Below are 56,930 nucleotides of genomic sequence, written 5' to 3' on the forward strand. Positions count from 1 at the left end.
CTGGAAGAGCTGCTGGCGCGGCACGACGAAGCCGCGCTCTCCCTCGAGCACGAGCGCGCGCAGAAGGCGCTGCTCGAGCTGGAGGCGGCGCGCACGGAGCTGCTCGACCGGCGCGGCAGACTGGCCGAGCAGCTGGAGAGGCTGCGCCGCGAGGCCGAAGCCGAAGACCGGCTCTTCGAGCTGGGACAGCTGAACGCCGAGTTCGAGACGCTGGCCGACCGGTACGCCGTCCTGTCGCTCGCTTCGGAGCTGATCCGCCGAACGAAGACGACGTTCGAGGAGGAGCGCCAGCCCGAGGTGCTCCGGCGGGCGTCCCGTTACTTCGCCGAGATGACGGGCGGAGCCTACGCGAGAATCGTCGCGAAGGGAGAAGGGGAAGCGCTGCTGGCCGAGACGAAGGACCGGAGGACGATCGACGGCTCCTTCCTCAGCCGGGGGACGAAGGAGCAGATGTATCTGGCGCTGCGGTTCGCGCTCGCCGGAGCGACCTCTCCCAGCCAGGCGCTGCCGCTTCTGCTCGACGACCTGTTCGTCCACTTCGACTCCGGCCGGCTCGGCCGAACGGCCCGGGTGCTTGGCGAAGTGGCCGAGGAACGCCAGGTCGTGCTGTTCACGTGCCACGAGCATGTCGCGGACGCGATCCAAGCCGCCCTCCCGCGAGCGGGGATCGTCCGGCTGCTCAGGAGGGAGACCTCGGGCGAAGCTTCCGGTCCCGCCCGATAAGCAGCATCCAGCCGAGGCTCAGCATCCCGAACAAGGGGTACAAGGTCGACAGCAGGGGGCCGAACCCGAACTGCCCGGCGGCGAAGCAGAACATGAGCACCCCGAACGTCAGCCAGGCCTTGCTCACGTTCAGCCGCTCCTGCAGCTGCAAGGTCAAGCCGTAAATATCGGCGACCAGCGTCGTGAAGATCTCCATGAAGATGAGGAACACGTAGATGTAATGCACCCAAGGTCCGACCTCGCGGGCGATGCCGCCCATCGGAATGTCGAACTGCTGAACGCCCGGCATCCGCGACGACAGCGTCACGTGCCCGGCGAGCAGCATCGCCCCGATGCCGAGGCCCCCGAGCCAGGCGCCGCGCCGCAGGACGACCGGGTCGGCGACGGACGCTCCGAGGGGAACGAGTACCGCCTGCGCCATCGAGAGGTTGAAGGCGGCATACAGGAACGGGGACATCCAGGCCGCCCAAGGCGATTGGTCCGTCTCGAGCGACAGCCACCGGTCCGATCCCGGGGCTTGCAGCGTATGGACGACGAGCACCGCCGTGAACGCGATCATAACCGGCACGACGATCGTGTTGACGGTCAGGATGGCGTTCATCCCTTTGCGCAGCAGCAGGAAGCAGACGAACATCGTGAACAGAAGACCGGTCTGATAGCTTAACGAGAGATGTTCGGAGAAAATCGATCCCGCGCCCGCGAGCATGACGGCGTTGACGCCGAGAAGCACGATCAGCATCAGGTGGCTGACCCACGTCCCCATCCGATCCCCGAACAGATGCTTGTTCAAGTCTTCGTACGACCGCATCTTCAAGTCGGCGGCGAGCAGCATCATCTTGGCGCCGAGCCAGACGAACAGGATCGTCGAGGCGGCGATCATCAGCCCGCCCCAATGGCCGAAGCGGGTGAAGAACTGCATCACCTCCCGCCCGGTCGCGAATCCCGCGCCGACGACGGTGCCGATAAACGTAAACGCGATTTGCAAACTACGGCCCCAACGCTTCATAACGGAACCTCCCGAAGCGGTTTGTCCGCCTTCCTCTTCTTAAGCTATGAGAGGAGTCGGACATGCATGACTCGGGAGAGCCGGTTAACCGTTCGGGAATTCGGAGAAGATACCTTTGACCTTACCATTCACGCTAACCGTATTCATAGCAACTCTCTTCTGCATTATCCGCAAGCCCCGCCGCTGGCACGAAGCCGCCTTCGCCGCCCCGGCCGCCGCGCTTCTTCTCGCCTTCGGGGTCATCGACCTCGGGGACGCTTCGTATATTTGGAGCCTGGTCTGGAATGCGACGCTCTCCTTGATCGGGATCATGGCGCTCACGGCGCTTTTGGACGACAACGGTTTTTTCCGTTGGGCGGCCCTGCACGTCGTTCGCAGATACCATCGCCATCCGCTCCGGCTGCTCGCCGGCTTCGCGGTTCTGTCGTGCCTGATCACGACGTTCTTCAACAACGACGGAACGGTGCTCATCATGACGCCGATCGTTCTGGAGGCGACGGCGCTGCTCGGAATGGGGACGAAGGCGAGAATCGCCTTCCTGCTCGGGGTGGGGTTCATGGCGGATACGGCCAGCGCGACCCTGCTCGTCAGCAATCTGACCAACATTCTGACGTCGGATTACTTCGGCATCTCCTTCGGGGACTACGCCCGGCACATGGCGTTCCCGGGACTTGCCGCTTCCGCGGCCACGGTCGCCGTTCTTCTTATCGCGATGAGACGGACGATCGCCCGCGATGCGGCATCCGCTCCGGCCGATCGGGTCTATCCCGAACCGATCAGCGCGATTCGCGACCGCGCGCTGTTCGGATGGTCCTGGCTTGCGCTGGCCCTCATTCTGGCCGGGTACCTGCTGTCCGAACGGCTCGGCCTTCCCGTCTCGTTCATCGCCTGCGGAGGGGCGCTGGCTCTGTGGCTCGCCGGGCTCCTGCGGCGAAGCGTCGACACCGGACGCCTCGTCCGAAGAACGCCTTGGCTCATCGTCGTCTTCGCCTTGGCGATGAACCTTGTCGTCTACGCCCTTCACGTTCAAGGGGCGACGGATTGGTTCCCGGCTCTGCTCGAACCGATCGCGCAGGGCGGAACGGCCTCGGCCGTATTCGGCTCGGGCCTGCTGTTCTCGCTGCTCGCGGCGGCGTCGAACAACCTGCCGGCCGTGCTCGTCTCGTCGCTCTCGATCTCCCAGACGGGAGACCCCGGCGTGCTGCCGTTCGCGAGCCTCATCGGGCTGTCGGTCGGCGCGAAGCTGACGCCGATCGGGTCGCTCGCGACGCTTCTGTGGCTTGGATTGCTTCGAAGGGACGGAGTGGAGATGACCTGGGGGCAATATCTGAGATACGGGCTGACGCTGACGCTGCCCGTGCTGCTCGTCTCGCTCGGAGCGCTGTGGCTGCAGACGGCGCTCGGGGGTTAGCCCGTCTCGCCGATCAGCTTGACCGACAAGACGTTCTGCGTGGACGGGTCCAGGTCGATCTTGACCATTCCGCCGGCCACGCTCTTCGACAAGACGCGGGATTCGGACGTGAAGGGAACGCCGAGTCCCTCCGCCGCCCGTTCGCCGCCGCCGCCGATTCGAATGCCCTCCAGACCCGTCGAAGCGGAGGGAGAAGCGACCTCGACGAAGACGACCGAGCCGTTCGGCGCGAATCCTACGCTGATGCCCTCGTATTCCTGGATGCGGACGGAGCCGTCGCCTTCCGGCAATTCGTACTGCTGCAAGGGGGCGCCGAGCTTGTCCGCCACGGCTTCGCCGCTCATGCCGAGGCCGATGCCCGCGAGCGTCGGATGCTCGGAGTCGAAGGGAGCGTCGTCGTCGCCGGCTTCCTCTTCCTTACCGCCCGGTTCGGCGCCCGCCGCGTCGACCCCGGGTTTGCCGTGATCCGGGACGGCCGTTCCGGAGGAGGAAGGAGCCGTCATCGGCGAGGCGGCCGGAGTGGCCGACGAAGGAGGGGGCGGACTGCTCCGCACGATTCCCGCCGCGGACGAAGGATCGGCGGAAGTTCCCCCATGGCCCGCGCTAGAGCATGCGGCCAGCGAAGCGGCCAGAACGAACGCGCCGACCGCTCTTGCGGCCGTCATGGACGACAGGTGCATCGGACATCCCTCCTTTCCGCTTTTTCTATTATTTAGGACTAATTCACATCCCCAAAAGTTTCGGTCCCCGTACGACACTTATCGAAAGGGTTCTTAAGACTCAGGGATTAAGAGGGACGTTGGGACTATAGTACCTGCCCGGCCGGCCGCGTCTCGGAGGGGCGAATCGGCGTCGAATCCGGTTGCGCGGACGGCGGGGATTATGATACGTTATACGGAAAAGAATGGACGGTGAAGAGCGGCATGGATATTTTAAAGGAAAGAATTCTCCGGGAAGCGACGGTCGTCAACTCGGGCGTACTTAAGCTCGATTCGCTCCTCAACCATGGAGTCGACCCCCAGCTGACGATGGAGATGGGCAAGGAATTCGCCAGACGGTTCGGAGACGAGCACGTGACGAAGGTGATCACGGTGGAATCCTCGGGCATCCCGGTCGCGTTCGCCACCGCGCTTACGCTCGGGGTCCCGCTCGTGTTCGCGCGCCGGAAGAAGACGCTGCTCGGAGACGCGGACGCCTATATCGAGAGGGTGCCTTCGTTCACGAAGGGGATCGTGACGGATCTGATCGTCTCCCGGCATCTGCTGGACTCCCAGGACTCGGTCTTGTTCATCGACGACATTATCGCCAACGGCGATGCCGCGAGAGGGCTTCTCAAGATCGTCGAGCAATCCGGCGCGAAGGTCGCCGGCATCGGCATCGTGCTCGAGAAGTCGTTCCAGGCGGGCGGGAAGGCGCTTCGGGAGCTCGGCTACAAGTTCGAGTCCCTCGTCAAGATCTCGTCGCTCGAGGACAATTCGATCACGTTCGAATAGCCCGGAATCGGCATCGGGAACGTTTCCCAAGCCCAATGTGGGACCGCGTCTCTTTTCGGATATGCGTTCCATGCATTATAATAGGGTTATTCGCAGAGGGGAGGCGAGCAGGATATGGCCAACAACGTTAACCTGTCGGAAGAGTACTTCGCGAACAAATTGGACGAAGCCAAACTCCATTTCGAGCGCGCGCTCGACTGCAAGCACACCGAATTCGACGATCTGTATCCATACATGATCGAGCATCCGCAATTTTTCTGGTACAAACGTTACGTCGCCTGGTCCGAGCTGCTGACGATCGTGAAGCTGTGCGAGGATCTCGAGCTTCCGTGGACGGAGCGGTTCACGGAGCGTCAAGCCGAATACGTTCGCAATCGCGTCATGTCCAGCAAGGTTCTCGACTACTGGTACGAGACGAACGAGACGCGGGAGCATGTCGGGTAACCGAAGCGATCCGCTATTCCAAGAACCCGCCCGGGCGCCTGAATGGTCCGGAGCGGGTTCTGCTTCATCTACGCGAGATAACCGCCGTGAGCGATAAGGGGAAGGATACGATGACCGAGGAACAATTGGACAAGTACCGGCTCGAGGGGACGAAGGTTCGCGTCGTGCGCGACGCGCTCGAGATGAACGACGTCGTCGGCTTCGTCGTCGCCTGGGACGACGAGAGCGTGCTGATCCGCCGGCCGAACCGCCGAGTCGTCAAGCTGAAGCGCGATTACGTCATGGTGGAGGCGAGCGCCCCGCGCCCGACGCTTGAGCTATAAGGCCCTGACGATGGCAAGCCAGACGAAGCCCTGCGGCTTCGGCGAACCCGTATTAACTGAAAATTAGAACTTCCCCGGATCGCTTGACTTCATTTCCGGCCGCGTGCTAATATAAGACTCGTGATTGCGACGGACAAGCCCGCCGACAGCGGCGACAACGGCGATTCGAAGCAAGACGATATGCGGTCGTGGCGGAATTGGCAGACGCGCTGGATTCAGGTTCCAGTGGGCTAACCCCCCGTGGAGGTTCGAGTCCTCTCGACCGCACCAATATTACGAATGAGGCCCTGCAGAGCATCTCTGCAGGGCATTTTATTTTTTCTCAGCCGCCGAACGTAGCCGCTTGTATGCTTCCTGTTCTTATTCAGCCGTTCCTCATGAACGAAGGTAGAAGCTCTATCAGGCCGCTTAATCGGATGAGCCGGCGTGCCATGTCTTTAGCATCTCTTGGGCTTTAATCGGATCTTCCATCAGCAGAGTCCGATACTCCAGCATCTTGTTCAGGATGTCCAGCATTTGGTCGTATTCTTCCTTCTTGCTCTCGATCTCCTTCTTCTTGCCGCGAATCCAATCAATAATTTGCTGATTCGTGCGCGCATTGTTGTCGAGGTCCTGCAAGACTCCCTTCAGTTCAGCCAGCGAACAGCCGATGGACTGGAACTTCTTGACGAGCTTCAACCGCTCGACAGCCTCTTCCGAATAGTTGCGGTAGTTATTGCTTTCCCGCCGGACGTGCCGATCGTCCAGCAAGCCTTCCTTTTCATAATAGCGGATCGTATGGATCGTTAATCCCATCCTGTCCGCCAGTTCCTGAATTTTCATGAACCCTCTCTCTCCTTTGGACCGCTTGCCCTAGAGTTCACTTCATAGTTTATGCTTAACTTGTATAAAAAGTCAACTCATGAAGGAGGCTATCAGGATGCATGTTTTTGTTACGGGAGCAACCGGGTATGTCGGTTCCGCCGTCGTCCGGGAGCTGATCGGCGCGGGACATACGGTGACGGGGCTTTGCCGTTCGGAAGAGAGAGCCGCGGGATTAAAGGCGGCCGGAGCCGAAGCGGTGTACGGTACGCTGGACGATCTCGATACGCTGGGCAGAGCCGCCGCGGCTGCGGACGGCACGATTCATCTGGCGTTCACCAACGACTTTTCCGACTTCGAAGGCGCGCTGGCATTGGATTTGCGAGCCGTTGAAGCCATGGGAGCGGCGCTTGAGGGCTCCGGCAAGCCGTTCATTACGACGGCTCACGCCAACGGACATGCCGTGGATCAAGCGGTGCTCGCCATGGCGGAGCGGGGCGTTCGGGCATCGATCGTCTTGCTTGCGCCTTCCGTGCACGGCGAAGGCGATAAGGGATTTGTGCCGATGATGATCGACATCGCCCGAGCGAAGGGCTTCGCCGCCTATATCGGCGACGGAACGAATCGCTGGCCGGCGGTTCACCGCCTGGATGCGGCGGTTCTGTACCGACTGGCGCTGGAATCCGCCCCGGCGGGCTCGCGGCTGCTTGGCGCCGGCGACGAAGGCATTCCGCTCCGCGAGATCGCCGCGGTCATCGGGCGGCATTTGAACGTGCCGGCGGTCAGCCTGACGCCTGAAGAAGCGGCCAATCATTTCGGCTTTCTAGGCGCCATTGCGGCAATGGACCTCACTGGCTTGTACAATGCCGCGCAGGCGAGTCTGGCCACGCGGGAGCTTCTGGGCTGGAAGCCGATGCAGCCCGGTCTGATCGCCGATCTCGAACAAGGGCATTATTTTGCATAAAAAAAAGAGGATTCGCGGTAATCGGTTGAGGAAGATTCAACGTCCAAACAAATGGCTGCGAGCGTCAGCGCGATCGACCGAATCAGCCAAAGACAAGGCAGCCCGAAGGTCCCGCTGCGGACTTTAGGGCTGCCTTTTTCCTCTTATTTGACGGCCGAGATCAGGACGGAAGCCGTTCGCCGGCGGTACTTGTTCAGCAGCCGGACGTTGTCGTAAAGCATCTGGATGGCGGCGGGGTCGCGGTACAGGAGGGGATCGACTTCCTGGGCCGGGTCCGTATCCTTCGCGGGGGCGAAGCCGTCCCGGATGAGCGATACCCGGATTCGGCGGAACCGGCAGCGCCGCGCCAAGCCTTCCCATTCCCGCGCCGTCCGCAGGTGGCGCAAGCCGTAGAACGCGGCCAGATCGCGGCATTGGGCCGGCTTCGTGCGTCTAACGAAGGCCAGCTCGCGATCCAGCAGCCGTCCGTTCGGCCTCAGCACCCGGTTGTATTCGCGGAATGCCCGATCGCCCTCGACGAACACGCTGACGGATTCCACGAAGACCAGATCGAACGACCCGTCGGGAAAAGGAAGGGAGGCCGCGTCGCCGAAGGCGAAGCGTACCCGGCTCCCGGTTCGCAACGCGCGCCTCTTCGCCTTCTCCAGCATGGCCGGATTGCGGTCCACGGCGGTGACGTCGCAGCCTAGCCGCGCCAAGTGGCAAGCGGATCTTCCGGTGCCGCACCCGACTTCCAGCACGCGCGCCCCGGACGGAAGGCGGATCCGGCTAAGCAGCCGCCTCGTCGCCTCGAAGCCGCCGGGGTGGGCGCTTCCCTCCCCCGCTCGCGCCAACAGATCATGGTAATCCAAGGGCCTCGCCTTCCTCCTTCCCGATCGAAGCTTGCGATTGTTAGACGAATTCATCGGAATAATAGGCGATCGAACAGGCCGAATCGCGGAGGCGGCCATATTTTAACCAAGGGAAGGGGAGGAGAACACCAGCCCCCCGAAGAAAGGAGGGGATCGCTTGTATCCCATTTCTCCCATTTGCGCCGAGACCGTTACCCCTCATATCGGGAGGCGCGTCTGCGTCGTGATGAACGACGGAGTCCGACACGTCGGATTCCTTCGCGGCATCGATGGCGGCAAACTCTATTTGGAACCGGACGAGGGCTTGACGCTGGCGTCGGTGAAGAACCGTCCTCGCAAAAGTCCGAAACGAGGGAAGGCCCGTACCAGCGCGCTATGGGGATATCCTTTCGGTTGGGGATTCGCCGCATTCGACATCGCTCTGATCGCCACGCTGTTCTTGCTCCCGTTCTTTTTCATCTGAATGAACGTCAGCGGATGCATGACCGCAAGCCATCCGACTCCGCACGGACAGGTGGTGATAGGTATGGGTTACGCGGTTGGTGGAGCTGCCAGCTGTGCAGGCTACGGAATGGGCGCAGCAGCGTTCGCTCTGGTGCTGTTCATTCTGCTCGTCATCATTCTTCGCGCCGGATACGGAGGCTACTAATCCGACGCCTTCCTCATCCTACGGACAGGTGGTGATAAGTATGGGATACCCGGTTGGCGGCGGCGCCGGCTACGGCATGGGAGCGGCCGCGTTCGCTCTGGTACTGTTCATTCTGCTCGTCATCATTCTGCGCGCGGGCTACGGAGGCTACTAAGATCCGGAGTCGTCTAAGCGTCGGCCGACGGACGATTCCCGGACCGGGAGTCGTCCTTCCGCCTCGAAGCTGTCGCCGGCACGGTCCGGCGGCAGCTTTTCCTTATAGGAACTTGCCGAGCCATACGTTGGGACGGCTGGCGGTCGGGTAGGCCGGAGTGACGAGCCCGTGAAGATTGAACAGCGTCGGCTCTCCGCACTTCGCGCAATAAGCGGCCGTCTTCGCATTCACGAAGCTGCAGCCCTTCTTGAGCGGCCCATGGGCGTCGAAGCAGCGGTTCTGCAACGGCGCGCCGCAATCCGTGCAATATTTATCGTTCTCATCGGGCATCTTGAAGCAGCGTACGCAAGGCTCAAGCTCCTCTTTCTTCGCCATGATCGTCTCTCCTTCCGCCGGTTCTCTTCTCTCCCGCGACTCCTTCTACAGAGCCTGGCCCTGAATGGAAGTGGCGGGTTCGATCTCGCTGTTGGGGTTGTCGATCAAGTCGTTATCGAACACGGTCGCGACAAAACCCGTCTGGATGTTGGCGCCGTACATTTGACCGTCGCCGAAGTTCGTCTTGCCGTTCAAGCTCCACCCGGTCTGAGACACTTCCCCGATCGCGACGACGGATCCTCTGTTCAGGGCGTTGATGTTAATGGCCCCAGCGGCCATGGATATAATAACGGCCAAAGTTCCACCTCCGGGCAATTCGCCTATACCGTTATCGTATGCCCGATGCGGCCGACGGTTACAAACCGGGAGCTATCCGGTTACGGAGCGGGGTCGGCGCCGGCCGGCGGATTCTTCTGGACGATCTGGACGCTGCTGGCGGAAGGTCCCGATCGATCCAGCACGTTCTGCTGCACGACGATCGGATTGTCGACGGCATCGTCGTCGAATACGACGTGGATCGATCGGCTAATATGGTTGCTTCCGAAGTTTTTGCCTTCCCCGTAATTGTTCTTCTTGGCCGTTCTCCATCCCAATTGCTTGATGTCTCCGATGTCGATGGCGGAAGCGTTCGCCGCCGAGTTCACGTTGACCGATCCGAATTCGACGGCGGATTGCCGCGCGGAGCCGCCGGCTTCGGTCAATGCGATGAATCTCGCGTCGCGGACAGGCATGTCGATCGCGTCGGAATCGCGCACCACGCTTACGGATCCCGACAGGACGGAATCGCTCAGGCTGCCGAAGCCTTGATTGCTCTTCTTGTACGCGGACCAGCCGATCGCTTCGTTCGTGCCGATGAAGATGCCCGAAGAGTCTTCGATGTTGTTGACGGAGATTTTATGGAACACGACGCACGCTTTCCGGTCGGACATCCTCATAGGGACGATTCCCCTTCCCGGACGAAGATCTCTCGGTAAGCTTCCGGTTCGCCGGATTTGGGCAGGCGAACTTCCAGGATTCCTCCGCGGAATCGGGCCAGAGTTCGGGAGGGATTGATCTCGCCGGGCAACGAGACGGTCTCGGACCGTTCTCCGGCTTCGAGCTTCAGCTTGGTTCGGCTGGCGAACAGCTTGAAGCCCTTCGGCAATTCGCCCTCGGGGAACCGGCACTGGACGAAGATGGAGAGATGGGTCTCGAACACCTCGCAATCGAAGGACGAGGCGCGGAAGGCAGGGGAGAAGGAGGGGCTCCCGATCCCATGCGCCATCGCCTTTTTAACCGCTCTATGCACGTAGTTCTCGATGCTGGCGCCGTCGAATTCCTTCCCGGCGAATGGAATTTGCTTCAGCAGGTTGCGATGGATCTCATCCCAATCCTGCGAAGAGCGCTGCCAACGGTTCATATGTCGCACGGCCTTTCCCGATGATTTTCAACCTATTTTATGTTGGCGCGGCCCGCCAGGATACCCTGCAGCCATTCGGGGACGTCCGCGCCGCCTAGCTGGAGGGCGTCCAGAACGTCGGAGTCGTTAAGCAGCGAACGGATGCCGGACACGAGGTTCCGGTCCCCGCTGACCGACCCGAAGCCTTGCGTCAATTTCTGATGGCTCTCGAACGCGGTCGGCCAGTTGTTGCCCATATTGATGCAGGATGCGTTCTCTACCGATCCGATCCGGATGGACCCGATCACGAATTGCGGGGACATAAAAGAAGCCAAGGCCATCACCTCCGGTTTTGTAGCCGAAAGCCGGTGGGCGTTCGGTGAAGGCCGGTCGGCGAAGCGGCCGTCTCGCCGTTCGCCGGCCCTGCGCCCGATGGCGGTTTGGGCTTCGGCGGGGCGGACGAGCCGGAATCCTTCGGAACGTTCGGCTTCAGCCCGAAGTTGTTGCCCAAATTCAGCGATCCGCTTAAGTGTTCGATCTCCAGGCCGTCGAACCGGAATTCCAGCTTCTCCAGGACGGGCCGTTCGATGACGACATGCTCGATGATCACTTGCGGAAGCTTATCCTTGATCTGCGCCAGCGCTTCCTCTACGCGCGCGAACCGGGCGTCCAGTTCCTTGAACTTGCCGTCCACTTCCTCCAGAACCTTCCGCTCCTCCTTGCGCCGCTTCCGGAACGGGCGCCTCACGTCCCGTACCGCTTTCCGCATCGGGTGTCGACGACGCGATTCTCGTCCGCGCTTCTGCTTGTCATGGCCCGATTCGCGCCCCCTTCGCAGGTTGGTCTTATGCGATTATATGTTCAGTCCCGAATCGGAATGTTCGTTTGCTTGGCGGATGCCTCGATCGGAAGCTCGACGACGAGAAGTCCCCGCGAATACCTGGCGACGACCCCCGTCTCCGAGACCGGCTTGGGAAGAGCGAGCGTTCTCTCGAATCGTCCGAAGAAGCGTTCCTTCACCAGGATCCGGTTGTCGGTGACCGGATAGAGACGCGGAATTTCGCCTTCGATCCGCAGCGTCTGTCCTTCGAGCCGGAGCTGGATCCGGTCGCGGTTCTCGAGTCCCGGCAGCTCGGCCAGCACCACGATCGCAGCGGCGTCTTGGTACATATCGATCCGGGGGCCCGTGACGGGAATGAGCTGTCCGATCTCTTGCCAGAAGTCTTCGCCCAGCACCTCGGAGGCTTCCCGGAAGTAATCGTTGGGCAGATTCGGTTTATCGTTGTCCAATACGGCCCCCCCTTTCCCCGCAATAGCGTTATCCATGACGAATTCCATACCTGCACAAGCGTACCGAATATCGGTCGCATAAGATGTACAATCGCGAATAAGAAGGAGACAAGCACGATGAAGGTCAAGAAGCGATATTCCGAACGGGACGTCAGACAATGGATGGGACAGCCGGTCTGCGTCGAGTTGAGAGACGGAAGCCGCTACGTCGGCTACATCACCAAGGTGGACAACGGCAGCTTCCGCTTGGCCGGGCCGATAGGAAGGAAGAACGTGAACCGGTCCTCGACCCGCCGGGCGGGCCGCGCGCGCGTATCCGGCTTCTTCCCTTGGGCGAACGACTTCGGCTTCGGAGGGGGCTTCGGCGGCGGTCTTGGCGGCGGCTTCGGAGGCGGAGGAATGAACCTCTTCGGCGCGAATCCGGGCTTCGGAGCGGCGCAGCCCGGATGGTTGGGACAGAACGGGGGCGCAGGCGGCGGACTAGGCGGAATCGGCGGACTTATGGGCATGTTCAAAAAATATTGGCCGGGCATCCAGATGGGCATCGGGATGATCAAAACCATCATGCCGCTGCTCGGCGGTCTGAAAATCTGATCCGCCCCGAGCCGGCCGTCTTCCCGGCCGCGCTTAATAAAACGGGTGCGGGTACGGGTTGATCCGGTCGGCGGTCAGCGGACGCTCCGCGTAGCCGAGCGCCGCCGGTATTGTTCGCAGCCGCTTCAGACCGTTCAGCCTGCGGAAGCGGTGCCCGAACGTCATCGGCAGCAACCCGGGAACGAGCGTTTTGACGGCGCGGAGTCCGTCGTCCGCGAGCTCCGGGGCGGTCTGGTCTATGGCGATAACGTCAAGCCCGTGCTTCAGGAAGGCCGCGAGAAGGCTCTTCAAGTCCCCGGTCAGGTCGGCCTGCCGCCGAACCGGCGCGAATTGCTCGGCGAATTCGCACGGCGCCGGGGACTCCCTTAGAAGGAAGGAGAGCCTTCCTTCCGCCTCGGGGAGGCCGTACAGCAGCGCATGGTCCTCCATTCGGACGACCCGCTCGGAGTCGTCCAGCATTCGAACGGCTTCTTCCCGGTCTTGCTCCAATCTGTCGCCGAGGAACCGGATGCGCCCGGCCGCCTCGAGCACGGCGCTTCGGGCGGCCCGCACCGGGTCCAAGCCGGCGCTGGCCGCGCAGATCAGGTTCGCTCCCGTCCGCTTCGTATTCTTCAGAACCGCCAGCAGGCTCGGGACTCCGTATTCCAAGGTCGCGTTGAACAGCAGCGTGTCGTAGCCGCAGGTCTCGCGCAGCAGGTTGACCATATGGGACAGTTCGGCGTCCCGAGCGGATTCCGGATCGAGCCGGGGAAGCGGGAGCCTCGCGTACCAGGTCATCAGGAAGGAATCCCGCTCGGCCGCTTCCAGCAGCCCGTACAGGATCGCCTCCTCCAGGCTTCCTCCCAAGGCGCAGCCGCTCGAGCCCTCGGCCGCGAACCGGCCTCCGCCGCCAGAATCGTAATAGACGAGCTGCTCGGGGACGAGGATCGGGCTCTGCCGGGCGAAGGAATACCCCCAGACCCAGTTCAGGACGAGCTCGTCGTCGAACGGCTCGAACTCGAAGTCCGGATCGGCGTACCGCTCCGGGTCGTACAAGCCTGTCGTCCGGGGATCGAGCGCCCGGTCGGCGAGCTGGCGGTAGCTCCCGGTCACGGCGGTCCGCTTGCCGCGGGGCGTCATGCCGCAGTAGCGCTCCAACCCTTCGAGGATGGCCATAGATCCGCACCGCTCGTAGGAATGGCCGCGGCCCGCCGACAGCTCGGCTCCGGCCGCGGTCGGCTGGACGGCGCCGACCGCGGCGAACGGCGCCTCGATGTCCGCGATCGTCTCCCGAAGGAGACCGGTCCGCTTATCCACGTAACGACCGATCAAGGCTTCGCCGAACGATCGGTCGAGCGCCCGGCAGCGATCCGATTCGGCGTCCGTTCGAAGTCTCGGCTTCAGTTCGATTCGCGCCGCCTCCGGCGAATCGTCAGGCACGCCGCCGCAGCAGGGGCAGAGCGGATTCGGGAGGAACTTGTGGAGCGAGCTCTCCAGCGTCTTGAGATCGATGCGGTAAATCGCGTTGTCGGTGCGCGCGGGGAAGCCTTCGAGAACGGAGAGCGCCTCCTTGGCGACGATATGGCCCATCTGGGCGATTCCCCGATCCGACGCCGCGGGAGCCCGCGGAACGACGCCGTGCAGGAGCAGGCTCATCAACGGTTCCGGGCTGCCGCCGAAGTCGTGGCCGCCCGCCAGCCGTCTCGCGTCCGCGCACCGCGGGCAGCCGGGCTTCCCCGGCTTCGCGAGCGGACCGACGAAGCCTTCGTCGAACGAGACGTAGGCGCCGATCCAAGGCAGGCCCGAGTCGCGAAGACGACGTTCGTCCGCCTCGGCGTCGTCGGGCCGCCAGTCGTCGCGAAGCGCCAGCGCCAGGTCCGCCCCGCGGGGAACGCCCGTTTCGAAGCCGGCCTGCCGGATGACGGCGCATCGGCCCGCCAGGCTCTCGCTTACGCCGTCCGCCAGCAGCCCCTCTCCGATAATCGCCACGACTCCCATCAAGGTCCCTCCTCCAGCACCAAGCCGAGCACTCCCGCGAATTCCCGTCTCAGAATGGGTTCCATGGCCAACTCGTAAATCGAGAGGCGGTACTTGTTCGCCATGACGATTCGAAGCGCGTCCTCCGCCAGACGGGCGGAAGACGGCTCTTCCGTCTCCGGAATGTCCAGCGGGGGCGCTTCTGCGGCGGCCGTCGTAGCCCGGACCTCGCGCCCCGCGGCCGGCGCCGCTCCGGGACGCGGGGGACAGACGCTCAGGAGAGCGCTCTGAAGCGCCGAACGCAGAGCTAGGGTGCGGTTGAGGCCGGCGCCGGCATGCCAGCGGCCGCCGGCCCGCACCCACATCGTCGGAAATCCGAGGCGATCTTCCCCTTCGCCCAAGACCGGCGGCGTCCCGAGCTCGATGGTCAGCGCCCGCCAGCAGTACCGGCAATGGACGTCTTCGATCGTCCCGAGCCGTCTCTCCCGAACCGCTGCGGGCCGAGCGGCGGCTGCCTTCTCCGCGCGGCGGGCCAAGCCCCGGCTCAGCGCGCGGTTGAACGCCTCCGGAACGGTTCCTCCCGCGCCGATGCCGAACCAGTCGTACGTTCGCGCCATCCGCTCTTCCGAGCCCGCCATTCGGGCGACGTACGCTTCGATGCCGGTTAGCCCGGCCTCCTTGCGGGCTTCCCGATGCGTCAATCCGGCGGCTATCTCCTCCGGGAGAAGCGAGGCCCCGTCGGCCGCCAGAGGATCGGCCGCCCGGACCCGGCATAACGATAGCGGAAGCTGCGCCAGGTCCCCTTCGTCCCATACGCGCAAGATGCCTGTCGCCGGCGACGTCAACCGGCCGATAACCTCCAACAAGCCAAGCTCCCCCGAGCCGTCCGGCTCGAGCCCCGATCTCGGTCCCGGTTCGGACGGACGCTCTATCCCGAGCTTCATCGGAGAGAACCGCTTTCCGCCGGCCAGGGGATGGGGGTGGAACGGGTGAAAGCTTCCTTCGGCGGTACGCAGATCGAGGAGATAAAGACGGTCCCTCAGGCGGGATCGTCCGGGCTGCGAACATTCAAGCCGCCATTCCGACGCCAGGACGTTGGCGAGCATCGCCGCCGTCCCGTCTTCGGCGGAATCCGAGTTCTCGCGGACCTGCGCGGGCAGGCGAAGGCGCCTCCAGGCGGCCTCCCAGCCCCAGCCGGAGTCCGGATCGGCGAGAGGTCCCGCCACCCCCGTGCCGCGCGCGATAACGGCGGGAAGCAGCGGAACGCGAGCCTGCCGGCACGCTTCCTCCAGTGCGGGCAGCTCGGCCGCGTCCCGTTCGCCGGCCGCGAACAACACCCATCGGGCCTCCCGGATCGCTTCGCCCCATGCCGGTTCGGCCGAACCCGACGCCGAGCCGGCCAAGCTTAACCGGACGGGGGTACAGCCTGTTTTCCGCAATTCCGTCTCTACGATCGTCAGAAGCGGGTCCGTTCCGACGAGCAGAACGGCCGAGCCGTCCTTCTCCGAACGGGAGCCGCCGCGGCCGTTGAAATTCAAGGTACCGTTCACCGTCCTCGCCGGTACTGGATCAGATACTACCTTATGATCGCGGGAAGCCGATTATGTTCTCTTGACGGCCGACAGGGAGTTCTCCCGGACGGACCCGAGGCTTGACCGGTCATTCAAGAGCGGGTTAGACTGGTTGAGACGATAGATTCCACCGAATCGAGAACAGGATGTCCGAAGAATGGATAGCTACGATATCGCCAGATTGGCCGGGGTGTCGCGGAAGACGGTTCAGCGCGTGCTGAACAACCCTTCCAGCGTGAAGCCCGAGACGCGGGAGAAGATTCTGCGCGTGATGGAAGAGCATCATTACGAGCCGAATTCGGCCGCGCGCAAGCTGTCCTCGCGCAAGTCGCATACGATCGGCTTGTTCATCGTACAGGACGCCGCCAAATACACGCTCCACACGGACGACCTCTTCTTCGGCGCCGTCATCGGAGCGATCATCAGCCGCTGCGCCGCGCTCGGCTACAATACGCTCGTCTCGATGGCGGACGTCTCCGCGCCCGCCCCGCTCTTCAGCATGTTCCGGCAGAAAAGCATCGACGGCGGCATCCTGGTCAGCTGGTCGGATCTTCGCGGGATTGTCGAGGAGATGCGGAAGGCGAACTACCCGGTCGGACTGTTCGACGAGGGTTTCTTCGGCGAAGCGCCGCAGGGCGTGCCCATTCCCCATCTGGATAACCGGGGCGGAGCCCGGGAGGCCGCCCGTTATCTGATCGGGCTGGGCCATCGCCGGATCGGCATCGTGACCGGCGACATGGCCAACAATACCGCGCGCGAGAGATTGCTCGGCTTCCGGGACGCTCTTGGGGAGGCGGGGCTGTCGCTCGCGGAGGAGCATGTCCATTACGGCGCGTTCACGGAAGAGGACGGCGTCGCCGCCGCCGAGAGATGGCTGAAGGAAGGCGCGCTGCCCGAAGCCGTGTTCTGCAGCAACGATCTGATGGCGTACGGAGCGCTGAAGACGCTCGCCAAGGCGGGAATCTCGGTTCCGGGCGACGTATCCGTCGTCGGGTTCGACGACCTGCTGATCTCGCAGTACACGAACCCGCCGCTGACGACGATGAGGGTTCCGAGAGTCGAGATGGCCGTTCAGGTCGCGGACCGGCTGATCGCCGGGCTGGAGAGAGGGGATACGGCGACGGAGGCCGACACTTTCACGGCTCGGCTCGTCGTCCGGCAGTCGTGCGCGCCTCGGGAGACGATCTGACAGACTTCGTCAAAAGAATCGATTGACAGCGGTTTCAGACTCGCGCTATATTGAATTCGTAATGTCCCACGTGGGCCAAAAATACGGGCTCGGCAGCCTGCTGCAGGGGAAATGACGTTCGCGGCGATCCCCGTCAAGTTTTGCATCCAGAAATGTCCCACGTAGGACAATTGCTTGAATCCATGTTTGCAAGCGATTGCAAAGGAGGAGTTGACCATCAAAGCGAATCGTTTGACGGCAAGAGCCGCATCGGTCGTCTTGGCCGGCATTCTGGCCGTCGGCCCCGTCGCGGCGGGAGCCGCAGACCCGGCCGCGGCGGCGGGAGGAAGCGGGAAGGCGGGCTCGGCTTCGGCCCCTCAAGCTTCCGGTCATTGGGCGGAAGCCTCCCTTGACCGCTGGTTGAAGGCGGGCATCATCCAAGGCTATCCGGACGGCACGCTCAAGCCGGAGAGGGCGGTCGCGCGCGCCGAGTTCGCCGCCGTCGTCAATCGGCTGTTCGGCATGACGCGGACATCGGCCGCGCCGATTCCCGATGCGCCGAGCGCGTGGGCGGCCAGGGAGATGTCCGTCGCCTTCGCGGCCGGGTACTTGTCGCCGACCTCCGCGGGCGCCGCCGAGCCGGGAAGGCCGATGACGCGAGCGGAAGTCGCGCTGGCGCTGAACAAGCTGTTCTCGCTTGAACCGCCCGCCGAAGGAAGCGGGAAGGAATGGCCCGACCTGGGCGGGCTTGACGAAGCGACGGTCCGCGCCATTCGCGGCCTGACGGCGAACGGCTACGTGAACGGGCTGCCGGACGGAACCTTCCGGCCGAACGGAACGGTCACCCGGGGCGAGCTGGCTTCGCTGACGGATCGGATGGTCGCGCTGCTCGTCCGGACGGCCGGGGAGACGAAGCCGGGCTCCGTGAACGGCCACGCGATCGTGAACGCGGCCGGGGCTTCCTTAAGCGAAGCGGACATCGCCGGCAATCTGTACCTCGCTCCGGGGATCGGAGAAGGGGGGGCGAAGCTGGACCGGACGACGGTCCGCGGAACGGTATTCGCGCTTGGCGGCGGCGAGCCGGGCATCGAATTCAAGGATGCCAAGCTGTCCGGCGTCGTGGTCGATCGCCCCGGCGGCGCCGTTCGCTTGAAGGCGTCGGGCGGCACGACGATCGGCGCGGTCCGCTTCGTCACGGGAGGCTCCCTGACGGCGGACGAAGCCGCTTCTTCGGGCATCGAGGCGGTCGAAGCGTCCTCCGGCGCCGGAGAAGTCCGGCTCCAAGGGGACTACCGCCGCGTGACGACGCTGAAGGACGGTTCGCGGCAAGCGACGCTGATCGTCGCCGGGCACATCTCCGAACTGGTCGTCAACGGCCCTGCGTCGATCCGGTTGGAGAACGGCGCCTCGATCGACAAGGCGACCGTCGCGGCGGACGCGGGGAATACCGTCCTCGAAGGGACCGGGACGGTCGGGCAGGTCGACGACCGTTCGGGCACGCTGGTCAACCGGCTGGCGGCCGGAGGGTCCGCGGGCGGATCTTCCCCGTCGTCTCCGAGCCGAAGCGATTGGCGGCTCGTCTGGAGCGACGAGTTCGAGAAGGCGGCGATCGACCGGACGAAGTGGACGTTCGACACGACCAATGGGGAATCCGTCGGCAATCCGGGCTGGGGCAACAACGAGCTCGAATACTACACCGACCGGCCCGAGAACGCGAAGACCGAAGACGGCAAGCTTGTCATCACGGCGCGGAAGGAAGAGTACGGAGGCATGCCTTATACGTCGGCCCGGCTGAAGACCAAGGGGCTGTTCAGCCAGACGTACGGCAAGTTCGAGATCCGCGCCAAGGCTCCGACCGGCAAGGGCTTCTGGCCGGCCATCTGGATGCTGCCGGAGAACGACGCCTACGGCGGGTGGGCCGCTTCCGGAGAGATCGATATCATGGAAGGCTGGGGCAGCAAGCCGGGGACGGTCGCCGGCACGATCCATTACGGCGGGTCGTGGCCGGGCAACGTCTATTCCGGCAACAGCTACGATTTGCCTAACGGAGGCACGATTGCCGACTTCCATACGTACACGCTCGAATGGGAACCGAACGAGATGAGGTGGTACGTGGACGGCCATCTTTTCTCGACCAAAAACGATTGGTACAGCCGGGGAGCGGGGCAGCACGACAACTATTCGTATCCGGCTCCGTTCGACCAGCCGTTCCACCTGCTGATGAACCTGGCGGTCGGCGGCAACTTCGACGGCAACCCGACGGAGGAGACGAAGTTCCCGGCACGGATGGAAGTCGACTACGTGCGCGTCTACGCGAAGGATCCGGGCAAGTACAAGCCTCCGGTTCCGCCCGTCTATCCCAAGGAGGAGTATCCGCCGGGCTCCAAGCTGCCGCAAGGACCCGACCGCGACCTCGTGTATAACAGCGGCTTCACCCAGAACGTCGAAGGGGATCCCGGCATGGGGACGCCGGGGACGGCGCACTGGGCGCTGTATCAGGATCCGGGCGCATCCGGCGCGGTGACGATCGAAGACATCGGCGGCACGAACTACGCGCGCGTGGACATCGCCAGCGCCGGCGGCAATTCGTATTCCATTCAGCCGCAAGCGATCGTCTCGCTCGCCAAGGGACGCTACTATAAGCTGACGTTCGAGGCGAAGACCGATACGAGCCGGAACATGACGGTCCGCCTGACCGGCGGCCAGTCGCGGGGGTTCGCGGCGTACTCGCAGTCGTTGGACGCGGCGCTGACTTCCGACTTCAACACCTACGAGATGAAGTTCCAGATGAAGGAGAACTCGGACGCGGCCGCGCGCATCGAATTCAACATGGGCACGAACGCGCATCCGGTCTGGCTGGGCAAAGCGAAGCTCGTCGAGATCGACGGCATTCCCTTCGAACACGATTCTCCCAAGCAGCCGCAGGAGGACGGCAACCACGTCTACAACGGCTCGTTCGACCAAGGGGAGCCGAACCGGATGAGCTACTGGCATCTGGCCGTCTCCGGAGGTGCGTCGGCGACCGCGAGCGTGCCGAGCCAGCCCGCCTCCGAGCGGAAGCTGAACGTGGCCGTCGCCCGCGGCGGCGTCTCGGCTTCGGACGTCAAGCTGGTGCAGAAGGGATTGTACCTGCTCGAAGGCCAGGACTACGAGCTTGCCTTCGACGCCAAAGCTTCGCGGGCGAGGACGATCGAGGTCGGCCTGTACCGCAAGGACGGTACCCCCGTCGCAGCCCGGAGCGTCTCGCTGACCGATTCGACGACGACGGTCAAGGCGGCGTTTAGCGGTCTGCCCGCCCCTTCGGACGATGAAGGGCAGCTCGTCTTCTCGCTGGGCGGCGAAGCCGGAAGCGTGCAGATCGACAACGTCAAGCTGCTGCGCACGAGCGTTCATTTCGACCCCGACACCGTCTTCTATCCGCTGCGCAACGGAGACTTCGGCGAAGGGCTCGCCTACTGGGAGACGTCCGGCAACGGCGATCAGGCCGGAGCGGCCGGTCCCGGCGCGATCCGTGCCGAAGCCGCGGACGGAGCGGCCAAGGCGACGATCGACGCCCAAGGCGGCAAGCCGTGGAACGCGCTGCTGTTCCAGAGCGGCATCCCGGTGAAGGCGAACGTCGCTTACGAGCTTAGCTTCGATGCCCGGTCGACGGCGGACCGCCCGATGGAAGTGGTCGTGGAGAACGGAAGCCCGAGGCACCTCGACCAAGTCGTCGAGCTGTCCGGCGAGACGAAGACGTATTCGTTCGAATTCAAGCCGACCAAATCCGAGACCGTCGGCCTGAAGTTCCTGCTCGGGCTTATTCGCCCGGCCGATCCGAAGCTGCCTTCGCACGACGTGTACATCGGCAACGTCCGGCTGGCGGTGAAGAACGCCCCGGTCGCCCAGCCGCCGTCGCTGCGCAAGGATACGACCGACAATTACGCGGGGCAAGACATCGAGATCGCGTTCCGGGACGACGAGGCTTGGCGTTCCAAGGCGGCGAAGGTCGCCGTCGACGGAACGGCCTTGGACGCCGGCGATTACGAGCTGGCGCCGGGCGTGCTGAAGCTGCGCGGGGAGCGATTCGCCGCGGCGGGGGCGTATACCGTGACCGTGTCCGCCGCTGGCTATGCCGACGCCTCCGTTGTGCAGACGATTCTGGCGGGCGACGGGAATCTCGTCGTCAACGGAGACTTCTCCCGCGGAACGGCGAATTGGGCCTCTTGGTCCGGCGAGGGCGGAGCCGCCGAATGGTCGGCGAAGGACGGCGCCGCCAAGGTCGCCATAGCGTCCAAGGGCGGACCGTCCTGGGCGAACCAGCTCTATCAGGAAGGCATTCCGATGACCGCGGGCAAGACATACGAACTCCGGTTCGACGCCTCGTCCACGATGGACCGGCCGATCACGGTCGAATTCACGAACACGTCCGCGGGCAGCGAGTCCTTCGTTCTGACGGGCGAGACGAAGACGTTCGCGAAGACGTTCACGGTCGCGACGAGTTCTCCGCTTAAGCTGAACTTCCTGCTCGGGAACGTGGTCTTCGGGGATGCGTCCACGCCCGACGGGCCTCATGCGATCGCCTTGAGCCGCATCTCCGTCAAGGAGGTCGACTCGCCGGCGCCCGAAGGGCACGAGCTGCGGAACGGGACGTTCGATAGTGGCCTTGAGCATTGGGGCTTCTACAAGAAGGACAACGAGTCGGACGCGGCGTTCGGAGTCGAGGAGGGCCGCCTGAAGATCGATTGGCCCCATTACGACGGCTATGAGATTTGGGCTACCCAAGTGTATCAGGAGAATCTGAAGCTGGAAGCCGGGCGAACGTACACTCTCTCCCTGAAGCTCAAGTCGTCCATCGACAAGGAGGTTTGGGTGTCGGTCGAGAACGGCGCGGACTATAACATTCAATATTTGCCGGCCCGGGCCGTCGCGTTGACCGCGGGAGAGGAGCGAACCGTCTCTTTCGAATTCACGATGGGTCCGCAGACGGTCCATAACGGCAAGCTGGTGCTGCAGATGGGCGGCAACCACGCCGTCTCCCACTCGATTCTGCTGGACGACGTGACGCTGACGGGGTAAATATCAAGCGAGGCTGCCTCTTCGGGCAGCCTCATTTCCTATGCCGAGCCTTCGGCCGCGGGAGTGAGCGGGAAGCCGATATTCCGGTGCGGCGGCGCGCGATGGCGACCCGAAGGAGGCTAACGGACTCAGGAGACGCTATTTCGTTGAAAATGAGGATTTTTCGATCCTAACGAATCGTAGAGACGCTATTTCGTTCCGAAAGCCCCTATTTTCCTGCCACAGCCCCAAATAAGATCGTATGGATTCGTTAGACTTTTAAAAAGGGGCTATTGGAGCCAAATAGCGATTCCTGAATCCGTTAGAGATTGTGCCCTGTTCATCAGGGTGATCTTCTCGGCTGGAAACGCCGAGATCGGCCTCAGGATCTCGTATGCGATTCGCCTGGCTTAACGGAACTGGCTGCAATCGTCGAACTGCTGTTCACGTATTTCCGCCTGATTCTGATCGAAGAAAACAACGAAAGCCCTATCTTGGAGATCTCGAGAGCCATGAGAATGGACAACATCGAGATCGAAGATAAGGTCTATAGGGCATTGTGCGACCCAGGATCTATCGTATAAAAAAACAGGTGCGGCCGCTCAGGCCATGCGGTCCGAACGCGCTCCCCCGCACGATCCGCGCACGATCAGCTCCGATTCGACGACGATGGCCGAAGGGTCGATCTGGTTGTTGATCATGTCGAACAGCATCAGCGCGGCGAGCCGCCCGATCTTCTCCGTGTCCTGCCGGACCGTGGTGAGCGGAGGGTCGGTGAACGGGGCGGCGTCGATGTCGTCGCAGCCGACGATGGCCAGGTCCTGCGGGACGCGAAGCCCGTGCTCCTTCGCCGCTTCCATGGCGCCCATGGCGAGCAGGTCGGTCACCGCGAACAGCGCCCGGGGCAGCGAGCCGGCAGCGATCCACTCCTTCATCGCCCGATAGCCGCATTCCTTCTCGTAGCCCGGACTATGGACGAACCATTCGGGCTTAAGCGGCAGGCCGAACGAGCGGAGGGCGTCCCGGAACGAGTTCTCCCGGATCAGCGTCACGCCCGAATTCCGGTCGATGCCGAGCAGGCCGAGCTCCCGGTATCCGCACATATACAGGTGTTCGACCACCTTGGCGGCGATCTTGGCGTTGTCGGACATCAGATAGGTCGTGTTGCTTCCCCCGAGGGCGATATCGATGCCGATGCAAGGGATGTCGCTGCGAGCCAGATCGTCGATGCTCGGCTCCACGTTGTCGCCGGCGATGACGATGCACCCGTCCACCTGGAAGTGCCGGCAGCGGGCGAGGTAATCCTCCTTGGTCTGGAAGAAGGTCTCATTGGAGAAAAAAAGAAGGTCGTAGCCGAGCAAGCCGATCTGCTTCTTGAACGAATTCAACACCTTGACGAAGATCGGGTGGTCCAGATCCGAGTTCAGCTTGCCCGCGAACACGACGCCGATCAGGCTGGACTTCTTCGTCGCCAGCGTCTTGGCGGAAGACGAGGGCTTGTAGCCCGTCTCCTCCATGATCTTGAGCACCCTCTGGCGAGTCTCCTCGCCGACGTCGCTATAGTTGTTGATGATCTTCGACACGGTGGCGATCGACACGCCGGCCATGGCGGCTATCGTCTTAATGTTCACGGCTGTTCAACCCCTCCGATCCGCGGGCTATGCGATCCTCTCCGCGGCTTTGTCGTTCGCAAATTCCGAAACCAGTTTCGAAAAAGAGCAAAAGTTGGCATCTCTTACTATACTTCATGATCCCGGAAACGTCAAAGGGCAGGTCCGTCTCCGCCGCGGCGGCGCAAGCCTTCCGAACGCTTCCCTTCGAACGAAAAAACCGCACCGCCCAACATTTTTTACATATTTTTCACTGGATGATCTTTACAATCATACAGATATGAGGAATAATAAGGGTGAGTTACGAAAGCGATTTCGTAATGAGCGGCTGCCGAACGATCGCCAAACTTGTGATTGGGGGAAAGGGACATGTTCAAGAAGCTTGTCTTGCTCGGTTTAAGCCTTACGGTCATCTTCATGCTGGCCGCCTGCGGGGGGAATAACGGCAACAATGGAAGCGCCTCCAACCCGCCGGATTCCGGCAGCTCCGGATCCGCCTCTCCGGATTCGGGGTCCTCGAACGAGAAGGTCACGCTCAAGATCATTCACTGGATCAACGAGCCCGTCAACAAGTACTACGAGGAGTTCAACAAGAAATTCACGGAGAAATACCCGAACATCAAGGTCGATTACGTGACGGTTCCGTCGGACGCGACGTACGACCAGCTGCAGCAGACGAGAATCAACGCCAACGACGCCGACCTGGTGGCGCTCAAGAGCGGCTTCGCCCCGATCCCGCAGGAATGGGCCAAGGGAGCGGAAGCGCCCGTCTGGAAGCAATGGATCGACGCCGGCCTGATCATGGACCTGTCCGGCCAGGACTTCGTCAAGAACTACAACGCGACGGACGTAGAGAACTCCACGACTTACAACGGCAAGGTGTACGGCATCAACATGGGCAAGGTTTCGTTCACCGGGCTCTTCTATAATAAGAAAATTTTCGCCGATAACGGCCTTCAGGTTCCGAAAACCTGGGACGAATTTACGAAAGTCGTCGATACGCTCAAGAGCAAAGGAATCGCGCCGCTCGGCTTCGCCGGCAAGGACATCTGGCCGTTCAACCTCGCGGTGCAGGGGCTGTCCGCCACGGTGCACAAGGATCAGGCGGCCTTCATCAAGGGGCTCTGGGACGGCTCGACCAAGTTCACCGACCCGGCTCAGATCGAGATTCTGTCCAAGGCGCAGTACCTGCTTCAGAACGCGATCGATGGCACGATGGGCGTCGACTACGCCTCGCTGCCGAGCTTGTTCATCAGCGGCAAGGTCGCGATGATCGCGGACGGCACCTGGAACGCCCCGACGATCAAGTCCGGCGATCCGAGCCTCGAATTCGGCTACTTCCCGATCCCGGGCAGCAACGACGCGGCGCAGAACGCCTCCCTCGCCGGCAAGTACGATATGAGCTGGATGGTTCTGGAGAAGGCGAAGAACAAGGACGCCGCCTTGAAGTGGCTGGCGATGCAGTCGGAGCCGGACCATTACGCGGAGTTCGTCAAGGCGTCCGGCTTCCTGCCCAACGCGGACGTGCAGATCGAGGATCCGTTCGTGAACGAGCTGAAGCCGTACCTGCAATCGTTCAAGCTGGCATGGGACCAGCTGTTCATCAATCGTCCGAACGCCGGCGAGCACGTGAGCGGCTCGAGCGTTCACGCGGAATTCCTCGCTCCCGCGGGACCGATCAAGACGCCGGATGAGCTGGCGGCGCTGTCGCAGAAGGAATGGGACGCCGCGGCGCCCAAGTAACCGCGCGATCCAGCGAACGAACGGGGCCGAAGCCGCTGCGGCGGCGGCCCCGTTCCTATCCCGGCAACGATACCTGAGCAGGGGAGTGAGACTCGATGTACCCATTCGGAAGAGGGATCGCCAGGCATCTGCCGCTGGCGCTGCTGATGATTCCGCTGCTGCTGTACGTGGTGTTCGCCTTCGGCCCCTCCATGGCGACCGTGTTCTTCTCGTTCACGGACGCGACCGGGATTCCGGGCGTGCGCTGGCACTTCGTCGGCTTCGACAACTACCGCAAGCTGCTGTTCTCCTCCGACCAGGCCGAGAGGCTGCGTTCGATCCGCAACTCGCTCGAATTCGCCTTCCTGGTCGTCGTCATCCAGAACGCGATCGGGCTGTTCATGGCCGTGCTGCTCAACCGGAAGCTGAAGGGCGACGCTTTCTACCGCGCCACCTTCTTCCTGCCGGTCGTTCTCGGCGTCACGGTGTCGGGCCTCGTCTGGCGCATGATGCTGAACCCGATGAGCGGTCCGATGGGGGAGCTGTTCAAGATGTTCGGCACGCGCAGCAACTTCCTGTCCAGCTATGACGCCGCCTTCTACTGGATCATCTTCGTGCAGATCTGGATGTATATGGGCTATTCGATGACGATCTTCATCGCGGGCCTGCAATCCATTCCGCGCGACCTGTACGACTCCGGCCATATCGACGGGGCCAGCGGCTGGAAGGCGTTCCGCTACATTACGTTCCCGATGATCGCGCCCGCCGTGACGGTGAATACGCTGCTCTCCATCATCGGCGCGCTGCAGACGTTCGACATCATCTACGTGCTGACGAACGGCGGCTTCAACACGCGAACGCTCGCGCTCGACGTCTACCGCGACGCGATCGCCAACAACACGACGGCGGATTACGGCCTCGCCTCCGCCGGCGCGATGGTGCTTTTCCTATTCGTGTTCGTCTTCACGGTCGTCTTCATGTACCTGCTGCGCAGAAGAGAGGTCGATCTGTAATGGCCGAATCCAAATCGTCCGCCGTCTTCCGGTATGCCGTCGTCCTGTTCATGCTGTGCGTTTACGTCTTGCCGCTCTTCTATCTGTTCAACGTAGCGATGAAGACCCAGATCGAATATTTGAAGTCCCCTATCGGCCTGTTCGAGCAATTCCGCTTCAACAACTTCCGCACCGCCTGGAACCAGGGGGATTTCTCGCGATATATCTGGAACAGCGTGCTGTATACGAGCGTGACGACGGCGGCGTCCATACTGCTCTCCCTCTTCGCCGCGTTCCCGATCGCCCGACGCTACGTCCGCTTCTCCAACCTCATCTATCTTTTTTTCACGATGTCCCTGTTCCTGCCGAGCCCTCTCGTCCCGCAGTTCTGGCTGGCGAGCCAGCTCGGGCTGTATAACACCCAATGGGGCTATATGCTGCTGCGAACGGGCGGCACCGGAATCGCCTTCCTCATGTTCGTCGGGTACATCAAGTCGGTGTCGAAGGAGCTCGACGAAGCGGCGGCGATGGACGGCTGCGGCTATCTGCGGTTTATCTTCCGCATCCTGTTCCCGCTGGTGAAGCCGGTTCTGGCCACCGGCGTCATGCTGACGGCGATCGGCGTCTGGAACGACATTATCGGTCCGACGATTTACCTGTCCGATACGAAGTACCAGCCGATCACCAAGGGCCTCTTCGCGTTCTTCGGCCAATACCTGAACAACTGGCCGCTGCTCGCCTGCGGCATCATGATCATCGCGGCGCCTCTCGTCGTGCTGTACTCGTTCATCCAGCGGTATCTCGTCAGCGGGGCGCTGGCCGGCTCCGTCAAGTTCTAAGTCCGAGTTCGGCGCCCTAATCCATCGACAAAGGATGTCTGCCTATGACTAACAGCCAATCGTTCCCGAGCGGATTCGTCTGGGGCGTCGCCACGTCCGCTTATCAGATCGAAGGCGCCCACGACGCGGACGGCCGCTCGTTCTCGATCTGGGACTCCTTCTCCCGCAAGCCGGGCGCCGTCTCGGACGGCGATACCGGAGACCGGGCCTGCGAGCATTATTACCGCTACCCGGAGGACGTGAAGCTGATGGCGGAGCTCGGCATCCGCCACTACCGCTTCTCCGTCTCGTGGCCGCGCATCCATCCCGCCGAGGGGCAGACGAGCCGGGAGGGCCTCGCGTTCTACCGGTCGCTGCTGGACGAATTGAAGCGGCACGGCATCGAGCCGCTCGTCACGATCTATCATTGGGATCTGCCGCAATGGATCGAGGACGAGGGAGGCTGGGCGAACCGGCGGACGGTAGAGAGGTTCGAGCGATTCGCGGACGTCCTGTTCCGGGAGTTCGGGGAGGACGTGCCGAAGTGGATTACGATCAACGAGCCGTGGTGCGCGGCGATGCTCGGCTACGGCACGGGGGAACACGCGCCGGGGAAGACGGACTGGGGCGAGGCGATCCGGGCGTCGCACCATCTGCTGCTGGCTCACGGGAAGGCGGTGCAGGCGTACCGGAGGCTGGGGCTTAAGGGAGAGATCGGCATCACGCTGAACCTCGATTCCAACGAGCCGCTGACGGACGCGGAGGAGGACCGGAAGGCGCAGGTTCGCCACGACGGCTATTTGAACCGGTGGTTCCTCGATCCGATCTTCAAAGGCGGCTACCCGGAAGACATGATGGAATGGTACCGGCCTTGGGTCGGCGAGTTCGACTTCATCGAGCCGGGCGACCTCGAGACGATCCGCGAGCCCGGCGACTTCTTCGGCATCAATTATTACAACCGCAACCTGGTCAAGGCGGGAGAGAGGCATTCGCTAATCAAGGCCGAGTACGAAGTGCCGCCGGACAGCGAGGTGACGGACATGGGGTGGGAGGTGCATCCCGAATCGCTGTACCGGCTGCTCGCGCGGTTGAAGGACGATTATACCTCACTGCCGATCTATATTACGGAGAACGGGGCGGCGGCGGCCGACAAGCTCGAGGAGGGCGCCGTGCGCGACGAATCCCGGATCCGGTACGTGAAGGCGCATCTGGAGCAGTGTCTGCGGTTCATCCGGGAAGGCGGGCGGCTCGCGGGCTACTACCTGTGGTCGTTCCTCGACAACTTCGAATGGGCTTGGGGGTACGGCAAGCGGTTCGGGGCCGTCTACGTCGACTACGAGACGCTGGAGCGGACTCCGAAGGACAGCGCGATCTGGTACGGGAAGGTCGCCCGTTCGGGCGTATTGCCGACTTGGCCGGAGCGGGAGGTGGAGAAGGCATGAGCGGAATGGGCGTTCATGAAGCCGCAGGATCGAACCCGAGCGTCAAGGACGACAAGATCGGTCGGGACGACAAGCGCGATGGGGGCGATAGGAGCGGCATGGGGGTTAAGAACGGCACTGGAGAAAAGATCAGCAAAGGGGAAAAGAACGGTCGAAGCCTCCGCGCCTTCCCGCTGCCGATCCCGGAGGAGAAGTCCGCCGCTTGCCGGCGGTCGCGCAAGCCGGTCCTCCAATCGGTCGCGATCGACCGGATGGAGGACGAATCGGTCTGGGAGCTCGTCGAACAAGGGACGATGAGCTTCACGGACGAGCGGGCGAGGCCGGGCTGCCGCTCGGTGCGCCTGGAATCGCCGACGACGTCCGACAAGTCGTATCAGACGGAAGCGCCCGGCCGGCCGCACGGCAAGGCGTCGGTCCTGCGGCGGTTCCCCGGCGAAGACTGGAGCGGGTACAACCGGATCCGCTTCTGGGTGTATCCGACGCTGCCGGGCTTCCGCGTCGTGTCGATGTCGGTCGTGCTTCACAACGAGGGGGAGGAACGGATTCCGGACGCTTATCTGCGGGAAGGCATCCATTACTTCCTGCTGAAGCCGGACCGGTGGAACGAGGTCGTCTGGGAGATCGCCCATCTGCCGCGGGACCGGGTGACCGGGCTCGAATTCGTCTACCGGCTCCAAGGCAGCGACGACGGCGCAGCTCGGCACGTGCGCTACGACATCTCGGGGCTCGAGCTGCAGATCGTGGAGCCCGACTACGCCGAAGGATGGCCGGTCGCGCCGGGGTCCGTCGCGTACTGCCATAGCGGGTACGAGCCCGGCGCGGCCAAGACGGCGCTCGTCGGAAGCCAGGGTCCGGATCGGTTCCGCATCGTGAAGGAGGACGGCGGAGAGACGGTTCCGGTTCTGGAGAAGCCCGTCGAGCGGCGGGAGACGGCGCTGGGATCGTTCGGAGTGCTGATCTTCTCGGAGCTTAGGGAGCCGGGAAGCTATCGGATCGAGATCGGCGATACGCGGACGGAGCCGTTCCCGATCGGAGAGCGGGTGTGGGAGAGCAGCCTGTGGAAGACGCTGAACTTCTTCTACTGCCTCCGCTGCGGGACGGAGGTTCCGGGCATTCACGGCGTCTGCCACCGGGACTTCCTCTGCGAGCACGACGGCAAGCGGATCGTCATCAACGGCGGGTGGCACGACGCGGGAGACCTGTCCCAAGGCTTGATCAATACGGCGGAAGCGGTCCATGCTATGCTCGATCTGGCCGACGCGCTGCCGGCATCGGACGGTGCGCTGGCCGAGCGTCTTCGGGAAGAAGCTCGCTGGGGCTTGGAGTGGGTGCTGAAGACGCGGTTCGGGGACGGGTACCGGACGACTTGGGCGACGATGGACCTGTGGACGGACGGCATCCTCGGGACGGCGGACGACGAGGTCTGCGAGGCGGGCAACGACCCGCATTCCAACTTCACGGCCGCCATCGCGGAAGCCGCCGCGAGTCGAAGCTTCCGTTCGTCCGATCCGATCCTCGCGGATCGCTGCCTGACGGCTGCGCGGGAGGATTGGGCGTTCGCGCTGAAGGCGTTCGGGGACGGCGGGGAGGAGTCGGAATGGACGGCGCCCGTCATCGTCGCGTCCGCGGGCATCAGCGCGTCGGTCGAGCTCTATCGGGCGACGGGCGAAGCGGAGTTCCTGAACCGGGCCGCCGAGCTGGCCGGCTTCGTCCTTGGCTGCCAGGAGCGGCGGATGCCGGAGTGGGATATTCCGCTCCGGGGGTTTTACTACGCGTCGCCCGAGCGGCGGCGTCTTCTTCACTTCCCGCACCGGGGACACGAGCAAGCGCCGACCGTCGCGCTGATCGGGCTGATGGAGGCGTATCCGGAGCATCCCGGCTGGGGAAGCTGGTACGCGGCCGTCGTGCTTCATTCGGAGTATATGAACAGCATCGCCGCTTACGCCGAGCCCTACGGCATGCTGCCGGCGGGCGTCTACGATCTGGAAGAATCGGAGTCGCCGGAATATCGCGACCAGGTGCTCCAAGGGGTTCGGCTGTCCGAGCGGCACTACCTGCGCCGCTTCCCGGTCTGGTACGCCATGCGGGGCAACACGGGCACCGGGCTGTCGCAGGCGAAGGCGGTATCCGCGGCCGCCCGGCTGCGCCGAGACGAATCGCTGCGCGCGTTGGCGCGTCTTCAGCTCGAATGGACGGTCGGCCGCAATCCGTTCGCGCAGAGCCTCATGTACGGCGAAGGGCACAACTTCTCTCCGCAGTACAGCGCCACCTCCGGCGATATATGCGGTTCGCTCCCCGTCGGCATCCAGACGAGGAAGCAGTACGACGTCCCCTATTGGCCGGTGCAGAACTGCTATAATGCCACGGAAGTCTGGGTTCACCCGTCTTCCCGCTGGCTGTCGCTGATGGCCGACCTGTACGCGCCGGAAGCGGCGGGGACGGAAGGGCGGAAGACGGGGAAGACGGGAGAGGCCGAGACCGACGCGAACGGATCGAACGTGAAGGCGGCCCCGGCTTCGCCCGATATCGCGATCGAGGCGACGATTAGCGGGGCGGAGCTCGAAGCGGAGATCCGAGTCGTCGGTTCCCGCGAAGGGTGTCAAACGTCTGTGATAATGTCACCTTAACTCGTCTGAGAAAATGTCACTTTTAAGTGGTGCCGAGGCTCACCAGAGAGCCTCGGCAAAGCTGTTGTGCTGAGAATACAGAGCGTCTTGGAAATCGCTCTTGCTTGTGGTACGCTTGATATGGTTTTGTTGCACCGTGGTTTTCCACGGATGCGCTTGGGCGGGTTTGCGTGGCTGCGCAGAACTCGCCTTTTTCCTTTCCTGCTCGGGCTTACGGATCGGCTTCTCGATTTCTGTGAGCTTAATGGCCGTATCGTCGTGCCACACAATGACTTCTCCCGAAAGCGTCTGACGCACCTCTACGACCGTCTTGGCATCGAGGCGATAAGAAGTAGGCTTAGCGAAGGTGTAGGTTTTGTTGGCATAGGATAGCGTGTTTCCTTGCCCAAGCGTTCGCCGTTCACGAGTCGTAAATACATAGTCCAAACGAATGGAAGAATCCAGCTTCATATAGGCATTTTCGCCGCTTTTCGGCTGCACAGCGAACTTGCGGTTATGCTTGCGCAAGAGCGCCGGTAACACCTCGTTGGCCGCCTCAATCGTGTTGATACCGAGTAGTCTTAGTTCGATGACCAAGCGGTCTTGGAGCGTGCCCCAGAGCCGCTCAATGCGTCCCTTCGCCTGCGGGGTCATCGCCTTGATGTGCGTGATATAAAGTTCCTCCATGGCCTTGCCGAAATCGGACAGCGGCTTCGTATCGCCGGTCAGTTCCTGTTCGACCGTCAATTGCTCATTCGGCGATCTGAAGATCGTATGCCGGTCGCTGTAGAGCCCCAGTGGGATCCCGTATTGCTGGATTCCCTGCTGCATCACAATCGAGTAGCCTTCGCGGCATTCAGTCGGTCTGAAGATGGCGCCGACAACGACGCCCGTCGCATCGTCAATAGCCGCATGAAGAGTGAAGGCGGGGGCGCGATCTTCGAGCCATGCATAGGACGTGGCGTCGATCTGCCAGAGCGCACCGGCTTGAGAACGACGTTCTCGCGGCTGATGCGCCTTTTTGCGGCGGCGCTGCTTGGCTTGCTTCATGCCCTTGTCCAATAAGATCCGGCGTACGCTGGAAGGGCTTAGCTCCAGGGCGTTACGTTCGGTGAGTAGCTCTGCAAAGTGGCAGTTGTTGCTTCCGGCATAATGCTGACTGTAAAGTGCTGCGACGCGTTCTTTCGTCTCATCCGTAAGCGCATGAGCAGGCTTCCTGCCGCGATTGCCATGAACAAGTGCCGTTGCGCCCCCCTCCGTCAAATACTTCTTTTTCAACCGAATGATCTGTCTGCACGATAATCCGAGTACTGCTGCTCCTTCCTCATTCGTTATATGCCCACCAATGATTTTCTCCACCACGACAACCTTCTTCAGTTCTGCTCTGCTCAATGTCAATGTCTCCTGTCCCATGGTGACATTATCTCAGAACAGTTATAGGGTGACATTATCACAGCACAACGACATCGGTTCCCGCGAAGGGTTGACTTCTTGCCGCGTCTATCTCTATAATCTCGACGCGCCGTCCTTGCCCGCCGCGGAAGCGGAGCTGAAGGCGAGCGGGACGACGGCGCTCGCGGCGAAGATCCGGGACCCCGGCGAACCCGTCGTCATCGTCGTCGTGCCGGACGGCCGGCTGGACCGGGCCAGGGAATGGGTCGGGTTGTTGAACTGAATCCGATTCGTATGGACGGATCCGCGGAAATGGGGCCGTCTCTTAGTCGGTCTATGCCGACTTTGGAGACGGCCTCTTCTTTTGGATTCGTATAACCATTTAACGGCGAAATAATCGGCGAAGCGGCTGCGAAAGGCTCTATGTCGCTTATCAAATCTTCCTGGCGACAATGAAATATTCCCGAGAGCTGTTCTTCAAACATTCCGTTTCGATAATCGAAAAATCCCCTTCCTCGATCAAATCGACTAAATCGCGTATTTTAAATGGTCTTATATTCGGCACGATACCGATTCTGCCAGCAAAGGCTAACAAGTTTCTCAGAAATACCTTTTCTCCCACGCATGGCGTTGCGGAGATCAATAATCCCTCCGGCTTCAACAGTTCATTTATTCTTTGCAAAACGATAGGTTCATCTTCCAACAAATGCAGAACATGAAAAACCAGGATGACGTCAAATGAGCCTTTCTTAAGCCTTTCATCAAAAATAGTCGAATGAGCATAGTTTATGTTTGAGATGTTTCGCTCTTTTGCCTTTTTTTTCGCAATTTCGATCATATTCAGAGATAAATCGATCGCATGGATCTCTTTCGCATTTTCCGCGATTTCATTCGATATCAACCCGGTCCCGCAGCCGAAATCCAAAACAATGTCGTTTGTTTTGAGATACGATCTCGTTCTCTTCAGGATATGGAGGTAAGTCTGTTCATCCTTCCTCTCGATTTGATCGTAGTCGCTTGCGGTTTTGTCCCAATATTTTTCGGATTTATTCATTTCAGTCCCCCCAACCATAATGAACATGAATCCGTACTCTTCCTGAACATAATGGACCTTCTTCTAATGCCGATTCTTCGATTCGGCCGCTTACATGGAATAATCGATGCGCCGTTAGGGAAAATTTTGGAGGCGATGACTCAATCGGAGGTGCGGAATGAAAGATCTTATCGAAGCCGCGCTTAACCTTATCAAATCCAAAGCCGACGATTCGAATGACCCGCTTCACGTAGGAGAGGTTATGTCCTGCTGGATTTACCTGGGCGGACTCGAGGAGGCGCAAGTCTTTATCCAAGCCGGCTTGAACACGACCAAAGACGATCAACTAAGGCACGCCTTGCTTGAAGATCAGAGATTGGGGCAAGGGCAAATTCAAGTCCTCAAGAACTTCATGACAAAAGAAGGCATTCCCCTGCCGCCGGCATCCGAGCAGAAGCCGGACTCCGATCCGGATTCCGTTCCGCTCGGAGTGAAGATGACCGACGACGAACTGGCCAACGGATTGGCCATCAAGATCGTATCGTTAATCATGACCGCGGCATCCGCGGCATCGCAGTCCGTCAGGAACGATGTCGGAATCCTCTTCGTGAAGTTCCTGGGCGAGAAGTTGGTGCTGGGGACCAACATCAAGTCGATGTTGAGGGAACGGGGATGGATCAAAATTCCTCCATACTACTACCCTCCCGGCGCTCCGTAACCATCGACAGGGGACAGGCTCACCTCCCGACATGAGACGGGGGGTAGCCCTTGATTCCCTTGAATACGTTGCTGAAATACGAGATGTCCTTGAACCCGCAGCGTTCGGCGACCTCGGAGACCGTGAAGCCCCCGGCGGACAGCATCATCTCGGCGTTGTTCACCCGGACGTCGTTCAGGAATTCCTTGAACGTCCGGTTCGTGTTGAGCTTGAACAGCTTGCCGAGGTAGACGGGATTCAGATTGACCAGCCGGGCCAGATGGGCGATGTCGATCTCTTCGGAATAGTGGTCGACGATATAGTTCTTCACCTTCGCGATCCGCGAATCCGACAGCGTCTGGGGAGATTGGTGGGACGCGATCGTCAGGAGGCGGTGGAGAATGAGTTGGAACAAGCCTCTCGCCTGCATGGCGTAGCCGGGCTGCTTGCTCATCCACACATGGTTGAATTCCCGGATATAGTTCAGCAGCTCCGCCGTTAGCGGGAACTTCGTCACCGTATCGAAGGGCAGGTTCAGCTTCTCGTCCGACATCCACTGGAAGTTGAAGGCGTACGAATGCATCGGAGACTCCTTGCACGTATGGGCTTCCCGCAAGCTTCCCTCGGCGATATACAGCATGTCTCCGGCTTCCACCGTCAGCCTCTCGCCGTTCACGTAATAATAGGAACGGCCTTCCAGCACGAAGGTGAGGTCATGGAAGTCGATCGTCTGCTTGATGATCTCCCAATCCGGGAAGCAGCGGCGATCGACGAACAGGAAGACGTTCGGGATCAGGTTCTGATAGCGTTCGATATCCATCGCAAATCCACGCTCCCATGGCTGATAATCGAATACTACCATTCGGAACGGTGCAAGTAAATGGATGCGAGAGCTTCGGGTCGGGTTCGCCGCCGGCGAGTCTTCCGGGCTTCTTCGGCCCCGCTTCACGCCGCGCGCCATACTTGCGGGAAGAACCGCATCCGTCGCTAACCTTCTCGTAAGCGGGTCCAGGCGTCTGGACCAGGTCCAAACGATTTGCGTTCTTACTTGGCGTAAGTATCTTTATTATAATCCTCCTATAAGATCGCCGAAGACGGCGGAAGAAGGAGGACTTGTTATGAACGAAAAATATGCGCCGTTGTTCGAACCGCTCGACCTGCCGAATCGGATCCGGCTTCGCAACCGGCTCGTAATGGCTCCCATGACGCACGTGTCGTCCCGCGCCGACGGCACCGTATCCGACGAAGAGATCGCGTACTACGTTCGCCGCGCGCAGGGCGTCGGCATGGTCGTCACGGCGGCCACGTGGGTCGCGCCGAACGGAGGGCTGCCCGGCGCCCCCGCGGCCGACCGCGACGAGGTCGTCCCCGGACTTCGCAGATTGGCTGCGGCCATCCGGGAGCAGGGGGCCAAGGCGATATTGCAAATTTTCCATGCCGGCCGCCAATCGACGATGACCGGAGATCTCGTGAGCGCAAGCGCCGTTCCCGAGTCGAAGGAGGGGGCCGCCGTTCCGCGCGAGTTGACGGAGAAGGAAGTCGGGGAGCTTGTTCTTGCCTACGGCCAAGCGGCGAGGCGGGCCGTCGAGGCCGGGTTCGACGGCGTCGAGATTCATGGCGGGAACGGCAATCTTCTTCACCAGTTTTTCTCGCCGTATACGAACCGCCGCTCCGATCGCTATGGGGGAACGACAGAGGGAAGGATGACGTTCGCGCTGGAGATCGTGGCCGAGGTGAAGCGGGTCGTGGCCGAGGCCGCGCAGTCTCCTTTTATCGTCGGGTATCGGCTGTCGCCGGAGGAAGCGGAGACGCCGGGAATCACGATGGCGGAGACGCTTCCGTTCGTGGATGCTCTGGCGGCGAAGGGCTTGGACTACTTGTCCGTCTCGCTGGTTCGTTACGATGCCGCGCCGCGCCGCGGAATCGACGATTCCCGCCCCCGTCTGACGATCATCCAAGAGAGGGTCGGCGAAGGGCTGCCCGTCATCGGGGTCGGCAGCGTGCGCACGCCCGAGGACGCCGTCGGCGCGCTTGGCACCGGCATCGGACTCGTCGCGCTGGGCCGGGAGCTCGTCATGGAGCCGGATTGGGCGAAGCTCGTCGCGGAAGGAAGGGAAGAAGCGATCCGGACGACGCTGTCCGTGAACGATCAACGGAAGCTGATTATCCCGGACGGGATGTGGCGGCTGATGTTCAGCATCCCCGGGTGGTTCCCGGTGGAGGAAGAAGTCGGGGAGGCCGCTAAGGAGGCCGCCAAGGATGTCGTCGAGGAAGCCACGTAACGGGTTCGTCTCGCAGGGAAGCCGCCGGCACCAGGGCCGCGGAGTTGTTGGGGGAGGATAGGCGGGGGAGAGATGGAGTTGTTGAATAGAACTCGCAAGGTCCGTCAGGGCGATCTCCCTGACGGTTTTTCTTTGTTCGAACGCAGGGCCACGCGATAGCGAAGAGGGACATTCCTTGAACGTGTTCGTTCAGGACTTCGCTTTACAGTCCGAGGAGCCATTCGTTATGCTAGGAATGGTTGAGAATTCCAAACCGGGAAGCTGCCTCTTTAAAGGGGACGAGGAGGAGCGAAGCTTGGGATACATCGAAGAGCTGAGAGCGATCGTCGGCCATCGGCCCGTCATCCTCGTCGGGGTGGCCGTCCTCGTGTTCAACGAAGCGAACGAGCTGCTGCTTCAATTGAAGCACGGCGGCGTATGGGCCATCCCCGGCGGGCTGATGGAGCTGGGCGAGTCCGCGGAGGAGACGGGACGAAGGGAAGTGCTCGAGGAGACGGGACTCGTCGTCGGACGATTGAAGCTGCTCGGGGTCGTCTCCGGGCCGGAGCAATTCGTGAAGCTGCCGAACGGGGACGAATTCTATGCGGTCACGATCCTCTATTCGACGAACGAGATTGCGGAAGGCGAGCTGCGGGCGGACGGGGTCGAGTCGGTGGAGCTGCGATATTTCGATGTCGAGCGGCTGCCCGAGGGGCTAAGTCCCCGCATTCGCAAGCAGCTTGAGCAAGTGCTCGGAAGGCAAGACCCATCATCCTGAAGCCAGGGGTATCCTAACATGAATATTTTCAAAATATTAGCTTCGAATGACGGCTCGATCAACGAGCCCAACGTCAGCTCGTTCCTGGCCTATCTGCTCGATCCGAACGAGAACCACGGCCTCAACTCGTTCCTGGCCCCCATCCTGCTCGCGAATCGAGAGAGCTTCAAGGAGCTGCTGATCCAGGAGCGGGTACGGGACCTGTCGAAAAATTCGCCGTTCGAAGTGAACGTTCAGGCGGAGATAACGGTGGAGCTCGAGCTCGAAGGGGGCCGAACGAAAACCCGGGATATCGACATTCTCATCGAGATCTATAATGGTTCCGATGCGGTCGTTCCCCGATACGCGTTCTGCATCGAGAACAAAATCAAGGACGGCGCCATCGCCAAAGGCGGGCGACAGCTGTTCGAAGAGATCAGCGGGCTCGCGAATTACTATGCGGGAGCGAACGACGGCTTCTCCGCGGCCGCCATGCCGGCGATGGCGTTCGTGTTCATCACCCCGAGGAAGTCGCCGCGGGCCGTCGAGGAATTCGGGGAGCTGAACCGCGAGCTTGCCGCGAGGAGCTGGGACATCCCGAGCTTCCATTTGACTTGGGGGCCCGAGCCGTCGGGCGAAGCCGGGTCCGTCCCTATCGCCGCGATGCTGAACAAGACGCTGCTCGAGGAAGCGGCGGGCAACATCGAGCCGATCTACGAATACACGAAGCATACGCTCAAGTCGTTCCTCGCGTTCATCAAGTCCGACTTCCAGTCCTATAAGGAAGAGAAGACCGCCGTGACGGAGCGCAAGGATTACGGCAAACCCGTCTCCCAGTATTATCGCGAGGTATGCGAGCAGTTGGAGTATGACCGGGATTACCGGACGGCCGAGATTCGAAGCCGGGTAGAGAAGCTCGTCTACGAGACCTCGGGCAAGGAGATTCGCAAGAATACCCTCGCCGACCAATTGACCGTCTGCATCGTCAACAACCGGAACCGCAGGCATTACGGCGTCGGCGATCCGCTCCGGGACGAGATCAATCTGCTCTATTACCCGAGCGAGAACGACAGGAAGACGGTGCGAAGAATCGATCTGAACCGGCCGCCGGTGGGGATTCCGATCTACTGGAGAGACGCGGACGCCGAGGGAGGCTTAGGCCAGTGCCTGCTCACGGACCTCTATCCCCGGTGATCCCGCCGATCATCGTCGGCCGCGGAACGTTCGGAGCAGGTCCTCCGCCCACAGGTCGGGAATCTCCCACGGGATGAAGTGGCCGCCTCTGTCGTGGACCGACAGGTTGACGTGGTTGTACCAGGCGGCGCGGTCGCTCTCGAGGAAGTTCCGGACGCGGTCGCCGGTCGCAACCCCCGGCGGGTTCTCGTAGCCGACGAAGGTGATGCCGGTCGGCGCCTCGATGACGGGCCAGCGGTCGTGCGACGGGGTCCAGGGGTAGCGGTTATTGTTCGCGTAGATGCGGGTGGAGGTCTCGATCGAGTTATTCGCCCAGAAGATCGTAGCGTGCGTAAGCAGGTCGTCCTTCGAGAAGACGCTCTCGAGGTTCCCGCCGTTGTCGCTCCAACGGGTCCAACGCTCCAGAATCCAGGCGAGCATGCCGGCCGGCGAGTCGCTTAAGCCGTAGGCGAGGGTGCCGGGATCGAGCACGTGAACGGCGAGATGCGAAGCGAAGCGGCGATCCAGCTCGATGATTCTCTCGCGGACGTCCTCGGGAAGATCGTCGGGGAGCGGGCGGCCGCCGGAGAAGTCCCAGCCGCGGTCCCCGTTGAAGAAGCTCAGCTTCTGGCCGGAGCCGATGTGAATGCCGTACAGCTCGCTCGCGTACTTGTGCCCGAGTTGGCCCGTCACGAGAGCCCCGACGTCGCAGCCTCCCGCCGCGTACTTCTCATAGCCGAGATTCTCGGTCATAAGCTTGTGCCACAGATCGGCGATCTTCCAGAAGTTCAGGTCCGGGCGGTTCGGCAGCGGAGCCGAGAAGCCGTAGCCGGGAAGCGAGGGCACGATGACGTCGAACGATTCGGACGGATCGCCCCCGCAGGCGGCGGGATCGGCCAACCGGTCGACGACCTTGGACCAATGCCAGAACGTCCAGGGCCAGCCGTGGGACAGGATAAGCGGAGTCGGGTTCGGCCCCGCGCCCGGCCTGCGCATGAAGTGGACGGGGACCCCGTCGACGTCCGTCTTGTAGTGCTCGTAGGCGTTGATCGCCCGTTCGGCCCGGCGCCAGTCGAATTCGTCGATCCAATAGCGGACGAGCTCCTCCAGGTACTCCCGCCGCACCCCGTAAAATCCGTCTTCATTGCCGGCGTCGAGCGGCCATCTCGTGGACGCGAGCCTGCGCTTCAGATCGGCGAGCGTCTCGTCGGGCACATGGATCGGTTGGGGCTCCAGGGGAAAAGAAGCTGGCGTCATACGCGGTTCCTCCTTATTCGCACGATTCGCACAGAAAAATAGCAACCGTCGCGACCCATAGCGGGACCGGCGAATCTGGTTGTCGATGGAATTATATCATCAACTTATATAAGTGTCTAATGTATTTTCAATCGTTGCGAGGGCTTCTCAGGTTTATCTCCGACTTTGATCTCTGACTCGGACCTATTTGAACACTTTGATGAAATACTGCGTTTTTTTGTAGCCGACCATCCGGGAGATATCGACCACGTCTGCGTAGACGAGCTCGGCCAATGGTCGGCAAGGAATGGCGCGGACGAATCGAGTCGCCCGAACGGCTGGCCGAGGAGTGGGACGCGGAAGAGGAGCCGCTTCGCGTCGCGGTCGGTCGGTTCGACGACAGGGGGCCGTACGGCGGATGGAAGGAGCGGCGGTTCGAGGCTGCGGGCTTCTTCCGAACGGAATTCGACGGCCGGAATCGGTGGTTTGTCGACCCGGACGGGTACGCGGCGTTCAGCGTCGGCATGGACTGCGTACACCCGGGAGGAGCTGCGGCTTTACGCGGAATGGAGCATCTGCTGCCGCCTCTGCCTCCGAAGGAGGGAGCTTGGGCGGAAGCCTGGCACGGGAGCGACTTCAACTTCGCCGCCGCCAACCTGATTCGCCGCTTCGGAGGCGAGTGGCGGGACCGCTGGGCCGAGCGGACGGAGCTTCGGCTTAAGGCGTGGGGCTTCAATACGATCGGCAACTGGTCCGATCCGGAATTCATCCGGCGGTCGTCTCTTCCCTACGTGTGGCCGATGAACGATTTTCCGGCGACGACGTTATCGATCTTCCGCGACTTCCCCGACGTCTTCAGCCCCGAGTACGAGAAGGAAGCCCGCCGGTTCGGCGAACAGCTGCTTCCGCTGCGGACGATCGGCGGCTGATCGGCTACTTCATGCGCAACGAGCCGCATTGGGCGTTCGTCGATTCGCTGAACCTGACGGCTCATATGCTGCAATCGCCGACCCGCTTCGCGAGCAAGCTGGCACTAATCGAAGAGCTGAAGGAACGGTACGGAGCGGCGGAAGGGCTGAACGAGGCTTGGGGACGGCCTTCGCTTCGTTCGAAGATCTGCTCGATCCGGCCAAGGTCGTCTTGACCGGTTCGCCTGTCTGCGCGCGGGACCTGGATGCGTTCAACCGGCGGCTGATTCGCCGTTATGTCGAGATCCCGGCCGCGCGGTGCCGCGAGGCGGCGCCGAATCATCTGAACCTCGGCATGCGCTACGCTTGGGTCGGCCACGTTGCCGTGCTTGAGGGCTGCGAATCGTTCGACGTGTTCTCGCTCAACGGTTACCGGATGCAGCCCGACCGCGAGCACATCGAATGGATCAGCCGCAGGCTGGGCAGGCCGGTCATGATCGGCGAGTTCCACTTCGGCGCGGCCGACGCGGGCCTGCCGGCGTACGGCATCCGAGCCGTCGCGACGCAGGAAGAGAGCGGCGACGCCTACCGGGCGTTCGTCGAATCGGCGGCGGCCATACCGGAGCTGATCGGGGTCCATTATTTTCAACTGAACGATCAGCCGGCGCTGGGAAGATTCGACGGGGAGAACTACCAGATCGGCGCGGTCGATACGTGCATGCTGCCTTACCGGCCGTTCGTCGAGGCGATGCGGCAGGCCCATGAGGTCCTGTACGAGGTCCGCACGGGGGCGGTCGAGCCGTATTCGAACGTTCCGCAGGAGATTCCGAGGACCGGCTTCTAGACATCTAGGCGTATAGGCGTATAGGCGTATGGGCGTATGGGCATCGGCAGCGACAGCGACCTGCCCGTCCGATTACAGCGAGCCTCCGCCGAGCTCGGCCAGCCGCCGCAACGCGGGGATGGCGGAAGCGAGTGCTTCCCTCTCCTCCGGGGCCAGCCCTTCCGTGAAGGCCGAGAGCCGCGCCACCCGTTCCATGCGGCGGGCATCGATCACGTTCGCGCCTCGCTCGGTAATGTGCACTTGAACCGCGCGGCCGTCGCTCGGGTCCGGGCGGCGCTCGACGAGCCCGTCCCGTTCGAGCCGGGTCACGAGCTGCGTCATTGCCGACTGCGTCACCTGCTCGGTGGCCGTGAGCTCCGTCAGCCGCATCGGGCTCTTGTGCGACAAGGTGTGCAGAACGGACAGCGTCGTGAAGCTGAGCTTGTCGACGGCCGGCAGCCGGATCATGACCCTCGTCAAGTCTTCGAGCGCCAGCGCGAAGTCGGCGACGTTCAGGCCGCCGGGACGAGGTTCGTATGGGAATTGGGGGTGCTTGTTATCCAAGGGAAGATCACCGGTTTCTATAGGATCTAGAGCGGATGAGGTTCCTCCGGCCGCCCGGGGGAGCCTCTTCGTCGTTCGTCCCTCTCATTGTAAAGGATCGAAGCGGCGAGGAAAAGAATAGAGCCCGGCTCGACCATCAAGCTTACCGCCCCACAATCGACGAACCATCCGCTGCAGCTCCGATCTCCCGTTTGGCGCTTGATTCTCGTGGATGGCCGCCAATGGCGAAAAAAATCGCCATTCGGAGCAACCGCGTTAGCGAGAGACTCCATTTCTGATGAAAGCGATCCCTGATGAAGCCAAGGTGATCCATCCGCCGAGCGATGGCCGCCGCCGCGATCTTGTAAAACGTTATCCTTAATCCAATGATTGACAACTCTCTTGAAGCGTGATAATTTCTAGTTGGAAAACCGGTTTCCCTAGCAATTTCCGCAACACGGCCGCTCATGTCACCCCAGTTTGTAAGAAGAGGAAAGTCCCGAGGCCGGGCTCATTCGTCCGCGGAGGGAGAAAGGCAGGGATTCATCGCTCGTCATTCATGTAAGCGCTTCACCATCAGAGGAGGGAATTGGTAAAATGGTCCGCAAACGTTGGCTTCCGCAATTGCTGATCGCCGCCCTATTCGCGACGTTCTTCGCGAACGCGCTCGTCGCGCAGCCGAAGCAGGCTCAGGCGGCGAGCATCGGCACGATCGACGAGAACGACACGATCTACCAGATCATGGTCGACCGGTTCTACGACGGCGATCCGACGAACAACGCGACCGGCTCCGCCATCCGCTACGCCGAGAACACCGAGGAAGACTTCCGCTACATGAAGGGAGGCGACTGGCAGGGGGTCATCGACAAGCTCCCGTACATCCATAACATGGGCTACACAGCCATCTGGATCTCGCCCGTCGCCGAGCCGCAGATGACGAACCGGGACAACAACGGCACCGGCCGCAACACGGCTTATCACGGCTACAACGTCAAGGACCCGAACGCCGCGAACCCGTACTTCGGCACGAAGGAGAAGCTGAAGGAGCTCGTCGACAGCGCGCACGCGCTCGGCATCAAGGTCGTCATCGACGTCGTGCCGAACCACGTCGGCGACTACATGCTCGGCACGCAAGCCTATTACGACATCCCGAGCTTGCAGCCGGCCGCTCCGTTCAACAACCCGTCCTGGTACCATCACAACGGGGACATCGATTGGTCGCTCGTCGACGGCAACTATACGCAGTGGGCGCAGGACTACATCGAGAATCACGACCTCGCCGGACTCGACGACATCGACTTCGACGTGCCCGCCGCCAAGAACGCGATCTTCAGCTCGATCAAGGGCTGGTTCGACTACACCGGAGCGGACGGCGCCCGGGTCGACGCCGCGAAGCTGATCAAGCCTACCGATATCGGCGAGCTGGAAGACCTGCTCGGCGTGAACACGTTCGGGGAGAATTTCGACGGCAACGCCGAATTCGTCTCCCGTTGGGTCGGAGCGAACAAAGAATGGGGCATGCTCGATTTCCCGCTGTTTTTCTCGATTCTGAACAGCTTCGCCTACGGGCAGTCGTTCGACTCGAACATTAAGAGCACGCTGGCCCTTGATTCGTACTATAACGGCAACGCCAACCATATGGCGACGTTCATCGACAACCACGACCGGAACCGGTTCCTGACGGAAGCGGGGGGAAGCGTCGCCAAGCTGCAGAACGCCTTGACCTTCCTGTTCACCGTACGCGGAGTGCCGGTCGTCTTCCAAGGCACGGAGCAGAACAAAGGCAATGGCAACGGCTCCATTATCACGGGCGGCATCGCCGACACGTGGAACCGCTGGTCGATGGTGAAGCGGGACGCGAACGGCAACGTCATCCAGAATTACTTCGACGAGAATACGAGCACTTATCAATACGTGGCCAAGCTGAACCAGATCCGGAAAAATTACGAGGCTCTGCGCAAAGGAACGCAGCGCGAGATGTGGTCGTCCCAGAATCTGTACGCGTTCTCCCGCCGAATCGACAGCGGAACGAACGTCGGACAGGAAGTCGTCTCCGTGTTCAGCAACGCTTCCAGCGGCACGCAGACGGCGACGATTCCGCTCCGGGCGGAGAGCACGCTGGCCGTCGGGACGGTTCTCGTCAACCAGCTCAATCCGGCGGACACGGTTACCGTCGCTTCCGGCGGCGTGACCGGCAAGCAGATCACGGTCAGCGTCGGAGCGAACTCGGCCAAGATCTATGCCAAGGCGTTGGCCGACACGACGGCGCCATCGGTGCCGACGAACGTAAGCGCGACGGTACAGAGCGCGTCGAGCATCAAGGTGACGTGGTCGGCATCCTCCGATAACGTGGCCGTCGCCGGCTACGAGGTATACCGCGACGGAGCCCTCGTCGGCTCGACGGCCGGAACGTCCTACACGGACAGCGGGCTGACGGCCGGAACGACCTATTCGTACACGGTGAAAGCTTATGATGCGGCCGGCAACAAGTCGGCGGCGAGCTCGCCGCCGGCGACGGCGACGACCGGAGCGCCGGACACGCAAGCGCCGAGCGTTCCGACGAACGTCGTCGCGACGTCGAACTCTTCCTCCTCCGCGACAGTCTCCTGGACGGCTTCGACCGACAACGTGGCGGTGACCGGCTACGAGGTCTATCGCAACGGCACGAAGGTCGGCACGACGGCCTCGACCTCGTATACCGATACGGGGCTCGCGGCGAGCACGACGTACAGCTACACGGTCAAAGCGTTCGACGCGGCGGGCAATCTGTCGGCGGCGAGCGCGGCCGCGGCCGTGACGACGGCGGCCGGCAACAACGTGACGATCTACTACAAGCAAGGCTTCACGACGCCTTATATCCATTACCGTCCGGCGGGCGGCACTTGGACGACGTCGCCGGGCGTGCCGATGCCGGCATCGGAGATCGCCGGCTACAACAAGATCACGATCAATCTCGGCTCGGCGACGCAGCTCGAAGCTTGCTTCAATAACGGCAGCGGCACGTGGGACAGCAACAATTCGAACAACTACTTCTTCGGCGTCGGCACGTGGACGTATACGCCGACGGGCAACATCGCGGCAGGCGCGCCGGTCGTCGATTCGGCCGCTCCGAGCGTGCCGCAGAACGTGACCGCGACGGCGGCTTCGGCGACTTCGGCGACGGTGTCGTGGAACGCGTCGACGGACAACGTGGCGGTAACGGGATACGAGGTATACCGCGACGGCACGAAGGTCGGAACGACGGCCGCGACGACGTACACCGACACGGGCTTGACCGCGGGCACGACGTACGGCTATACGGTGAAGGCGTACGACGCGGCGGGCAACGTCTCCGCGGCCAGCGCGGCGGCTTCCGTCACGACGCCGGCCGGCAACACGGCGACGATCTATTACAAGAACGACTCGTTCGCCTCGAAGTACATTCACTACAAGCTGGACGGCTCTTCGACCTGGACGACGTCGCCGGGCGTGCAGATGAGCGCGTCGACGTATCCGGGCTACAGCGTCGCGACGATCCAGCTCGGCTCGGCGACGGGACTGACGGCGGCGTTCAACAACGGCAGCGGCACGTGGGACAACAACGGAGGGAACAATTATCGCTTCGGCAGCGGGGCTTCCACTCTCGCGAACGGCAACCTGTACGCGGGCGAGCCGCAAGCGGACAGCGTGACGTTCCGGGTGACGGTGCCGTCGAACACGCCGGCGAACGGTCCTGTTTATATCTCGGGCAGCTTCAACAGCTGGAACGCGGCCGATCCGGCCTACCAGCTGACGAAGGGAAGCGACGGCGTATACAGCATTACGCTGAACCTGCCGGCGGGAACGGCGGTGCAGTACAAATTCACGAGAGGGTCGTGGACGACGGTGGAAGCGGCGTCCAGCGGAGCCGACATCTCGAACCGGACGCTGACGCCTTCCGGCGGACCGCAGACGGTCTCGGTTACGGTGGCGCGCTGGAAGGACCTCTAAGCACCCAGGAACAGGCTGTTGACGAACTCGCGTTGACAGCCTGTTTTTCATCAGGAACGGAACCGAATGCCTTATCGCGATTGAACAATCGGAAGGAGGCTCGCTCCCGATATGAAGTTAAGAGGGAAGTTCAGGTTCGCGGCGGCTCTTATGGGCGCCGTTCTGCTCGCGCAGTCGGCGGCCGCGTCGGTATCGGCCGAGATTGCAGCTACGCATGTTTATCACAATCACATGCCGAATTTCTGGGCGTATTACGACACGGGCAGTTACGCGTCGGCGCCCGTGGGAAGCCCGATCCGCTATACGTACGACGCCGACGTCATCGAGCTGAAGAAGAATCCGCCCGCAGGTTATACGTATTCCTTGCCGAACGGCTCTCCCATGCCGCACGACGATCTCGTCTCCTATTATTCGCACCATGCCAAGACGGGCGCCTACTTGACCTGGCCTTGGAGCGTGGCGGATACGCTGCATAGCAGCCATCCGTCGGCCCAGATGCAGGTGACGATGTCCGGCGCGGTCGTCAACAACGTCAACAACTTGAATCAGCGTGGAAATGTAAGCGGATACAACAATCCCAATTGGGGAACCCCTTGGAAGAACGCCTACAATACGCTTAAGACGCCGAACGGCACCCGTACCCTGGACATGATCCATTTCAGCGGACATCACTCCATGGGCCCTCTCGTAGGGAACGACTACCTGCTCAAGGATCTGATCTACCAGGGAGCGACGCTGGCTCAGCCTTACTTCCTCGGGTCCGATTACAAGTCGTCCAACGGGTTCTTCCCGACGGAGCTCGGCTTCTCGGAGAGAATCATTCCCGTCCTCGAGAAGCTGGGCATCCAGTGGTCGGTCATCGGGAACAACCACTTCTCCCGGACGCTGAAGGACTATCCGCTGCTGGACAGTCCCGGCGCCGATACGATGGTCTCCCCGCCGAATAGGGCGGATCTTCAGAACGCCAGCAGCGTCGGGTCCTGGACGAACGCGAAGATGTTCAACGAGCAGCAAGTCGTCTACAACAAATATCCGTTCGCGTCCACGCCGCATTGGGTTCAATACGTCGACCCGAATACGGGAGCCGCCTCGAAGATCGTCGGCATCCCGGTCGCCCAAGCGGAGTCCTGGGAGGAAGGGTATCTCGGCTCGGTGAAGGCCGACGCGCTGAAGCCGTTCGAAGGACTTGCGGCGCAAAAGCAGTTTTTCGTCATCGCGCACGACGGCGACAACTCGTCCGGCCGTGCCGGCTCCGAGGAGACGTGGCGCAATGCGGGCAACGTCACGTACGCCGATGCGGGCGTGAAGGGGATGGGGATCGACGAATACCTGAAGTCGAACCTTCCGCCCGCTTCGGACGTCGTGCACGTGCAGGACGGCTCGTGGATCGATACGCGCGACTCCTCCTCCGATCCGAGCTGGTACCATTGGCGCTTGCCGTTCGGCATCTGGAAGAGCCAATTCTCCGCTTTCAACTCGGCCATGGGAACGAATTACGCGCCGAAGAAGAACTTGTCCGGCGTCGAGGACGGGATGACCGTCTCGTTCGAATACGGCTACCACTATCTGGAGCGCAACTTCGCCTTGCTGCAAGCGGCGCTCAATTACGCGAAGACGGCGGAGCAAATCTGGCTCGACGGCCATCCGAATTACTGGTCGCCGACGACGGCGCTCGATCGCGAGGTCACTTACGAGGGCAATCAGTTGAATCCGTGGATGCTGAGCTTCCCGGTGAAGGGCGATCCGGCGACCGATTACGCGGGAGGGGCGAATCCGGCCGAGCTGGCTTGGTACTTCCTGCTTCCGGCCATGGATTCCGGCTTCGGCTACTACGACGAGAACGTCGACGACAGCGTGAAGCCGGCCCTGTCGATGAATCAATCGCTTTTCTTCTCGAAGCCTTACGTCAACGGGAAGCTGGCGTCGGACCGGACGGGGCCTTCCGTCTGGTGGCCGCAGCGGTATCCGTACAACCCGGGCAGCGCGAACGTGAGCAAAGCCGAAGGCTGGACGCTCCATCACTTCAACAACCAATTCGCGATCTACACATACGCGTTCGACGCGAGCGGCATTCAAGACATAAAGGTGAAGGTGCGTCCCCATACGAACAAGTCGGCCGACGCTTCGGACAACACGTTCAAAGTGTACGACCCCGCGGCGCTTCAGGCGGCCGGGGTTCCGGGCATCGACGCGAGCAAAGTCGGGGCGTGGCGGACTTACCCGATGCAGATGCGCGATCTGAAGCCCGACATCAACGGCGTGTCCTGGCAAGCGAGCAGCAAGGCGGTTCTGGAGAAGGTGCCTGCGACCGATATCGGCAACCTGTATTATTCCTATATCTCCGACTATCGGGACCAGCTGCTCGATTACTACATCGAAGCGACGGATTCTCAAGGCAACGTGACGCGGAGCGACATCCAGCAAGTGTATGTCGGAGCGGGCAAGTACGATCTCGTGAACGGCAAATACGTGGAGAAGGCGAACGGGGCGATCGAGGGCACGCATCCGTTCGTGACGGACCGTCCGATCGTCCCGGATACGGAAGCGCCGTCCGTCCCGACGGGACTGACCGCTGCCGCGGCCAGCGCTTCCTCGGTTCAACTTAGCTGGACGGCGTCGACCGATAACGTGGGAGTGACCGGGTACGACATTTACCGGGACGGCGTCAAGGTCGGAACGTCGACCGGCACCGGCTATACCGACTCGGGATTGGCCGGGAGCACGACATACAGCTACACGGTCAAGGCCCGCGACACGGCGGGCAATCTGTCGGCGGCGAGCGCGGCGGCTTCGGCGACGACGCCTCAAGGCAATAACGTCACGATCTATTACAAGCAAGGCTTCCCGACGCCGTACATCCATTACCGCCCGGTGGGCGGCACGTGGACGACGTCGCCGGGCGTGCCGATGCCGGCTTCGGAGCTCGCCGGCTACAACAAGATCACGATCAACCTCGGATCGGCGACGCAGCTCGAAGCCTGCTTCAACAACGGAAGCGGCACTTGGGACAGCAACAATACGAAAAACTATCTGTTCGGCGTCGGCACGTGGACGTATACGCCGACGGGCACCATTACGGCGGGCGCGCCGGTCGTCGATTCGACCGCGCCGAGCGTGCCGCAGAACGTAACCGCGACGGCGGCTTCGGCGACTTCGGCGACGGTGTCGTGGAGCGCGTCGACGGACAACGTGGCGGTGACCGGCTATGAAGTGTACCGCAACGGCACGAAGGTCGGCACGACGGCTGCGACGACGTATACCGACACGGGCTTGGCCGCGGGCACGACGTACGGCTATACGGTGAAGGCGTACGACGCGGCGGGCAACGTCTCCGCGGCCAGCGCGGCGGCATCCGTCACGACGCCGGCGGGCAACACGGCGACGATCTATTACAAGAACGACTCGTTCGCTTCGAAGTACATTCACTACAAGCTGGACGGCTCTTCGACCTGGACGACGTCGCCGGGCGTGCAGATGAGCGCGTCGACGTATCCGGGCTACAGTGTGGCGACGATCCAGCTCGGCTCGGCGACGGGACTGACGGCGGCGTTCAACAACGGCAGCGGCACGTGGGACAACAACGGAGGGAACAACTACCACTTCGGAAGCGGGGCGTCCACTCTGGCGAACGGCAACCTGTACGCGGGCGAGCCGCAAGCGGACAGCGTGACGTTCCGGGTGACGGTGCCGTCGAACACGCCGGCGAACGGTCCCGTGTACATCTCGGGCAGCTTCAATAGCTGGAATGCGGCCGATCCGGCTTATCAGCTGACGAAGGGCAGCGACGGCGTATACAGCATTACGTTGAACCTGCCGGCGGGGACGGCCGTGCAGTACAAATTCACGAGAGGTTCGTGGACTTCGGTGGAGGCGGCGCCCAGCGGAGCCGACATCTCGAACCGGACGCTGACGCCTTCCGGCGGACCGCAGACGGTCTCGGTTACGGTAGCGCGCTGGAAGGACCTCTAAGCGCCCAGGAACAGGCTGTTGACGAACTTGCGTTGACAGCCTGTTTTTTTAAGAAAATTTGCGGGTTTCGAAAGTCAATTAATTAAATAAACAAAAAGGATAAAAACTCAACTATTAATTATCCATATTCTTTAAAATACCTTATAAATCATATGTAAATAACGACCGTTTTTCTCTAAAATGAGGTCATTGAAAGATTAAGGGAGGAACGATCCATGGAAAAAGCGATCCTGAACGAAACGGCAAACAGCAAAGTCGAATTCTTCACGACCGGCGACGGCGTCAATATCGCCTACCGGCTCGACGGACCGGCCCACGCTCCCGTATTGATGCTTGCGAACTCCATTGCCACTAACCTGCACATGTGGGATGGACAAATCGCGGAACTGTCCTCTCATTTCCGAGTTCTCCGTTACGACTTCCGGGGGCACGGCGAATCCGACGTTCCGTCGGGAGCGTATTCGATCGACCGAATGGGAAGGGACGTGATCGAACTGCTCGACGCGCTCCGATTCGACCGGGTGCATTTCCTCGGACTCTCATTCGGCGGGGCCGTCGCGCAATGGCTCGCGATCCATGCGCCGGAGAGAATCGATCGGCTGATCCTGTCCAACAGCTCGTCGTATTTGGGGCCGGCCAGCCAGTGGGATGAGCTGATCCGATCCGCTCTCCGGGCCGAGAGCCTTAACGGATTCGCCGACATGTTCATCGGGAACTGGTTCCCTGCGCATCTGCTTGAATCGGAGAGCGAGCTTGTGTCCGCGTTTCGCGATATGGTTCTTCGCACGCATCCGGAAGGGCTGGCCGGAACCTTCGCCGCCATCCGCGATTTGGATCTGCGACGAACGGCCGCGCTGATCGACAGACCGACTCTCGTGATCGCCGGACGGTACGATACGGTGACGCACCCCAGCCACAGCGAACTTCTCGCCGCGACGGTTCCCGGCTCCAAGTTGGTCGTGCTCCCGACGGTACACTTGCCGAACATCGAGCGTCCTTCGGAATACGCGAGTCTGGTTATCGATTTCTTGCAAGCCTAAGGTGCCCTGCGCCAGAAGACGGACAGAAGCCAGTAGACGGATAGCCGGGCGGGAGATTACTCCCGTCCGGCTTCGATCCGTTCCGTGGACCGCCGCACGATCAATTCGGGTTGAAGCAGCAGGGAAGAGGAGGGGAGGGCGGGATCGTCGATCCGTTCCAAGAGCATCCGTCCGGCCGTCGCGCCGAGCTCGAACGTATGGATGAACAGGCTGGTGAGCGGAGGATTCGTATAAGGCGAGAACGGGAAGTCGTCGAAGGTGGCGATTCCGAATCGGCCGGGAATGGGGATGCCCAACTGTTCGGCCGCCTTCAGCGCTCCGAAGGCGACGTAATTGTTCATGCAGACGACCGCATCCGGAGGGCGATCGCTCTGCAGCAGCTCGAGCGTCGAACGATAACCGTGGTTCTCGTCCGCGACGCCGTTCACGGTTCTCTCCCCGCGCAGGGGCAGAGAGGCCTTCCGATGGGCCTCGGCGTACCCCCGATGCCGCTTCTCGTAGATTTTCTCGCCGGACTCTCCTCCGACGAACGCGATGTCCGCGTAGCCCTGGGCGAGCAGGTGCCCGGTCAGCATCGCCCCGCCCGCCTCGTTGTCGTAATCGACCCATGGGACGTTACGGGATTCGTATTCCCCCATGGAGACGAACGGGAAGCCGAGCTCGGTTAACGAGTCGACCATCCCGTCGTTCAGAATGACGTTGTTCGTAATGAGTCCGTCGATTCGGCCGCTGCGGACGAGCCGGTTCATAATATCGCGCTCCGGATCGTTCGGCTGCACGTTGGCGATCGTCAGCTCGTACGTCTGCGGCCCGATCACGCTCTCGATTCCTACCATAATATTGTAGAAAAAAGGGTTCATATATTCGCTCTCATGCGTCATGTCGATGAGCAAGCCGATGTTGCGGCTGCTCCGCTTGGCCAACCGGGTAGCGATGCTGCTCGGCGTATAATTCATTTGTCTCATGATTTCCCGAACCCGTTCTTTGGTCTCCCGGGAAATCTTGGGGGAGTCGTTGAGCACCTTGGATACGGTGGATTTGGCGACGTTGGCGGCCTTGGCGATATCCTGGATCGTTACCTTCATGAGCATCCCTCGCGGCATGGAGTCGATTGGAGAAACCGGTTTCTCTCGCGCAAAAAAAGAGAAATCGCTCCTTCCAATATATCACATCCGTTAGGCAACGACTATGAGGATTCGCGGGCGCAAAATCGGACATTAGGTCCTCGTAGAATAAGTTTTAAAATAACGCTTGACTCTTCATCCCGATCCGTGGTAAATTATATTTCGCTGACGTTGAAGAAACGAAGGCGATAAGCGAATATGCGGTCGTGGCGGAATTGGCAGACGCGCTGGATTCAGGTTCCAGTGGGCTAACCCCCCGTGGAGGTTCGAGTCCTCTCGACCGCACCAACCATTCAAACGAAGTCCTGCAGAGATTCTCTGCAGGATTTTTTAGTTTTTTCCGAGGCTTCAATGTTTTTGAACAGATCGATCTTATGATCGATTTTCTCCAGCGTCTTCTCGAGTTCCTTCATTTGATCGACGATTTTCAGGAACTGCTGCATCTCCCGAATGGGCATCTCCATTGCCCGGAAGTACTTGATAATTTCAAACCATGCAATATCGGACTCCGAATACCGTCGATACCCTTTAGCGGATTCGGGTATGGACATCCAGAACAAAACGGTTCTTATCACTGGCGGGACGTCCGGAGTCGGCAAGGCTATCGCGTTGGGGCTGGCCAAACTAGGGGCAAATATCGTTATTTTAAGCAGAAGCCGTGAACGAGGACAGGAAACCTTAAAGGAGATTGCGGAAGCCACGGGAAATAAGCAGGGCGAGTACTTGGTAGCCGACCTATCCCTTCAGTCCTCCATCCGGGAAGCGAGCGAAGAGTTTAAACGGAGATTCGATCGCTTGCATGTCTTGGTCAATGCGGGCGGAGCGGTTTATTTTGATAAACAGCTAACCGCCGAAGGAATCGAACGGACCTTCGCATTGAATGATCTCGGTCACTTTATCCAGCGAGTCAACCCTTTCAGCGGTTTGGGCGCAACGGCCCAAGCGCTGTTCGCCAGAGTTATCTTTACGTATGAATTAGCGAGACGCCTGGAAGGAACGGGCGTGAAGGCATTCGCCTTTCACCCGGGATTGATTAAATCCAATCTGACTCGCAACGCTCCCTGGTATATAAGAGCGTATGGAAAATTATCGAATCGATTGGCGAAAGAGGACTGCGAGATCGGGGTTTATCTGGCGGCGGCTAAAGAAGTCGACAACGCTAAAGGCGTATTTTTCGACGATAAAAGGATAATGATGGATTTCCCTAACCTGCAGAATGAAGAAACGGGAAGAAGATTATGGAGCATCAGCGTGGAACTTTCGGATGGTTCAAAGGTATAAAAAGGCCCGGCTCCCCGAAAGAGGGGCCGGGCTTTTCCCGTCCATTTTTCCTGCTTTTCCTGCTTTTGCTGCGCTGCCTGTATCGCCCCTCTCAGCTAAAACTTAGATCCATGCCGTACGGTTTTAGTCTCAGCTTCCTTGCTACAGCCTGTGAAGCAAGATTATTCCATGCCGTGCTGTACAAAGCCATCCGTCCTTGCTTCTGAATCTCGGCCGCCCAGGCTGTCGAGACCTCCAAGCCGTAGCCTCTGCCCCGATAATCCGGAGCGGTGCGCAAACTCGCCTCGGCAGCGACGGAGGAGATTCTGGCGCTGCAGCATAAGGACACGGCAGCTTGGTTTTGTACGATCGCGAAATCAGGCTGCCCATGGGGAATATCCTCGATATAATCAGGAAAAAACGGTTGTAAAAGATCGACGTTCATAGGCGTAATTCTGACGGCTTGCGTATGAGGGTCGCTCAAACAAGGGAATACATAGGCCGGTCCTAAATAGACCTGTTGAATCGGACTGTCCTGACTTAAAATTCGAATTATTTCAGCCATATTCACCTGATTGGGTGCTTCCGACCAAGGCGCTTGCCGTACAAACCGCTCCAATTCGTTCATCATGCCTTCATCAAGCGTCTCATGGTACCTTGCGACGTTCCCTTGCTTGGTAATACCCAGGAAAAATCGCGGAGCGTCTCGAGCGCCAGGTTCGTTTATCGTTGTCAAACGACCGACATCATTGTGCCTAAATAGAACGCGGACTTGCGTCTCCATAAGTTCAAGATCCGACCGTAAAAACGGATTGTTCAAATGGAAGCCCCTTCCTGGAGGGGAACCGCGCTGGTTTATGGGCTAATAGGCGCTATCCCCGCAAATGATAGTTGCCCCAATCCGCGAGCCGATCATCCAGACCCCCCCTTTCCCCCAAGAATATATATCCGATATGTTATTCCGTCAATCATGCCCTTTCATGCCGGCCTGCAGGACCCGAAGATAAAGCCGACGAGTTGCAAAAAAGAGCGAAGTCCTTTATTATCGACATTAAAGGTCCGCATTCACAACGATCTGATGAAGGGTGGAGGGAGCATGCAATTTTCCAAAAGCACGGACTACGCCCTGCACGCCTTGATTCACTTGGGTCTCTCGGAAAGCCGCAACCATATCGGGATCAAGGAATTGTCCGCGTCGCTCGGCGTATCCGAGAGCTATTTATCCAAGATCATGTCCAAGCTGAGGCAGGACGGAATCGTACGCGCCGTGCCGGGAGTGAACGGCGGTTACGAGCTCGCGCGGCCGGCCGACCGAATCACCTTCCTGGATGTCATTCACGTGATTGAAGGAAGACAGCAACTGTTCGAATGCTCGAATTCGAGCTCGCGGCAGCACCGCCTGTTAGCTGAAGGCCGGGTCGAACGGCAGGAGACGGAACGGTGGGGACAGGGCGAATGCCTGGTCGAGAAGGTCATGGTCGGCGCGGAACGGCATCTGCATCAATACTTGCGGGAGCACACGATCCAGATGGTGCTGGACGAGGCGAACCGGATACGCAGCGCCGAGGGGATCGAGAAGTGATCCCTTCCAGCGGCTTAATTATGGATATCGAGGGTCCATATTTATCGACTGCAATTCGATTAGCGAAGGGATGGGGAACGGGCATGAACGAATTATGGAACGAAGCCTTCTGGGAGCAAGCGTGGAAGGAGCATGGCGAGGCCGTCGCGGCGAGGAGGGAGAAGGCCGGGATCGTGCCGGCCAGAGCCTTCGATTCGAAAGCGAGAACGTTCAACGAGCAATCCTTCAATGAAGAAGGGCAAAGGCGAACCAAGCGCATCCTAGGCTGGCTGGAAGGCCAAGGAGTTCGATTCGACGGCCTCTCCGTCTTGGACATCGGCGCCGCTTCGGGCGTATTCACGGTGCCGTTCGCGGAGCGGGGCGCGCGCGTAACCGCCGTCGAGTCTTCTCCGCCTCTCGTCGAGCTGCTGCAAGAGAACACGGCCAAGTTCCCCGAAGGCGCGGTGAACATCGTTCCCGAACCGTTCGAAGAGATCGACGCGCGGGCGAGAGGCTGGAGCGAGGCGTTCGACCTCGTCTTCGTCTCGATGTGCCCGGTCATTCTCGATTGGGCGAGCGTGGAGAAGATCGTTCAATGCGCGCGTCGATATTGCTACATCAGCATGCCGGCGAGCTCCGCGGAGAACAGCCTGGCGAGCGAAATCTGGCCGATCGTCGCCGGTCAGCCATTCCGGACGAAGCCGACGGAGATGGGCTACTTGCTCCATCTGCTGTATCTCAAGGGCTATTCCTACGAATCGATCGTCTCGAGGGAGACCAAGACGACGGAGATGTCCAAGGCGGAGGCGTTGCAGGATATGATGGACCGGCTTCGCGCGCATGGCCAGCCCGAGGACGACCGGAGCCGACAGATCGTGTCGGATTACCTGGATCAAGCGTATCCGTCGGGCAGGGTGACCGTCCGGCAGGGCGGCCGGTTCGGCAAGGTGCTCATTCGGCTGCAGGATCAGAACATGTATACGCGGGAAAATCGGTAAAAGAAAACCCGTTCTCCGAATCGAGAACGGGCGCAGCTTGCACGCATCGGAATGCATTCGTCGTAATAATCGCAACCGGTTGAGAATTAGATCTCTATGCAGCTCTTACTTAACCGGTTGCGCCTTACCCTCTTGATTCGCCGCGAAGTCGATCGGGACGAGGCCTTCCGCCTTCCACACCGTGCCTCTGCTCTCGTACTCGAACAGCTTCTCCACTTCGTTCGCGACCTGCGGGCCCAATTCGCGCTCCACCAGATACAGGGCCACGTCGAGTCCCGAAGTGACGCCTCCCCCGGTCACAAGGCGCGGGTTGTCTTCCACGACTCGGGCCTTGACCGGAATCGCGCCGAGCGCTCCGAGCGCGTCCATGCCGATGTGATTGGTGACGGCATGCTTGCCCTTCAGGAACCCCGGCATGGCGAGCAACAGCGAACCTCCGCATACGGCGGCGACCGTGACGTCTTTGTTGTCGAGAGCCTTCTTCATGATTCCCGGCAGGCTCGTCTTCGCCGCTTGGGCGAGAATGGCCGGAATGGCGTCGGCGGTCTTGCCCGCCGGCTTGCCCGAAGCTCCGGGGACCAGGATGATGCCCGGACGGTTCGGGTCGAGCTTGGCCGTCGCTTCGAGAGCCGGACCGTTCAGCCCGCTCGGGACGGAACGCTTGCCTTCCGCGGATACCAATTCCACCGTCATCGCTTCGCCCGTGTACATGCCCGCGGCGGCGAACACTTCGTAGGGAGCCAGCGCGTCCATCAGATCGAACCCGTCGAACAAGACGATCTGGACATGAACGCTTTTGCGCTCGGGC

54 protein-coding genes and 2 tRNA genes (1 of these 56 running past the window's edge) are annotated in these 56,930 nt (G+C 61.3%); 33 read left to right on the forward strand and 23 right to left on the reverse strand.

The annotated features are described in order from the left end of the window. Positions 1–723 (forward strand): ATP-binding protein (locus tag H7B90_RS14645; RefSeq protein ID WP_376701732.1); only part of this gene is annotated, 723 nt, incomplete at its 5' end. On the opposite strand, the gene H7B90_RS14650 is transcribed toward H7B90_RS14645, so the two are convergent. Next, the gene (locus tag H7B90_RS14650; protein ID WP_185136637.1) at positions 680–1,729 is read right to left on the reverse strand and encodes a YkvI family membrane protein; all 1,050 of its coding nucleotides are present in this window, start codon (positions 1,727–1,729) and stop codon (positions 680–682) included. The two genes, H7B90_RS14645 and H7B90_RS14650, sit on opposite strands and share 44 nt — an antisense overlap. Before the next feature lie 115 nt (positions 1,730–1,844). Between H7B90_RS14650 and H7B90_RS14655 the strand changes: the two genes are divergently transcribed. Then, the gene (locus tag H7B90_RS14655) at positions 1,845–3,140 is read left to right on the forward strand and encodes an ArsB/NhaD family transporter (protein WP_185136638.1); all 1,296 of its coding nucleotides are present in this window, start codon (positions 1,845–1,847) and stop codon (positions 3,138–3,140) included. Here the strand turns inward: H7B90_RS14655 and H7B90_RS14660 are convergent. After that, positions 3,137–3,820 (reverse strand): hypothetical protein, encoded by a 684-nt coding sequence (locus tag H7B90_RS14660; protein WP_185136639.1) that lies wholly within the window; start codon positions 3,818–3,820, stop codon positions 3,137–3,139. The two genes, H7B90_RS14655 and H7B90_RS14660, sit on opposite strands and share 4 nt — an antisense overlap. Before the next feature lie 243 nt (positions 3,821–4,063). Between H7B90_RS14660 and H7B90_RS14665 the strand changes: the two genes are divergently transcribed. From H7B90_RS14665 to H7B90_RS14680, 4 genes are all read left to right on the forward strand, one after another. Then, positions 4,064–4,633, forward strand: a complete 570-nt coding sequence (locus tag H7B90_RS14665; RefSeq protein WP_185136640.1) for a xanthine phosphoribosyltransferase — start codon at positions 4,064–4,066, stop codon at positions 4,631–4,633. A gap of 114 nt (positions 4,634–4,747) precedes the next feature. Beyond that, positions 4,748–5,077 carry a hypothetical protein gene (locus tag H7B90_RS14670; RefSeq protein WP_185136641.1) on the forward strand — a complete coding sequence of 110 codons (330 nt, stop codon included), beginning with the start codon at positions 4,748–4,750 and terminating at the stop codon, positions 5,075–5,077. A gap of 110 nt (positions 5,078–5,187) precedes the next feature. Then, on the forward strand, positions 5,188–5,400 hold the full coding sequence (locus H7B90_RS14675) for a hypothetical protein (protein WP_185136716.1): 213 nt from the start codon (positions 5,188–5,190) through the stop codon (positions 5,398–5,400). A gap of 182 nt (positions 5,401–5,582) precedes the next feature. Next, positions 5,583–5,670 (forward strand) — tRNA-Leu (locus H7B90_RS14680). A 138-nt stretch (positions 5,671–5,808) separates the two neighbouring features. On the opposite strand, the gene H7B90_RS14685 is transcribed toward H7B90_RS14680, so the two are convergent. Beyond that, positions 5,809–6,222 (reverse strand): MerR family transcriptional regulator, encoded by a 414-nt coding sequence (locus tag H7B90_RS14685; protein ID WP_185136642.1) that lies wholly within the window; start codon positions 6,220–6,222, stop codon positions 5,809–5,811. 97 nt (positions 6,223–6,319) lie between these two features. Here H7B90_RS14685 and H7B90_RS14690 point away from each other — a divergent pair, with 97 nt between their 5' ends. Further along, on the forward strand, positions 6,320–7,165 hold the full coding sequence (locus H7B90_RS14690; RefSeq protein ID WP_185136643.1) for an SDR family oxidoreductase: 846 nt from the start codon (positions 6,320–6,322) through the stop codon (positions 7,163–7,165). A gap of 143 nt (positions 7,166–7,308) precedes the next feature. Here the strand turns inward: H7B90_RS14690 and H7B90_RS14695 are convergent, their stop codons facing one another. Next, entirely contained in the window at positions 7,309–8,016 is a 708-nt protein-coding gene (locus tag H7B90_RS14695) for a class I SAM-dependent methyltransferase (protein WP_185136644.1), read from the reverse strand. 223 nt (positions 8,017–8,239) lie between these two features. On the opposite strand from H7B90_RS14695, the gene H7B90_RS14700 reads away from it, so the two are divergent. From H7B90_RS14700 to H7B90_RS14710, 3 genes are all read left to right on the forward strand, one after another. Continuing rightward, on the forward strand, positions 8,240–8,479 hold the full coding sequence (locus H7B90_RS14700; protein ID WP_185136645.1) for a hypothetical protein: 240 nt from the start codon (positions 8,240–8,242) through the stop codon (positions 8,477–8,479). A gap of 63 nt (positions 8,480–8,542) precedes the next feature. Further along, positions 8,543–8,665: a sporulation protein YjcZ gene (locus H7B90_RS14705; protein WP_185136646.1), complete on the forward strand. Its 123-nt coding sequence runs from the start codon at positions 8,543–8,545 to the stop codon at positions 8,663–8,665. Between the two features lie 40 nt (positions 8,666–8,705). Next, entirely contained in the window at positions 8,706–8,819 is a 114-nt protein-coding gene (locus H7B90_RS14710) for a sporulation protein YjcZ (protein ID WP_185136647.1), read from the forward strand. Between the two features lie 102 nt (positions 8,820–8,921). On the opposite strand, the gene H7B90_RS14715 is transcribed toward H7B90_RS14710, so the two are convergent. From H7B90_RS14715 to H7B90_RS14745, 7 genes are all read right to left on the reverse strand, one after another. After that, positions 8,922–9,194, reverse strand: a complete 273-nt coding sequence (locus H7B90_RS14715; protein WP_185136648.1) for a hypothetical protein — start codon at positions 9,192–9,194, stop codon at positions 8,922–8,924. Between the two features lie 45 nt (positions 9,195–9,239). Further along, positions 9,240–9,491 (reverse strand): hypothetical protein, encoded by a 252-nt coding sequence (locus H7B90_RS14720; RefSeq protein WP_185136649.1) that lies wholly within the window; start codon positions 9,489–9,491, stop codon positions 9,240–9,242. A gap of 80 nt (positions 9,492–9,571) precedes the next feature. Continuing rightward, positions 9,572–10,129: a hypothetical protein gene (locus H7B90_RS14725; RefSeq protein WP_185136650.1), complete on the reverse strand. Its 558-nt coding sequence runs from the start codon at positions 10,127–10,129 to the stop codon at positions 9,572–9,574. Then, complete coding sequence (locus H7B90_RS14730) at positions 10,126–10,593, reverse strand: Hsp20/alpha crystallin family protein (protein ID WP_185136651.1); 468 nt, start codon at positions 10,591–10,593, stop codon at positions 10,126–10,128. The genes H7B90_RS14725 and H7B90_RS14730 overlap by 4 nt, the downstream gene beginning before the upstream one ends. 32 nt (positions 10,594–10,625) lie before the next feature. After that, on the reverse strand, positions 10,626–10,913 hold the full coding sequence (locus H7B90_RS14735) for a hypothetical protein (protein ID WP_185136652.1): 288 nt from the start codon (positions 10,911–10,913) through the stop codon (positions 10,626–10,628). Continuing rightward, on the reverse strand, positions 10,913–11,320 hold the full coding sequence (locus tag H7B90_RS14740; protein WP_185136653.1) for a hypothetical protein: 408 nt from the start codon (positions 11,318–11,320) through the stop codon (positions 10,913–10,915). Before H7B90_RS14740 ends, H7B90_RS14735 begins: the two co-directional genes overlap by 1 nt. A gap of 113 nt (positions 11,321–11,433) precedes the next feature. Next, positions 11,434–11,862, reverse strand: a complete 429-nt coding sequence (locus tag H7B90_RS14745; protein WP_185136654.1) for an Hsp20/alpha crystallin family protein — start codon at positions 11,860–11,862, stop codon at positions 11,434–11,436. Positions 11,863–11,979: 117 nt separating this feature from the next. Here H7B90_RS14745 and H7B90_RS14750 point away from each other — a divergent pair, with 117 nt between their 5' ends. Further along, on the forward strand, positions 11,980–12,456 hold the full coding sequence (locus tag H7B90_RS14750; RefSeq protein ID WP_185136655.1) for a hypothetical protein: 477 nt from the start codon (positions 11,980–11,982) through the stop codon (positions 12,454–12,456). A 33-nt stretch (positions 12,457–12,489) separates the two neighbouring features. On the opposite strand, the gene H7B90_RS14755 is transcribed toward H7B90_RS14750, so the two are convergent. Next, on the reverse strand, positions 12,490–14,433 hold the full coding sequence (locus H7B90_RS14755; RefSeq protein ID WP_185136656.1) for a TOMM precursor leader peptide-binding protein: 1,944 nt from the start codon (positions 14,431–14,433) through the stop codon (positions 12,490–12,492). Next, entirely contained in the window at positions 14,433–15,950 is a 1,518-nt protein-coding gene (locus tag H7B90_RS14760) for a hypothetical protein (protein ID WP_185136657.1), read from the reverse strand. Before H7B90_RS14760 ends, H7B90_RS14755 begins: the two co-directional genes overlap by 1 nt. Positions 15,951–16,140: 190 nt before the next feature. Between H7B90_RS14760 and H7B90_RS14765 the strand changes: the two genes are divergently transcribed. Next, on the forward strand, positions 16,141–17,172 hold the full coding sequence (locus H7B90_RS14765) for a LacI family DNA-binding transcriptional regulator (RefSeq protein WP_185136658.1): 1,032 nt from the start codon (positions 16,141–16,143) through the stop codon (positions 17,170–17,172). Positions 17,173–17,382: 210 nt separating this feature from the next. Continuing rightward, on the forward strand, positions 17,383–22,209 hold the full coding sequence (locus H7B90_RS14770; RefSeq protein WP_185136659.1) for a carbohydrate binding domain-containing protein: 4,827 nt from the start codon (positions 17,383–17,385) through the stop codon (positions 22,207–22,209). Positions 22,210–22,790: 581 nt separating this feature from the next. On the opposite strand, the gene H7B90_RS14775 is transcribed toward H7B90_RS14770, so the two are convergent. Further along, positions 22,791–23,819: a LacI family DNA-binding transcriptional regulator gene (locus H7B90_RS14775; RefSeq protein ID WP_185136660.1), complete on the reverse strand. Its 1,029-nt coding sequence runs from the start codon at positions 23,817–23,819 to the stop codon at positions 22,791–22,793. A gap of 348 nt (positions 23,820–24,167) precedes the next feature. On the opposite strand from H7B90_RS14775, the gene H7B90_RS14780 reads away from it, so the two are divergent. The 5 genes from H7B90_RS14780 to H7B90_RS14800 all read left to right on the forward strand — a co-directional run bounded on the left by H7B90_RS14780 (position 24,168) and on the right by H7B90_RS14800 (position 31,399). Further along, positions 24,168–25,541, forward strand: coding sequence for an ABC transporter substrate-binding protein (locus H7B90_RS14780; RefSeq protein WP_185136661.1), 1,374 nt, complete (start codon positions 24,168–24,170; stop codon positions 25,539–25,541). 95 nt (positions 25,542–25,636) lie between these two features. After that, on the forward strand, positions 25,637–26,533 hold the full coding sequence (locus H7B90_RS14785) for a carbohydrate ABC transporter permease (RefSeq protein WP_185136662.1): 897 nt from the start codon (positions 25,637–25,639) through the stop codon (positions 26,531–26,533). Beyond that, entirely contained in the window at positions 26,533–27,351 is an 819-nt protein-coding gene (locus H7B90_RS14790; protein WP_185136663.1) for a carbohydrate ABC transporter permease, read from the forward strand. The genes H7B90_RS14785 and H7B90_RS14790 overlap by 1 nt, the downstream gene beginning before the upstream one ends. A gap of 44 nt (positions 27,352–27,395) precedes the next feature. Further along, positions 27,396–28,772, forward strand: a complete 1,377-nt coding sequence (locus H7B90_RS14795; protein WP_185136664.1) for a GH1 family beta-glucosidase — start codon at positions 27,396–27,398, stop codon at positions 28,770–28,772. After that, positions 28,769–31,399: a glycoside hydrolase family 9 protein gene (locus tag H7B90_RS14800; RefSeq protein ID WP_185136665.1), complete on the forward strand. Its 2,631-nt coding sequence runs from the start codon at positions 28,769–28,771 to the stop codon at positions 31,397–31,399. The genes H7B90_RS14795 and H7B90_RS14800 overlap by 4 nt, the downstream gene beginning before the upstream one ends. 39 nt (positions 31,400–31,438) lie before the next feature. Here H7B90_RS14800 and H7B90_RS14805 read toward each other — a convergent pair whose 3' ends face one another. Next, entirely contained in the window at positions 31,439–32,770 is a 1,332-nt protein-coding gene (locus H7B90_RS14805; protein WP_185136666.1) for an ISNCY family transposase, read from the reverse strand. A gap of 49 nt (positions 32,771–32,819) precedes the next feature. Here H7B90_RS14805 and H7B90_RS14810 point away from each other — a divergent pair, with 49 nt between their 5' ends. Further along, complete coding sequence (locus H7B90_RS14810; protein ID WP_185136667.1) at positions 32,820–33,053, forward strand: hypothetical protein; 234 nt, start codon at positions 32,820–32,822, stop codon at positions 33,051–33,053. 150 nt (positions 33,054–33,203) lie between these two features. Here the strand turns inward: H7B90_RS14810 and H7B90_RS14815 are convergent, their stop codons facing one another. Beyond that, positions 33,204–33,851, reverse strand: coding sequence for a class I SAM-dependent methyltransferase (locus H7B90_RS14815; RefSeq protein ID WP_185136668.1), 648 nt, complete (start codon positions 33,849–33,851; stop codon positions 33,204–33,206). Positions 33,852–33,981: 130 nt separating this feature from the next. Between H7B90_RS14815 and H7B90_RS14820 the strand changes: the two genes are divergently transcribed. Continuing rightward, a complete protein-coding gene (locus H7B90_RS14820; protein ID WP_185136669.1) occupies positions 33,982–34,521 on the forward strand; it encodes a DUF3231 family protein in 540 nt (179 codons plus the stop codon). 19 nt (positions 34,522–34,540) lie between these two features. Here the strand turns inward: H7B90_RS14820 and H7B90_RS14825 are convergent, their stop codons facing one another. After that, positions 34,541–35,320 carry a helix-turn-helix transcriptional regulator gene (locus tag H7B90_RS14825; RefSeq protein ID WP_185136670.1) on the reverse strand — a complete coding sequence of 260 codons (780 nt, stop codon included), beginning with the start codon at positions 35,318–35,320 and terminating at the stop codon, positions 34,541–34,543. Between the two features lie 298 nt (positions 35,321–35,618). Here H7B90_RS14825 and H7B90_RS14830 point away from each other — a divergent pair, with 298 nt between their 5' ends. From H7B90_RS14830 to H7B90_RS14840, 3 genes are all read left to right on the forward strand, one after another. Beyond that, complete coding sequence (locus H7B90_RS14830; protein ID WP_185136671.1) at positions 35,619–36,782, forward strand: NADH-dependent flavin oxidoreductase; 1,164 nt, start codon at positions 35,619–35,621, stop codon at positions 36,780–36,782. A 295-nt stretch (positions 36,783–37,077) separates the two neighbouring features. Beyond that, the gene (locus tag H7B90_RS14835; protein ID WP_185136672.1) at positions 37,078–37,539 is read left to right on the forward strand and encodes an NUDIX hydrolase; all 462 of its coding nucleotides are present in this window, start codon (positions 37,078–37,080) and stop codon (positions 37,537–37,539) included. An 18-nt stretch (positions 37,540–37,557) separates the two neighbouring features. Next, positions 37,558–38,712 carry a PD-(D/E)XK nuclease family protein gene (locus H7B90_RS14840; RefSeq protein ID WP_185136673.1) on the forward strand — a complete coding sequence of 385 codons (1,155 nt, stop codon included), beginning with the start codon at positions 37,558–37,560 and terminating at the stop codon, positions 38,710–38,712. 9 nt (positions 38,713–38,721) lie between these two features. Here H7B90_RS14840 and H7B90_RS14845 read toward each other — a convergent pair whose 3' ends face one another. Next, positions 38,722–39,948 carry an epoxide hydrolase family protein gene (locus tag H7B90_RS14845; protein ID WP_185136674.1) on the reverse strand — a complete coding sequence of 409 codons (1,227 nt, stop codon included), beginning with the start codon at positions 39,946–39,948 and terminating at the stop codon, positions 38,722–38,724. A 272-nt stretch (positions 39,949–40,220) separates the two neighbouring features. On the opposite strand from H7B90_RS14845, the gene H7B90_RS14850 reads away from it, so the two are divergent. The 3 genes from H7B90_RS14850 to H7B90_RS14860 are packed head-to-tail and all read left to right on the forward strand — an operon-like array spanning position 40,221 to position 41,679. Beyond that, positions 40,221–40,856 (forward strand): hypothetical protein, encoded by a 636-nt coding sequence (locus tag H7B90_RS14850; protein ID WP_185136675.1) that lies wholly within the window; start codon positions 40,221–40,223, stop codon positions 40,854–40,856. Positions 40,857–40,867: 11 nt separating this feature from the next. Beyond that, on the forward strand, positions 40,868–41,071 hold the full coding sequence (locus H7B90_RS14855) for a hypothetical protein (RefSeq protein ID WP_185136676.1): 204 nt from the start codon (positions 40,868–40,870) through the stop codon (positions 41,069–41,071). Then, positions 41,014–41,679, forward strand: coding sequence for a glycoside hydrolase 5 family protein (locus H7B90_RS14860; RefSeq protein WP_185136677.1), 666 nt, complete (start codon positions 41,014–41,016; stop codon positions 41,677–41,679). Before H7B90_RS14855 ends, H7B90_RS14860 begins: the two co-directional genes overlap by 58 nt. 72 nt (positions 41,680–41,751) lie before the next feature. On the opposite strand, the gene H7B90_RS14865 is transcribed toward H7B90_RS14860, so the two are convergent. Continuing rightward, a complete protein-coding gene (locus H7B90_RS14865; RefSeq protein ID WP_260411045.1) occupies positions 41,752–42,222 on the reverse strand; it encodes a MarR family winged helix-turn-helix transcriptional regulator in 471 nt (156 codons plus the stop codon). A 576-nt stretch (positions 42,223–42,798) separates the two neighbouring features. Here H7B90_RS14865 and H7B90_RS14870 point away from each other — a divergent pair. The 3 genes from H7B90_RS14870 to H7B90_RS14880 all read left to right on the forward strand — a co-directional run bounded on the left by H7B90_RS14870 (position 42,799) and on the right by H7B90_RS14880 (position 51,179). Next, positions 42,799–46,170 carry an alpha-amylase family glycosyl hydrolase gene (locus H7B90_RS14870; RefSeq protein WP_185136678.1) on the forward strand — a complete coding sequence of 1,124 codons (3,372 nt, stop codon included), beginning with the start codon at positions 42,799–42,801 and terminating at the stop codon, positions 46,168–46,170. 111 nt (positions 46,171–46,281) lie between these two features. Continuing rightward, on the forward strand, positions 46,282–50,139 hold the full coding sequence (locus H7B90_RS33415; protein ID WP_311772729.1) for a carbohydrate binding domain-containing protein: 3,858 nt from the start codon (positions 46,282–46,284) through the stop codon (positions 50,137–50,139). Between the two features lie 215 nt (positions 50,140–50,354). Beyond that, positions 50,355–51,179 carry an alpha/beta fold hydrolase gene (locus H7B90_RS14880; protein ID WP_185136679.1) on the forward strand — a complete coding sequence of 275 codons (825 nt, stop codon included), beginning with the start codon at positions 50,355–50,357 and terminating at the stop codon, positions 51,177–51,179. Positions 51,180–51,235: 56 nt separating this feature from the next. Here H7B90_RS14880 and H7B90_RS14885 read toward each other — a convergent pair whose 3' ends face one another. Continuing rightward, entirely contained in the window at positions 51,236–52,264 is a 1,029-nt protein-coding gene (locus H7B90_RS14885) for a LacI family DNA-binding transcriptional regulator (RefSeq protein ID WP_185136680.1), read from the reverse strand. A 239-nt stretch (positions 52,265–52,503) separates the two neighbouring features. Here H7B90_RS14885 and H7B90_RS14890 point away from each other — a divergent pair. Continuing rightward, positions 52,504–52,591, forward strand: a tRNA-Leu gene (locus tag H7B90_RS14890). A gap of 5 nt (positions 52,592–52,596) precedes the next feature. On the opposite strand, the gene H7B90_RS14895 is transcribed toward H7B90_RS14890, so the two are convergent. Further along, on the reverse strand, positions 52,597–52,854 hold the full coding sequence (locus tag H7B90_RS14895; protein ID WP_185136681.1) for a MerR family transcriptional regulator: 258 nt from the start codon (positions 52,852–52,854) through the stop codon (positions 52,597–52,599). On the opposite strand from H7B90_RS14895, the gene H7B90_RS14900 reads away from it, so the two are divergent. Beyond that, on the forward strand, positions 52,847–53,584 hold the full coding sequence (locus H7B90_RS14900) for an SDR family NAD(P)-dependent oxidoreductase (protein ID WP_185136682.1): 738 nt from the start codon (positions 52,847–52,849) through the stop codon (positions 53,582–53,584). The genes H7B90_RS14895 and H7B90_RS14900 overlap by 8 nt on opposite strands. 91 nt (positions 53,585–53,675) lie before the next feature. Here the strand turns inward: H7B90_RS14900 and H7B90_RS14905 are convergent, their stop codons facing one another. Further along, complete coding sequence (locus tag H7B90_RS14905; protein ID WP_185136683.1) at positions 53,676–54,383, reverse strand: GNAT family N-acetyltransferase; 708 nt, start codon at positions 54,381–54,383, stop codon at positions 53,676–53,678. A 276-nt stretch (positions 54,384–54,659) separates the two neighbouring features. Between H7B90_RS14905 and H7B90_RS14910 the strand changes: the two genes are divergently transcribed. Beyond that, positions 54,660–55,145, forward strand: a complete 486-nt coding sequence (locus H7B90_RS14910; protein WP_185136684.1) for an RrF2 family transcriptional regulator — start codon at positions 54,660–54,662, stop codon at positions 55,143–55,145. Positions 55,146–55,228: 83 nt separating this feature from the next. Next, positions 55,229–56,122, forward strand: a complete 894-nt coding sequence (locus tag H7B90_RS14915; RefSeq protein WP_185136685.1) for a class I SAM-dependent methyltransferase — start codon at positions 55,229–55,231, stop codon at positions 56,120–56,122. A 105-nt stretch (positions 56,123–56,227) separates the two neighbouring features. Here the strand turns inward: H7B90_RS14915 and H7B90_RS14920 are convergent, their stop codons facing one another. Continuing rightward, positions 56,228–56,930, reverse strand: the 3' portion of a protein-coding gene (locus tag H7B90_RS14920; RefSeq protein WP_185136686.1) for a DJ-1/PfpI family protein. 95 nt of this gene lie beyond the right edge of the window; the window shows 703 of its 798 coding nt (coding positions 96–798); its start codon lies beyond the right edge, outside the window; its stop codon occupies positions 56,228–56,230.

The organism is Cohnella xylanilytica, assembly GCF_014212175.1.
GTDB classification, from domain to species: domain Bacteria; phylum Bacillota; class Bacilli; order Paenibacillales; family Paenibacillaceae; genus Cohnella; species Cohnella xylanilytica.

Excerpts from the sequence above, each read along its gene's own strand:
- H7B90_RS14670 (WP_185136641.1), top strand. The coding sequence starts at position 4,748 with ATGGCCAACAACGTTAACCTGTCGGAAGAGTACTTCGCGAACAAATTG.
- H7B90_RS14785 (WP_185136662.1), top strand. The coding sequence starts at position 25,637 with ATGTACCCATTCGGAAGAGGGATCGCCAGGCATCTGCCGCTGGCGCTG.
- H7B90_RS14820 (WP_185136669.1), top strand. The coding sequence starts at position 33,982 with ATGAAAGATCTTATCGAAGCCGCGCTTAACCTTATCAAATCCAAAGCC.
- H7B90_RS14825 (WP_185136670.1), bottom strand. The coding sequence starts at position 35,320 with ATGGATATCGAACGCTATCAGAACCTGATCCCGAACGTCTTCCTGTTC.
- H7B90_RS14725 (WP_185136650.1), bottom strand. The coding sequence starts at position 10,129 with ATGAGGATGTCCGACCGGAAAGCGTGCGTCGTGTTCCATAAAATCTCC.
- H7B90_RS14755 (WP_185136656.1), bottom strand. The coding sequence starts at position 14,433 with ATGGGAGTCGTGGCGATTATCGGAGAGGGGCTGCTGGCGGACGGCGTA.
- H7B90_RS33415 (WP_311772729.1), top strand. The coding sequence starts at position 46,282 with ATGAAGTTAAGAGGGAAGTTCAGGTTCGCGGCGGCTCTTATGGGCGCC.
- H7B90_RS14915 (WP_185136685.1), top strand. The coding sequence starts at position 55,229 with ATGAACGAATTATGGAACGAAGCCTTCTGGGAGCAAGCGTGGAAGGAG.
- H7B90_RS14705 (WP_185136646.1), top strand. The coding sequence starts at position 8,543 with ATGGGTTACGCGGTTGGTGGAGCTGCCAGCTGTGCAGGCTACGGAATG.
- H7B90_RS14730 (WP_185136651.1), bottom strand. The coding sequence starts at position 10,593 with ATGAACCGTTGGCAGCGCTCTTCGCAGGATTGGGATGAGATCCATCGC.
- H7B90_RS14895 (WP_185136681.1), bottom strand. The coding sequence starts at position 52,854 with ATGTCCATACCCGAATCCGCTAAAGGGTATCGACGGTATTCGGAGTCC.
- H7B90_RS14885 (WP_185136680.1), bottom strand. The coding sequence starts at position 52,264 with ATGAAGGTAACGATCCAGGATATCGCCAAGGCCGCCAACGTCGCCAAA.
- H7B90_RS14750 (WP_185136655.1), top strand. The coding sequence starts at position 11,980 with ATGAAGGTCAAGAAGCGATATTCCGAACGGGACGTCAGACAATGGATG.
- H7B90_RS14840 (WP_185136673.1), top strand. The coding sequence starts at position 37,558 with ATGAATATTTTCAAAATATTAGCTTCGAATGACGGCTCGATCAACGAG.
- H7B90_RS14850 (WP_185136675.1), top strand. The coding sequence starts at position 40,221 with ATGGTCGGCAAGGAATGGCGCGGACGAATCGAGTCGCCCGAACGGCTG.
- H7B90_RS14685 (WP_185136642.1), bottom strand. The coding sequence starts at position 6,222 with ATGAAAATTCAGGAACTGGCGGACAGGATGGGATTAACGATCCATACG.
- H7B90_RS14735 (WP_185136652.1), bottom strand. The coding sequence starts at position 10,913 with ATGGCCTTGGCTTCTTTTATGTCCCCGCAATTCGTGATCGGGTCCATC.
- H7B90_RS14710 (WP_185136647.1), top strand. The coding sequence starts at position 8,706 with ATGGGATACCCGGTTGGCGGCGGCGCCGGCTACGGCATGGGAGCGGCC.
- H7B90_RS14765 (WP_185136658.1), top strand. The coding sequence starts at position 16,141 with ATGGATAGCTACGATATCGCCAGATTGGCCGGGGTGTCGCGGAAGACG.
- H7B90_RS14815 (WP_185136668.1), bottom strand. The coding sequence starts at position 33,851 with ATGTTCATTATGGTTGGGGGGACTGAAATGAATAAATCCGAAAAATAT.
- H7B90_RS14900 (WP_185136682.1), top strand. The coding sequence starts at position 52,847 with ATGGACATCCAGAACAAAACGGTTCTTATCACTGGCGGGACGTCCGGA.
- H7B90_RS14650 (WP_185136637.1), bottom strand. The coding sequence starts at position 1,729 with ATGAAGCGTTGGGGCCGTAGTTTGCAAATCGCGTTTACGTTTATCGGC.
- H7B90_RS14780 (WP_185136661.1), top strand. The coding sequence starts at position 24,168 with ATGTTCAAGAAGCTTGTCTTGCTCGGTTTAAGCCTTACGGTCATCTTC.
- H7B90_RS14790 (WP_185136663.1), top strand. The coding sequence starts at position 26,533 with ATGGCCGAATCCAAATCGTCCGCCGTCTTCCGGTATGCCGTCGTCCTG.
- H7B90_RS14675 (WP_185136716.1), top strand. The coding sequence starts at position 5,188 with ATGACCGAGGAACAATTGGACAAGTACCGGCTCGAGGGGACGAAGGTT.
- H7B90_RS14690 (WP_185136643.1), top strand. The coding sequence starts at position 6,320 with ATGCATGTTTTTGTTACGGGAGCAACCGGGTATGTCGGTTCCGCCGTC.
- H7B90_RS14665 (WP_185136640.1), top strand. The coding sequence starts at position 4,064 with ATGGATATTTTAAAGGAAAGAATTCTCCGGGAAGCGACGGTCGTCAAC.
- H7B90_RS14855 (WP_185136676.1), top strand. The coding sequence starts at position 40,868 with ATGCGCAACGAGCCGCATTGGGCGTTCGTCGATTCGCTGAACCTGACG.
- H7B90_RS14870 (WP_185136678.1), top strand. The coding sequence starts at position 42,799 with ATGGTCCGCAAACGTTGGCTTCCGCAATTGCTGATCGCCGCCCTATTC.
- H7B90_RS14795 (WP_185136664.1), top strand. The coding sequence starts at position 27,396 with ATGACTAACAGCCAATCGTTCCCGAGCGGATTCGTCTGGGGCGTCGCC.
- H7B90_RS14830 (WP_185136671.1), top strand. The coding sequence starts at position 35,619 with ATGAACGAAAAATATGCGCCGTTGTTCGAACCGCTCGACCTGCCGAAT.
- H7B90_RS14845 (WP_185136674.1), bottom strand. The coding sequence starts at position 39,948 with ATGACGCCAGCTTCTTTTCCCCTGGAGCCCCAACCGATCCATGTGCCC.
- H7B90_RS14660 (WP_185136639.1), bottom strand. The coding sequence starts at position 3,820 with ATGCACCTGTCGTCCATGACGGCCGCAAGAGCGGTCGGCGCGTTCGTT.
- H7B90_RS14880 (WP_185136679.1), top strand. The coding sequence starts at position 50,355 with ATGGAAAAAGCGATCCTGAACGAAACGGCAAACAGCAAAGTCGAATTC.
- H7B90_RS14715 (WP_185136648.1), bottom strand. The coding sequence starts at position 9,194 with ATGGCGAAGAAAGAGGAGCTTGAGCCTTGCGTACGCTGCTTCAAGATG.
- H7B90_RS14910 (WP_185136684.1), top strand. The coding sequence starts at position 54,660 with ATGCAATTTTCCAAAAGCACGGACTACGCCCTGCACGCCTTGATTCAC.
- H7B90_RS14800 (WP_185136665.1), top strand. The coding sequence starts at position 28,769 with ATGAGCGGAATGGGCGTTCATGAAGCCGCAGGATCGAACCCGAGCGTC.